A 48847-nucleotide genomic window follows, 5' to 3' on the forward strand; every position below is an offset into this window, starting at 1 on the left:
TCCCGGTTGCCGGCGGTATCGAATATGCTCAGATAAGCCGAGACGCTGCCCCCTGTAGCAAAAAGACCCGGGTTGTCGGTCTGGTAAGCACAAGGTGTTGCCAGCCCCACGGCATCCGAACTGACCAACAGGAAAATTTTATTGTTTTTACAAGCCAGGCCGGCGCCCGCCTTTGCATTATTGCCATAGTAATAGGTGCCCCATCTTCTTTGTCCCTGGCCCGAGAACTTTGCCAGGAAAGAACCGCCGTCTGGTGGTATAGTGGGGAGAAAGCCTCCCGGCGAAGCTACGCTCCAGGTGCCGTTAATACTATTGGTAAAAGGGCTGGTATACCCGGCCATGTAAACATTGTTACTGTCGTCGCAGGCAACGGTGTAGCCGCCATCCGGGGCGTTGCCGCCGTAATACGTACCCCACAGGCGGTGCCCGGCGCTATCCCACTTCTGCAGGAAAGCATCGGGTGTGCAATTGGGTGGTCCCCAGGACGAAAAGGTGCAGCCGCCGTATTGCGACTGGAAGCTGCCTATCGTCGCTGCGGACACCGCAGTGCTGATGCCGTCGCCTATTACATAGCCGGTAATATAGATATGCTCTTCCTTGTCCAATGCAATATCATAAACCGTGCTGAGGATGTTCTCTACATCGGCAATATAGGTGCCCCATCGCCGTTGTCCCTGGGCATTAAAGCAAGTAAGGAAGCCCGAATACAAAGCAGAACCAGGGCCGGGAGGAACCAAAAAAGCACCGGGAGAGGCAATTACATCTACGGGTGGCAGGAAGGACTGTGATGCTCCTGCAAGATATATTTTACTGCCATCTTTTGTTACAGCTACCGAGCCACCTTCGTCTATACGTGGATTGCCCAGATAGGTGGACCATTGCCGGGTGCCATCGTTCCGGAACTTTACCAGGTACAAGTCGGGCCATCCATGGATACCGTTTCGCGTCATCTGATAAGCGCCGGGCGTAGCAATACCGCTATCGTTGAAAGTATTGCCCGCCATATAGATATTGCCCAGCGTATCGCAGGCAATGGAGTGCCCTCTGCCCGATACGGTACCCATATAGGCGCCGTCTTCGTCAAGGCTACCGTTGTAACCACCGAAATAGGTGCCCCATACACGCTGCCCCGAGGCCGTAAACCTGGCCAGGTAGGCGCAGCTGCCGTTGGATAAGGTAACCTGGTGCGTACCCAGTGTGGCTATGTTATCGATGCTTGAGGTTGTGCCGGAAATATAGACATCACCGTTGTGATCGGTGATCACAGAATTGCCATAGGCATAATAGCCATAGAAGCTATGTCCGGCATATTGTCCCGATTCTGTACCGCTTCCGCCGTAATAGGTAGCCCATTGCAGGCGGAGTGCCGGGTCTATGACCAAAGTGCCTTCGTATGCGCCCACTTCAAATCCGGCTATATCCTTATCCAGCACAAAACGGGAAGTCACGGTGTCACCACTGTTTTTCTTATAGCTAAATGGCTTTTCTTCCTTTATGCTGCCCATGGGTGTAGTAGCAACCAGCATACCATCCTTTATAGCAATGTCGCCGGCGCCGTCATAGCGCATCTTTATATCGCCGGCCCTGGCTCCCGGATGCAACACAAAGTCGTATTTCAGCTCGCTGCCGCGGGTATACAATACCCAATCTATATTGGGATAAATATTCTGGTAAGTGATCTTGTGCCATGAGGCTGCCCTGGCGCCATTCAGGCCATAAGCATAGTAGACTGTGGCATCGGGAAGTTGTTCTTCCTTAATTACAGGAGCATCGGTATTGCAATCCAGCAAGGTAACGTCCAGGCGATAGGTATTGAAGGAAAGAAAGGAGGGTGGTGCCGGCTTGCCTATCGCAGCTGCTGTCGCATCCGGCGTCGTCGTCTTTGCCGGTAGGGCTTCATTCCATTGGTAGTGGATCTTACCTTTTCCTATGAACACTGAAAGTCCGTCGGTGCTGAGCTGGAACTGTATATCTTTCCTTGGGTGGTTGCGCTGATCGGTGATCTGCCCCACGTTTTCGCGGAAAGCCAGGCTGCCGGGAACATAAGGCTCCGGCCCCGATCTGGCGCAAACGATCTGGCTGATCAGGAAGAAGGCCACTAAACAGTAAATTGATTTCATGTCTTAAGGAACTTAATGGTGGAAATATCGTTTACCGCCATGTTCTGGTTGGTTTACTATCGGGTGCAAAAGGTACCGGGTACTATCCTTGTATTTCCAGGGCCGGTCGGCGCCAAACATCAATATCATCCCGTTATCCATTAAGAACATACCGGTGTTGTTGTAGCGGCTTGTTGACGACGCCTTCTTTTCCGTCGTATAGTCTGTTTCAGACGTCAGGTCGGGCTCCCGGTCAACAGGGTATTCTTCCTGGCGTGCCTTGCAGGCGCCAATGGTTAACATTATCGCCACCCACCATTTTTGTATCCGCATTCTTTTCAAGATCATATTGATGCCCCATCAGCAAAAACAAAATTCCTATATTAAAAATTAAGAACATAGAGGGCTTCCACTGAATTTAGAATTCAGTGTTTCTACTGAATTACCGAAGGAAAAGACGAGCCAGGTTCTATTTCCTTAACTTGTGGTAGATTTATTGTCATGACGCCTGCCGGAATACTAAAGCTGTTTTGCTTTGTCCTTCTTATTCTTATGCTGCCTGTTGCCAGTCCGGCACAGCATAATGAATTGCCGGCAATAGGGAACAATAAGGAGAGCCGTATAAAAGAGGGTATCGAGTCGGGCAAGGAGCTTATCCAGGATGGCTATTATGATTCCGCTATCGCACTCTTCCGCAACCTGCGGCCTATGTGTAAGGGGATACATGATGAAACAAGACTCGTATCCCTGATCAATAATTATATCGGATCAACCTATATTTTCAAAGGCAATTTTGACCATGCCGTACAATACCTTTCCCTGGCGGCCGCAACCCTTATCGATAGTCCCGCAGTCCATTCCATGCTGCTCATCAGAATATATAACAATCTTTCCGTAGCCCTCAACCGTATTTCGGAAAATGAAAGCGCATTGCTTTATCTCGATAAGGCCGAAGCCATAGCGATGCAGTACGGCCTGATAAAAATGCTGCCCGGTATATTGATCAACCAGGGACGGATCTACAAGGAAATGCAGCAGTGGGAAAAAAGCAAAAGCAGGTTTGACCAGGTGCTGCGCCTGCTGGATACTGTTACCATCGAAAGTAATCTTTTGGGTCTGTCCCAGCTTGAAATAAGACAGATCAGCTATACGAACCTGGGGCAGCTGTACCTAACGCAAAATGATATACAAACGGCCCTGTTTTACTTTCAAAAAAGCAGTAAAATACTGTCGTCCCGGTCCAATCCTTACTACCAGGTACCCAACCTGATTGGTCTGGGCAGGGTTTACCTGAGCCAAAAGCATTATGATCTTGCCGGAAAGTACCTGACGGATGCGATGGCGCTTGCTCAGAAAAGTGGCATAGGGGATGGCATATCCGAAGCCGCTCACTATTTGTCGGACCTGTATGCAGCAACGGGAAAATTTGAAAAAGCTTATCAATTCCATTTTGAATACAAAAAAATGGAAGACAGCATAAGACAAAACGAAAAGGCCAAAGAAGTAAGACAGCTGGAAGCCAAATACCGTATCGTCGAAAAAGACAAGAAGCTGGCGGAGAGCCGGCTGCTACGTGCGCAGCAGGAACGTTTGCTCAAGAACCGGAACCTTTGGATACTGCTGATCTCGGTCATCGCTCTTTTGGTGACCATTATCCTCATCGTCATGTTCCGTAGCTACCGGCAGAAGCAAAGGATACAGCAGCAGAATTTATACACCCTTGAAAAAGACAAGCAGATTGCCGTGATGAAAGCGATGCTTGAAGGAGAGGAGAAAGAAAGAGGACGTATAGCCGGCAATCTTCACGATGGCATCGGAAGCATTATTTCGGCGGTAAAGATGAATTTTAGTATTCTAAAGCTGGCTCATTTTGAAAACCGGGATATCTATAATAAGGGAATGGTATTGCTGGATGAAGCCGCTAAAGAGATCAGGGCTACGGCGCATAACCTGATGCCTGAGATATTGGTACAGGAGGGTTTAGAGGCCGCTGTCCGTAATTTTTGCAAACGGATGGAGCAGACCCGGCTGCTCCAGATTGAATGCCAGATGAACGGCGACTTTTCCAGAATAGAAAAGGACATGGCCTTGCTGGTGTACCGTATCGTACAGGAGCTGGTCAGTAACGTAGTGAAACATGCAATGGCTGCCCATGCCCTGGTTCAGATCAATTACAGCGATGGACTTTTAATGATAGCAGTAGAGGACAATGGCTGCGGCATGCTGGAGCACGATGGCGCCGGGGGCATGGGATTGCGCAGCATTAAAGAAAAAGTAGGTATGCTTAACGGCTTGATGAGTGTCGAAAGCATTGCTGCAGAAGGAACACAGGTTTATATCGAAATTGATTGCTGACAATAATACCAGGCGTTATGATCAGGGTTTCCATATTAGATGATCAGTACATTGTGCTGAACGGTATACAGCAAATGCTGGCAGACAATACCATCGTACAGCTTACCGGCATGTACCGTAGTAAAGCCGAGCTGGAGGAAGGCCTGAAAGTTGAGGAGCCGGATGTATTGCTGCTCGACATAAGGATGCCGGGCGAAGATGGCGTTAGCATTGCCGAATGGCTCTCGGAACAGTGGCCGGAGATAAAAATATTGGCGCTGACCAATTTTGATACGACACAATATGTGACGAAGATGATGCAGGCTGGTGTGAAGGGGTATCTGCTCAAAAATACGGACCTCAACACGCTGGTAGATGCTATCCGGTGCGTTTACCAGGATGAGCAATATATTGAACCCGGCCTGAAAGAGCAGATCGTGAGCGAATCGTTGCAGCTAAAAAAGCAGAAAGGCCACATCCCCTCGCTTACCAGGAGAGAGAAGGAAATATTAAGGCTCATCGTCAGAGAACATGCCTCGAGCAAGGAGATAGCCGACAAGCTGTTTTTAAGCTTGAGGACTGTGGAAAGCCACCGTTATCATTTATTTCAGAAGCTGGACGTGAAAAATGTAACAGGCCTTGTAGCCAAAGCGCTTGAAATGGGATTGCTTCTGGGCTGAAAGCAGCTTTTGTCCGGAAAGATAGCAGGATAGGCTATCTTCGAAAACATCACTCCTTCCAGCGTACATTTAAGACCTTCTCTCCGGCAGGTATTTCGATCTCTTTTATCAGGTCTTCCTTGTAGAAGGTATTGTAGTTTTCCCGGGAGTAGTGATCGGCCTGCCCGCCGTAGTTATCATAGCTGCTGCCTTGATAACGGTCGTAGGTACGCGTGGACGACTTGTCGACCGTAACGCACAGAAAGTATTTTCCCGGCTTCAGGTTCGGGAAGCCAAATTTGCCTTCCACATTGGCCAGGCACCAATAGCTATACCGGTGCGCCGTACTATCCATCGATGGTACTTTTATCATACCCTTTTTTACCTGGACGCCCTTCTTCTTCATATCATACCATTCTCTGAAATAAGGTGTATTGGGAAACAGGTAGATAGTCTTAAAGCCATCGCCGAATTCAACGCCCTTGGTTTTCGAATAGAGCACTCCATTGACGGTAGCGGGGCCGGGTGCTAAGGCATTTTTGGCGGCAATGGAGTCGAAGGGCTGTGTGGGAAAAACCTCTTCGATTGATGATTTAATATCGTTGGGTTGTACATATTGGCCGCTTGCGGTAGCTGTAATTACTATACCGGCTATGGCAGCGCAGAATAATTTCTTCATCATTGGAATGGGGGCAAATATTAATAAACCGTAGCGGCCGTTGTTGCTTACATGCGAAATTATACAATAGATGCTGAGCGGAAATACCTGCTTCCCGGTAGATTTGCCGGCAGGCAACTACCTATTCCCGATAAGGATACATCATTTCCCGATACAGCTACAGACAATATTAAAAGCCGGCCCATCTTTGCATCATCATTTAAAAACGAAAAAGATGGAAACGAAAAAAGTATGGCTGGTAACCGGTGCATCCAAGGGACTTGGTTTGTCCCTGGTAAAAAAGCTGCTGCAAGAGGGCTTTCGCGTGGTGGCAACAACAAGAGATGTAGCGTCCCTGACTAAGGAGATCCCAGCCTCCCCGGCTGACTTTCTACCGCTCGCGGTAAGGCTGACGGATAATGACGATGTGAAGAAAGCTATCGAACAAAGTATAGCACATTTCGGACAATTGGATGTAGTGGTCAACAATGCCGGCTATGGGCAGATCGGTACGCTGGAAGAACTGACAGACGAAGAAGCCAGGAGCAATTTCGATGTCAATGTCTTTGGCGCGCTGAACGTGATCCGGAATGTGATGCCCTATTTGAGAGAACGCAGATCGGGACACGTAATCAATATCGCTTCTGTAGGCGGCTATTTCGGTAGCTTCCCGGGCTGGGGTATCTATTGCGCAACCAAATTTGCCCTCGCGGGCCTCACGGAAAGCCTCGCAGAAGAGATCCGGGAATTCGGGCTGAAGGCTACCGTCATTTACCCGGGCTATTTCCGCACCGACTTTCTATCGCAGGGTTCTATTAAGACACCACAGCGCGCCATCGGAGCCTATGAAGCCGCCAGGAAGCTGGAACAGGCACATCTTGATGATATCAATGGCAACCAGGCCAATGATCCCGAAAAAGCGGCCGGGGTGCTGATCGCCATCAGCAGGGAAAAGAATCCGCCGGTGCACTTGTTCCTGGGACAGGATGCTTACGGTGTGTTTAAAAGAAAAAATGAGCTTATCGCCAATGATGTAGCGCAATGGCAAGACCTTACCGTATCCACCGCGATAACCGCTCAGGAAAATAATGTCGTAAATTAGCGCAATGGACAAGACATTCCGCTTTCGGTCGCTATCCGATTTTCACCGCTTCTGCGGTTTACCTGCGCCGGAGCATCCGCTCATCAGCCTTATCGACTACAGTAAGGTTGTTTATCCTCTTCAGGGCAATGAGCTGAAATGGATACAGGACTTCTATTCCATAGGGTTAAAGCGGAACGTCAGTGCCCGGTTCAACTACGGACAGCAGCCCTATGACTTTGACTCCGGTGTGCTTACCTTCGTCTCTCCGCTCCAGTTCCTGAAAGCAGAGATGAATCCGGATGCGGTAGCGGCGCCCAGTGGCTGGTTGTTGCTGATCCATCCCGATTTTATATGGAATACTTCGCTGGCGGCCAAGATAAAATCTTATGATTTTTTCCAGTACGCGGTGAATGAAGCCCTTTTTCTTTCTGAAAAGGAAGAGCAGGTCATTGTATCGATATTGCAGCAAATAGCGCAGGAATATCAGTCCAATATCGACAAATTCAGCCAGGAGCTCATCATTGCCCAGATAGAACTGCTGCTGATCTATTCGGAAAGGTTTTATGAAAGGCAGTTCATTACCCGGAAAAAAGCCAACCACGAATTGGTTGCTCATTTTGAGCAGATCCTTGCACGACATTTTGATGAGCGCAACCTGGCGGGTAAAGGGATGCCAACAGTAACAACCATAGCAGCACAGATGAATATTTCGCCCAGTTACCTGGGAAAGCTCCTGCGCATGCATACCCAGCAAAATACCCAGCAGCATATCCAGAACCGGCTGATCGATCATGCAAAGGAACGGCTGAGCACCACGAATATGTCGGTAAGCGAAATAGCCTATGAGCTGGGATTTGAGCATCCGCAATCTTTCAGCAAACTCTTCAGACAAAAGACCAGTCAGTCGCCACTGGCCTTCCGGCAGGCCTTTCATTAAAAAGATCAGGGCGCTTCTGGTGAAGTGCCCTGATCTTTTTAATCTGACTATCCGGATATAGGAAATCAGCTAAAATAGTAGCAATAAAGAAATAATCCTTTGGGTCAATGATTAAAACGTTGATCTATGACCCTATGCCCGGCAATGCTGCATTAAAGTTGCTATCTGTTTTTAAGCCTGGGTGCGCCGGCCACAAAAAAACAGCGGAGCATTGTTTTTTTGCCGCCTTTTTTATTTCTTTTTTGGCGGAGCAACTTTTCTCATGAGCGCCATAACAAGCAATGAACATAGATGCGAATAAAAAAGAAAAGATAGTAACACCAAACAAAAAGAGGGGTAAAACAAAGCGTCCCAGTTGATATTTATAGACGTGCAAAACTTTGTTTCCTTTATCCGGATAGTCAATCTTTTTTAATAACTGGTGGCATGTAAAAACAACCGGCGACCGAATGCCATATCGTATATCCTTCCCGTACCTCAGGAAGCGATCTCATGCGATTTTTTTAGCCGTAAGAAAGTATCTTTTCGCTCTTCTTGCCAGTCCCGGCACGCCATCTTTCACTTCACTGGCATAGGTAATGCCTTTGTTTATATGGTTCAATATTAAATGTATCTTTTCTTGATTCAGCGATTATTTTTGGTACACCAATAATTCAATTTATGAAAATCTGTATCGCTACATCACTCTTCCTGTCTTCCGTATTGTTGTTGAAGACGAACCTTGCCACTGCCCAGGCAGCCATTGGCACCACAACGCCCGATGCTTCTGCCATGCTCGACATTACTGCCACGGGCAAAGGCTTGCTGGTACCACGTATGCCTTTGGCCAGCCGCCCCGCTTCGCCGGCAACCGGCCTGCTCATTTACCAGACGGACAATACGCCTGGCTTTTACGTGTACAATGGCTCGGCCTGGACGCCGGTAACTGCTACGCCTGCCCGCGACAGCACAGTGATCATTACGCCTGCGGTGGGCGCCTATAGAGCAGGTACGCCGGCACTGGGGCCGCTTTTTTTCAGTCCCGTACCCTACCAGAGTCCGCAGGCAAGCGTTTACTATGACAATACCGCTGCAACGACTACCAATGGCACTACGCAAACGACAGCTTATATAGTGCCTGCCGCTTGTACTTTTAATCGTCTGTACGTGGCAAGCCGTGTAGTACCTGGTGGCTCGCTTATCGGCGGAGCCAATACCATTACGATCACGCTATATAAAAACGGTGTGTCGACCGGTCTTACTGCTTCCGCCACAGCCGCGCTGGCCGTGGGCTCAACGGGATCGGGTCAAAGCACGGGCACTACAACCGTTTCCGTGGTGCCGGGAGATATACTCTCTTACAGTTTTACACAGACCAACCAGGAGCCTGCTACGCTGTTTACCGTTATGCTGAAAGGGTACTAAGTTGCCATCGGACCCAACCCAATTGTTTTCCTCATCCGGGCACTTTTGTCAGCCGTACAATAGCTGGTGAAGTCTTAGACCTAAAATCAAAAACATGAAACGCTTAGCATTTTTAATAGCAATGGGAGGCATGGCCACGGTAACCCGGGCCCAGCTGGCCACGGGAAGCGCCGGCCTGCTGATCAAAGCGGGTACGCCCCTTGCCAGCCAGGGACTGGTATTGACACCCGCTACCGACCTGACCTTGCAGAACGATACGATACGCTTGTCCAATACACCGACTACAGCCGGCAGCGGTAGCAGCATCGCAAGGGTATACACTATTTCCCCCTCGCTTACCTTTTCGGGTATGGCGGGTATTCATTATGCCGCACCGGAGCTGGGCGTCAACCAGGAAGGTACCCTGTCCATGATCAATGCCAGTCCCGGTGGCGGCTTCCTGCGCTTTAACAGCACGGCGAGCACCAACAATACTTATTATGTTTACAGCTCCGGAATGCCCACTATCGTATTGAACAGGATCACAGCAACCAGCACCAGCATTCCTTTGCCTGTCCATTATCGGGACTTCGCGGCAGCGCCTGGCTCCTCTTGCTCTATACAGCTGATCTGGCATGCCGATGGAGCGCAGCCCGGCAATTTCCAGATAGAACGTAGTACGGACGGTAAATCGTTCAGCGCAATACAAGCAAGTGTATTGCAAACCGGTAATCTGTTTTCCTTAACCGATCTTTCGCCCTTGCCGGGAATGAATAGCTATCGCCTGGCGATCAGCGAACAGGGTAGGGCGGCCTTGTACAGCCAGGTGATCACGGCGACCAGTCCCTGCCAACGGGCCGGCGAAACGAAGATTTATCCAAATCCTGCCGGCGCGTCCGTTACCGTAACGCTGAGTCAGGTACCACAGGGAATGGCAACGATCGAGCTGCTGGGGATGGATGGCAGGTTGCTCAAAACATTCCATACTGCAGTACAGAACTGCATCCTCGGGTTGCAGGATATAGCACCGGGTAGCTATTGCCTGAAAATAGGGAACGGCGTATCTAATGAAAGCATCAAGCTTGTAAAGCAGTAAAGAATATCCTGCTGACTACTCAAAAGCCATGGCAAATGCTATGGCTTTTTTTACGTTCCTGCTGCAAATGATTCCCTTTATAAATCTTGCTATTTTTTTTGAGCAAGATATTCAATAGTATTCAGGTTAAGTAAGAGTGTCTTTGTTGTAAATTAATAATAGTAATAAATTCTATTTATTGAAAAAAAATTTACAAATAATGAGATCACACAAAAAGATGGTTTTAATGTTGTCGGCGCTCACGGCTTTGAGCATGGCCGCCTGTAAAAAATCCTTCCTGGAACGAAAGCCTACAGATCAGGCTGTTACGGAAGATGTTTTCAAAACGGTTGAAGGCGCCCAGGCTGCCGTACAGGGTATGAACCGCCTGATTTACCGGATCGGGGACGAAACCAACAGCTTCAGCTTCCTATCCCAGTGCCTCACCTACGACCTGATGGGGGAGGATATGCCCATCAACAGTTTCGGATCCAACTGGTTCGTTGCGGAGTACAGTTATATAGCAGCACGCGTCCCCGTCGACAATGGCCTGTATGCCTGGGGCTACTACTACCAATTCGTCAATAACGCCAACTTTATCATTGCCAATGTAGGCAACGTAGTTGGCGATCAGGGTGCAAAGGATATGGTAAAAGCACAGGCGCTGACTTACCGCGCATGGGCCTATTTTAACCTTTGCCGTTTGTATCAGCATACCTATAAAGCTATCGTTAGCGGAAGCGGCACCAAATGGCCCGGCCCTGTAACCAAAGCGCCGGCCGTGCCCTTGTATGCAGCCCCTACACAGACACCGGCTCCCAGAGCTGCAATGGAGACGGTATACAAACAGATCACCGACGATCTTACCGCAGCAATCGCCCTGTTCGATGGTTCCGGTGTGAACCGTAGCACCAAATCGGAGATCGATGGCCATGTGGCCAGAGGTATCTATGCCCGCGTCGCGCTGGAAATGCAGGATTGGGACAAGGCCGCTACTTATGCTAAAGAAGCGCGTGCCGGCTTTACGTATATGACACCTGCCGACATTGGCGCCGGGTTCAATTCTGTGGGTAATGCCGAATGGATCTGGGGCGCTGCCATGAATACCGAGCAGAGCGCACCCTGGTATTCCTTCCTGGCGCAAATGGACCAGGACAACAATATGCATAGTTCCCGCCAACAGAAGATGATTAACAGGCAGCTATACAACAAATACCTGGATACTACCGGTGATGCCCGTAAAGTATGGTGGACCAAGACCGGCGATCAGGCGGCCGGCTATGTTCCTTACTCCCAGCGTAAATTCAGGGCGGTTACCAAAGGTAGTTACATAGGCGATTATCCGCTGATGCGTGCCGGCGAAATGGCGCTGACAGAGGCTGAAGCGCTGGCCCAGCAAAACAAAATAGCGGAAGCGGCTGCCGTATTCAATGAATTTGTGCAAACCAGGAGACCTAATTACACTGCGCCCACCAATAGCTCCGATACGCTAATCAAGGAGATCTGGATCCAGCGCCGTATCGAGCTCTGGGGCGAAGGTTTCCGTTTCTTCGATATTAAGCGGCAACAAGCCAGCTTTACGGCGGTAAAGTTGCTTCCTAACCAGATCGGCCTTGTGAGAACTGTGGCTCAGGGTCATATCGTACGCATTGCAGGAACGTCCAGCATGAACTTCGGACAATATGCCGCCGCATTTCTGTGGCGCATCCCGTCGGGTGAATTCCTGGCCAACAGGACCCTGGGTACAGCAGACCAGAATCCTTAACCTGATGTGTCTGATGATTTTCTGCTAAGCCATTAAGTGAGCTGAATATTTTTTTATTGTGATTTCGCCCTGTGTGTCTACACGGGGCTTTTTTTATGCCTTCAAACCGTCTTCGCTTTATAGCTTCCCCTTTTTTGAAGCATAATAATATGCATATAATATTACTTTTTTTAAAAAAATGAATGTACCAGAACATACAGTATGTTTTTTGTTGCAAAGCACATAACAGCCTATTTTAATTGTTTTAGCTCACATAAAAGGGTGATTTTTTGATATAAAGGGACAGGATGCGTATAAATAATGATTAAAAAAAGAATAAAATAGTACTTTCGTTCGGTTGCGTTGTCTTTATGCCAAATGTTACAATAACCGGTTATTTATGAGCTAAAAAAATACAAAATGATAATGAATTCGCACAAAAAGTTGGTTTTGGCCATATCGGTACTTACATCTCTGAGTATGGTCTCCTGTAAAAAATCCTTCCTGGAACGAAAGCCTACGGATCAGGCTGTTACGGAAGATGTTTTCAATACGATTGAAGGCGCCCAGGCTGCCGTGCAGGGTATGAACCGCCTGGTTTACCGGATCGGCGACGAGACCAACAGTTTCGCGTTCCTTTCCCAGTGCCTCACCTACGACCTGATGGGGGAGGACATGCCTGTTAATAGTTACGGGTCTAACTGGTTTATTCAAGAATACCGCTATACAGCAGCACGTGCCGCCGTTGATAATGGGTTGTATGCCTGGGGCTACTATTACCAGTTCATCAATAACGCCAACTTTATCATTGCCAATGTAGATAACGTAGTTAGCGATCAAGGCGCAAAAGATATGGTCAAGGCGCAGGCGCTGGCTTACCGCGCCTGGGCATATTTCAACCTGTGCCGCCTGTATCAGCATACCTATAAGGCTACCGTTACCGGAAGCGGTACCAAATGGCCGGGACCGGTAACCAAAGCTCCGGCAGTACCTTTATACACGGCGCCCACGCAGACGCCCGCTCCCAGAGCTTCAATGGAGACGGTATACAAGCAGATCACCGACGATCTTACAGCGGCGATCGCACTGTTTGATGGCTCCGGTATAAGCCGTAGCACCAAATCGGAGATCAATGGTAATGTGGCCAAGGGTATCTATGCCCGCGTTGCACTTGAAATGCAGGATTGGGACAAAGCGGCTACTTATGCCCGGCAAGCGCGTAACGGATACAATTATATGACTGCTGCCGATATTGGTGCCGGGTTCAACTCCGTCGGTAATGCAGAATGGATATGGGGCGCTGCCATGAACCAGGAGCAGAGCGCACCCTGGTATTCCTTCCTGGCGCAAATGGACCAGGACAATGGCATGCACAGCGCCCGCCAACAGAAGATGGTCAACAGGCAGCTGTTCAACAAATACCTGGATACTACCCGGGATGCCCGTAAGGTATGGTGGACCAAAGCCGGAGATCCTGCTGCAGGCTATGTGCCTTACTCCCAGCGCAAGTTCAGAGCGGTTACTAAAGGCGGTTATGTAGGCGACTATCCCTTGATGCGTGCCAGCGAAATGGCGCTGACGGAGGCAGAGGCGTTGGCCCAGCAAAACAAAGTAGCTGAAGCGGCTGCCGTATTTAATGAATTTGTGCAAACCAGGAGACCCACTTACAATGCGCCCACCAATAGCTCCGATACCCTCATCAAGGAGATCTGGATCCAGCGCCGTATCGAGCTCTGGGGCGAAGGTTTCCGTTTCTTCGATATCAAGCGCCAACAAGCCACCTTTACAGCGGTGAAACTGGCTCCTAACCAAATTGGATTGGTACGGACCGTTACGCAGGGGCATATTGTGAGTATCTTAGGATCAGCCAGCATGAACTTCGGGCAATACTCTCCTGCGTTCCTCTGGCGTATTCCCGGCGGCGAGTTCCTGGCCAACAAGACCCTGGGTACGGCAGACCAGAATCCTTAACCTGATATTTTTTACAGACAACCCGTCTGATCAAGTGTTTTTTTTATTGTGATTTCGCCCTGTGTGTCTACACGGGGCTTTTTCATGCCTTCATCGTGCCGGCGCTGAACCACCGGGCGCTTTTATTTGTCTTATATCAATTGCAGGCCTGCGTCCCTGGGTGCGAACCCGAGTGCGGGTTATTTCTTATCTAAACTAAAAGAAATTAAATGATGACTGTAGAACAAATTGCCACACGACTGGCAGATTATTGCCGCAACGATGAGTTTAGCCTAGCGCAGCAGGAATTATATGCCGATGACGCCGTAAGCATAGAGGCGCATGCTACCCCGGCCTTTGATAAAGAGACCAGGGGAAAAGAAGCGTTGAAAGAAAAGGACCGGAAATTCAGCGCGATGGTAGAAGAATGGTATGGTAGCACAGTGTCGGCACCGGTCGTTGCAGGCAACACCTTTGCCTTCGCGCTTACCATGGACCTCAAAATGAAGGGCCGTGACCGTGAAACGATGACCGAGCTCTGCGTGTACCAGGTGAAGGATGGTAAGATTATATCGGAGCAGTTTTTTGTGTAGCCGTTAAACAGGATGAGGGGATTTCCTGGCCGATGTTTTGAAATTGAGCCTGGAAATCCTTAATTTTTGTCCTGCTAACATGAAAAAGAGAAAAGATGCCCGGGATATAATAACCATTTCCCGCTTGCTTGAGGAATCGGCGCATACCATAATCGAAAATATCCAGGAGGAAAGCCTGGCCGTTTATTGCTTTTTGAGAAATCAGTTTGAGGCAACCGATGTTGTTTCAAACTATCTTTTTCAATTCCTGTACCGTAGCTTTTTCAGATTAGATAATGCCGGGCTGACAAGAGAAATGAAGGCGGAATATTTCAGGATTCTCGCTGATTTCAAAACCAATCAAAATTTCGATCTCGTAAAAGCGGTAAAGCATCTTTGGAGCTTTCCGGCATTAAGCGGTAAAAACACGTTGCAATTTTCATTTTGTACGAAAATGGCCAATATGCTTGACGAGCAGCATCCCATCTATGATGACAAGGTTGTTTCTGTTTTTGGGTTAAAGCAACCTTATGCTACACTTGATTTTAACGAGAAGCTGCAGACCTATTTAGCGCAGTTGTCCATTATTCGCGATGGTTATAAAAGTATTGTCGATAAAGAGCTACTTCCAAAGCTCTTGGAATCCTTTGATAACAGGTTCGATTCTTATCCTGTGACGACCTTTAAGAAACTTGATTTTATCTTCTGGTCTGCAGGTAAAACGGGAAAATTCGGCCATTAGTTTAACCATTGCTTTTTATACCTGTTTATCTTCCCTATAGTGTTTGGAAAGCAATTTTAGCTGCTGCTTTTGTGCCGGTAAGCAAATTCATTCGTGCATTTTTTCTATTTTAGCCGCCGCAACATTTACCGAACACATAATGATCCAAAAATACCTGCTGCTGGGCTGCCTGCTGGCGCCTGCTTTCGTTTCGAAAGCGCAAGTCGATACCAATATCATTAAAAACATACAAAATGAAGCCGCTAATCATTCCCAAATGGAAATGCTGGCCCAACAGTTGATGGACGATATCGGCCCGCGCCTGATCGGCAGTCCGCAATTGCTCAAAGCCAACGACTGGTTGCTGAAGACTTATAAGAGCTGGGGTATCGATGCCCACAATGAGAAGTATGGTACCTGGCCGGGCTGGGAACGCGGCCAGACCAATATCGTGATGACCGCACCGCGTACCGATCAGCTGGATGGCATACAGCTGGCCTGGTCGCCCGAGACCCCCAAAGGTAAGCCGGTAGAAGGCGATGTGATCCTGCTGCCTATGCTAAAAGATTCGATGGCGCTGCAGGCCTGGCTACCCATGGCCAAAGGCAAGATCGTGCTGATAGCGCAGCAGCAGGTATCGGGCCGGCCCGAATCAAGCTGGAAGGAGTATGCGCTGGAGGCCGACTATAAACATTATCTGGAGCAGAAAGAGAAGGCGCTTAATGCCTGGTCTGACGGATTGAAAGCTATGGGTACCAATACCAATAAGATACAGACCCAGCTGGAAGCTGCCGGGGCAGCAGCGCTGGTTTCCTCTTACTGGACCGGCGGCTGGTCGAGCAATCGCATCTTTGGCACCAAAACCAAAAAGATCCCGCATGTAGATGTACGTATGGAGGACTACCAGATGCTTTGCCGGTTTGTACAAAGAGGCATTACGCCCCGCCTGCAGATCGCCACGACATCGAAGCACCTGGGCCCCATGCCCGCGCAGAATACCCTGGCCGAGATTAAAAGCAAGGTGAACCCGGAGCAGTACGTGATGCTCTCGGCCCACTTCGATAGCTGGGATGGCGGCACCGGTGCTACCGACAATGGTACCGGCTCTATATTGATGATGGAAGTAATGCGCATTCTGAAAAAATATTATCCCAATCCCAAGCGCAGCATTATCGTTGGGCATTGGGGTAGCGAAGAGCAGGGACTTAATGGTTCCAAAGCCTTTGCCGCTGATCATAAAGATTTCCTGCCCAAAATATCGGTGCTCTTCAACCAGGACAATGGTACCGGCCGCATCAGCAAGCTGAGCGGCCTGGGCTTTCTCGATGCCTACGATTATTTCCGGCGCTGGTTCGGCTACCTGCCCGAAGAAAACCGGAAGGCTATCGAGACTACTTTTCCCGGCGATCCCGGCGGCCGTGGCGGTTCCGACTATGCCGCCTTTATTCCTTACGATGTGCCTGCTTTTTTCCTGCTGAGCAACAATTGGGACTATGGTATGTACACCTGGCATACTACCCTCGATACCTACGACAAGATCGTATGGGAAGAGATGAGGCGCAATGCTGTGACCATGGCGACCCTGGTATACCTGGCCTGCGAAGAGCCTGAGGTTTTCAGCCGTCGTAAAGCCGAGCTGCCCCTCGAAAAAGGCGAACGCATGAAATGGCCCCAGCCCCAGGACGCCAACAGGACGGGGCAGGGGTACTAGCATAGATCGTAGGACTATAAGGCTTAATGCTGGCACATTTTCACCGCAATGATTCCATATATGAAAGCGCAATCGGTCACCCTTAATGTAAGCTATGATGCACCTCCCGTAACCTGGCAAAAGCTGTCATTGGTGTATAGCCGGCTGGAAGGTTGGCTGGAGGGATATGAATCGCCTTCCTGGTTTGGGGTCGACGAAAACGAAAAGCATGTATGGGCTTCTGTAGAGCCGGGAGGACTACTTTTTTGCGGACTTATGGCCGATGAGGAATGGGAACAATGGGTACGGCAATTGACAGAAATGGCCACCCATGCTTTAGGCTATAAAGTATTTAATATCGAAGATATGCCCGATGGCAGAGACTAACTGCTGTAAGGGTTCGAAACCCTTATAGCGGTTGCTTATCCGCTGCAGCCGGTCTGAACGCGATAGCGGTCTGAACGGAGGAGGTAATAACCATCTGAATATTTTCGGATCGTATTCAGAAATGTTGAGGCCTTATTTTGAGATTTCAGGAAGCTGTTTTAAAATTTTAAGACCTTATTCTGAAATTTTTGAGACCTGTTCTGAAATTTTGTGTGCCTACTCTGAAATTATTGAAACCTGTTCTGAAATTTTGGGTGCCTATTCTGAAATTTTGGGTGCCTATTCTGAAATTTTGGTAGCTTATATGCAAATCATAGAAGCCCATTCGAAAAAACAGGTAAGGTATTTGATAATTCTGACTATCCGGATATAGGAGACGAAGCCGGTACTTGAGCTTGTCGCCAGCCGGAGACAACGCTATAAGGGTTCAAAACCCTTATAGCGTTACTCATTCGCTGCGATCGCCGTTATACACTTGTCTTGCTTCCTGCGCATCCGAAGCGCTTTTGTTTTTCTGCTGTTTTTCTGCTGTTGGTATCCTTTTCCGCTCCGGTTCCACACGGAAAGCTTATTTTGAGTGTTAGGTTTAAAATACTGCCGGCCCATGTTACGTTTGTTACTATTGCTATATTGTAGTTGCCTCCCGTTCCTGTCTGTAGCCCAATACTTGGAACCTAACGAAAGTATTTATGATCTGCAAGACTATCAATACAAGTACTATTCTACACTCCGGAATAAGCTGATCGACACAGTTGATGACCGATACACATTGAGGATGATCGCCAAGCCGTCGTTCACGCCGGAGTACCTGTTTCAGGTCAGGAAGAAAGATTCAGGCTATCTGGTTACGTATAAAGTCACTACCGAAAATATCTGGTACGCCAGGCATCGGGATAAAGTTGGCATCAACGTAAAAAGTGGTACGCTTTCTTCCGACGATTTCGAACTGCTGCGGCAGCTTTACCGATCTGTTATCGATAAAGTAAATTATCCGGTTAATGCAACGTCCATTTACGATGGTGTGGCTTATCTCTTCTCGATCAAAGACCGGGATGGAAGAGCGAGCGGCTACACCGTTTCTCCTTACGATACGACGCTTAATGCCATGATTGCGCTGACGGAATCGCTGATCGGGCAAATGAAGCCCCGGTTGTCGCGGATATCTTTTAGCGACCAGCAAAAGGCCCAAATCCAGCAGCTGATCGCGCAATGTAATTATATTCTCGTTCCGGACGACTACAAGCTACTTTATGAGATACATAAGCAGATTGCAGAGCACAAAAATGGTTATCTGAATACATTGACCGGTGAAGAGAAGGTGCTGCTAGAACGACCACTAAGAGAGCTCCAGATCGAATTGAACAGGCTATTGCTCTATGGGAAATTCGATATATCGGGTATTATTGAACTGGTCAAGAATGCAGGCGACGAGTTTGCAAATCAGCTGGATTTTAAATTCCTTTCCTTTTCAAAAAATGAAAAGGAATACCAGAATATAGAGTCACGGATCGCTCATATTAAAGAAGACAATCTCTTCACTTTCCTGATACACGAAATCGAAAAACACCGCGAAGGCATAAGGTAACTTGTGCCTTTGTTGTACCCTGTTAAATCCTGGCAAACCTGTGGTCTCTCTTCCCGGGCGGTATACCGGCAGAGAGTGCTACCGTGTTACATCATTCTTCTCCGCCTTCCTCCTCACACCAAAGATGAGGAGCCACAGGCAGGTGCCCATTTCTCCTGCGGTGGCAGGCAATGTGATATAGGACGAAAAGGAATAGCGGCCGAAATGCGGCACGACCGTATCACCCAGGACGCGGATGATATACCCCAGGCCGCCCAACAGTAGCAATACGGCAAGCACTTTGGGCAGCATTCCCGACCGGTATATTAAAAGACCGAGCGGCAATAGCCAGAGCCCCCAGAATATCCCTGCGATCCGGATGCCGGAATCGTACTGCTCCAGTTGGAACATTACCTGCGATGACAGCTGTACCAGATCATAAGCTTTCAGGTAGCCTGCATGCCCGGTCAGGGAAAGCACGGCAAACTTATGCTCCAGGTTGTACAGCGATATGGGCACGCTCACTATGGCCAATACGGCAATGAGTCGGGCATAGGATATGTTTACCGGTCGCAACAACTGGTAAAGCGCCAGGGGCAGCAGCAGGAAAGCAATATAGCAAAGCATGCTGCTGGCAATGCCCAGGCGGAACAACTGCCTGGCAGATGCTATATTCCGGAAGGTAAGTCCGGCATCGTCCCAGGCGATCAGCTTCGAGGGAATGTAGGCCAGGCTAAACATACCGGTCAGTATAACGACCAGGTAAAGAAAGCCGGCCAGCGGTGGTGTTTGGTGTTCCCATTTTATTCCTGTTTGGGTTATGTATCGCAGGCACATCGAAATGGTTACATCCTTTGCTGAAATTGGTGCTGCCAGGATACAGGTAGTGTGGCCTTCCCGGGAAACAGGTAATTTACGGCGGTTAACCTATTGGTAATGCTATGAAAGGGAGGTGGAGTATCGGATCCATTATTTTTGGCCCTATACTTAAACACGAACACTTATGAAGAAAGCTATCTTTATCAGCACCCTTTGCCTGGGCCTTCTGACAGCCGGCTCCGTCGCCTACGCCGCATTGCCCGCCATTGCCGGTCATGTCGCTGCCGCCAACACAGTTATGCTGACCGTCGAAATGCAATTGGTCGATCACTATGGTAACCCGGTGCACACTTCGGGTGTATATGGCTACTGGGCTCAGAATGTGCAGACCGGCGACATGTATGAAACGGACAGCCATACACCCGACCTGTTCCTGGGCTTGCCGGCGGGTACTTATACCTTTGGCACGCTGAGCAATCCCTGGTGTGGTGGCAATCAGGTTGAAGTTACCCTCGATGAATCGATGCAGGGCGATCCGGTATTCGTTCAGCTCGTATTCTGGGAAGAATAGACGTATATAGCTACTATGCCGTATTATAATGGCATAGCCTTAAAACAAAAGCGGCACGCCATGTGCCGCTTTTGTTTCTTTTAAAGCCTGCTTAGCCAATGCACCGGAGCTCGGTAAGCTGAGCGCAATTGACTTTGGTCTTTACAGGAGCGCAGTTCGGGCTATGGGTGATAATGCAGGTGAACGCGCCACAGCTGGCCATGCAGGTTTCCTGCACCGTACGTACGCAAAAGTTTTCGCCGCGGGTCTCTGCTCCGCCTTTGGTGGTGTCGGTACCCGTCAGTAGCGTGATCTTCTTTTTGTTTAAACGCAATTTGCCCTGTTGGTTTTGCTTCTTCATAAAAAACGCAATTTGTTTGGTGAACCTTGAAGGTATACCGGATAGCCGGGATAGGAAATACCCGGAAGCCGGTATTTGCAAACCGTGCTTTCCGGTTTCTTTACCTTAGTAACGGCCTGCTTAGCCTTGCTTCCGGAGATCTTCCAATTGCCTGGTATATTCTTCCGGCGTTAGTGAACCACCGGCAAATTGCAGCTCAAGAAGAGCGATCAATTCCCCTTGATTGAAGGGCCTGTTGTAGATCGTAGCCAATAAGCTATCCTCCTCTTCCGGCACTTCTATATGTCTGCGTTTGTCGAATGCCCGGTAATAACGAATGCCGAACCGGCGCAGGGAAACCGCATTTAAATGAACACCATCCGGATTGGACGATAAGCCTGTCGCGCTCACATAATAGCAATGCGGTTGTGTGAGCGCAAAGTGGCGCAGGGCCTCGTTCACCTGTGCATAAGCCGAAAAATATTGTCCATAAATGCCGGAGGTCAGGTAGTCGCCCAGCCCTCCAACGATGAGTGGCATATCTGGTGCATCCAGCTCCCGGCGCAGCGCGTCCACAATAACCCCGAGCTTTTCGCTATAGACGGCGGCGCGGTCGGGAAAGCAATCGCTTTCTCCCTGGTGCCAGAGCAGGGCGGTCAGTTTGCTACTGCGCTGGGCCAGCCTGGCCTGTAATATGGCATGTGTAAACAGTGCGCTGCCAACGGTCCAGTCGTCCAGGCTGGCGCCGCCTTCGGCGCAGGGGATCAATCCTGCTTCTTCCTGTCCGTGGTCCATACGCCATGCCGCGGCGAAAGAGACGGCGAGACTGGCGCCGGCTACCGGCCGGTCGTAGTTGACCGGCTCCGAGAGGATCTGCCAGCGACCGTTGCGTAGCATTTTAATCTTTTCATCAAAAATAAGGGGCACTTCTTTCAGGTAGCCGCGCCCAGCCATATTGGATTGTCCTATCATTAAAAATGAGTGGATCATGGTATCGTATGTTTATTGAGTTTGGATCAAGTATTGCCTTGCCGGTTAGCCTTGCTGGTGGCCAATGCCGATGCTCTTGCTGAAGCTGTGCCAGGCCAGCTCCTTGATCTTGTTTGGCGCCACATCTCCTGAGCGCAAGGCTTCGATAGTAGTAGTGATCATACCGGTAAATAATGCTTTAATCCAGGGCGCGGGAAGTGCGCGGCTGATTATGCCTTTTCGTTGCAGGCCGGGAACGCGGCGAAACCATTTGTCCCTTGCCTGCTCATATTGCTTATCCGGCACAGCCTGCAGGAGCTCCTGATCAACATGATCCCGCAGTTTATTGAGGAAAGCATATTTCACACCACAATCGATACCGGCATACAGCATTTGTTCCAGCTGTTCAATGGGGTCGCGTGTGCTGTTGTAAGCGACGAGCATGGCCTTTTGCCAGGTTAGCATCATGTCCTGCGCACAAGCGCCCAGCAATTCTTCCCGGCTGCTGAAATAGCGATGCAATGTTCTGCGGCTTACACCGGCTTTTGCTGCAATGAAATCGAGAGGGGCCGAAATATCTGCGTTCAGCACGGAGATAGCCGCATCGATGATCTCCTGTTTCGTTTCTTTCATGACGCAAATGTATGACAAATGTCACAATGTTGTGACATTTTAACTTAAACGCCTATTCATGATATAGGTAAGCAAAATATCATTTCACATTCCCAGAGAGCATGGGTATCAGTCAACCGGAATGAATATACATTTAAGAATTCATTCCCAACTTTTCAGGTTTTAATCTGGGTGCTTTACGTAGTTATACGTGATTTTTTGAAATGTTTTGCATTTAGTATTTATAATACAATCTTTATCCCGGTTTAGTTACCGAACCATATTTACGAAATCAATTTGTTTATAATCTATCAGATCACTTATGGATAATAACCTTCAAGAAGATGAATATCTGAATCGATGGTATAGCTGGGAAATAATTTATGATGAGTCTTTTTCTGAAGAAATAGAACCGGAAGAGGTAGTAGCCATTAACAGGGGTTTTGGCACCACACAATCGCTGCTTCCCTTTGCAGGCCAGATTGAATGGAATCAGCAAAAAAAGCGGTTTCTCTTTTCCAGGATCAAAGTGGAAAAGTCGAAACGGATTTCCTTTTATGGCGGAAATTATGGCTTATTTAAAATTACCGATCTCACAGCTAATAAATATTACAAGGTTTTAATGCAAAACGATGGGCATGGTAAAGTCTATTCCGACATAGAGAAATGTAAGGAATACCGGATCGATGATTCCAACACGCCCATTTATAAGTTCAATGAACTAACCAATTTAAATTTTTCTGATTTCAGAGATATTAGGAATTATGTGCTGTTCTTTTTCTTCAATGTTAAAGGGAGGCATGGTAAATTTTATCCCATTTCTAGTGAGATAGATACGCTTCCCAGTCAGATAAGCCGGTACGTACAATTTAACAGCGATGGACCTACGGTTCTTTCCAACGACGATATTTCAAACCAGTTACGCGCCAGGTTTGGCAATGATCCGGACCTGGAAATGACCTTTGATAATGGGCAGCTGGCTGAAGATAAACCTGAGCTTACCGCCGAGAAAATACATGTCGTATTTAGAGGCGCTATTTTTTCTTCCAATGTAATCTTGAAGCAAGGAAAGGAAATCGCTTTGTCTAATGAAGAGCTGATTATAGATCTTACCCAACCAACAAACTACCAACCCGAAAATTAAAACTATGGAGGCTAGTTTTATTGATGTCCTGACCGGATCGTTTAAGTTCTCGGACGTGGTCGCAGAAAGGGAAAAAGAATTCTCCTTACTGCACATTGGCGACCATTTGCACGAAATTAAATTGACCCGTGCCGAAGCGAAGTTATTCAGGGAGGGTTTCCAGGATGGCATAGCCGACCTGGAATCATCGGCTATTGGAACCGACAATATTATCCGGTCGGAGATATTGGAATGGTTCTTAACCCTGCCTGCTGAATACGATTACCTTTTCAGGAAAAATAAACTGACGATCCGGAACGCCAACATTCTCCGGATGGATCAATTCATCGACTGCAGGAGAGCCAATTATGACCGGTCTAAGATACGCGATGAGAATGTATATGTATTGGCCATTCCCAATAAGATCGTGAAGGTTGATCTTGTTTTTCACAATTGCCGTTTTTGGGGTGGTGTCAATGTAAGCAATGCTTCGTTCAGGAATCTGGAGTTTTCATTATGTTCGTTTGGTACAGGGCAAATAGAACGCGACTTCTTTAATCAGAATATAAGAATGTACCCGAGTGTGTATGCGGACCAGGCATCATTTGATGGGAATCTCATTTTCGCTGGTGAAGAAGAAGGTGATACTTTTAAAAGCATAGGATCGTTTGACTGTAAAGCCGATCTCGTATTTACCAATTGCATTATTAAAAACCATCTGAAGATCCACAATTTCGGCACCGATCACGATGTTGACTTGTCATTCGCCCAAATAGAGCAGGTGAATATATGGCATCTGAATATCTATAATGCGACTTTAAAGCTATTATTTGCTTCAGTTAAGAATGTCTATTTGCAAGGCTCCTTTTTTCTGGCGCCGCAAGGTGTAGAGACTTCGGCGATTGATTGTACTGGTTTGCAATCCGACTACCTATATATCAGAAATCACTGTATCGTTATTGGTCTTACTATCTTAGGGAACACCGGTACGAGGCAAACTGTTGATCTGACTACTTCCCTGTTTGTATCTTCTGAGAAAGCCAATTTATGTTCTGCCGATGATTTATTTGATAATAAGGACACATCAATTGATTTTTCCAACGCGTCAATGGCACACCTGAAATTGTCAGAGGCGGCTATCTCTATTGGTACAATAGTCGGTAAAAATATTAAAGCAGGAAATATTGATTTCAGCCGCTCCAAGTTCCTGAATTATGATAAGGGCATTTTTAGAAAGGCCTTTATCATGAGAGGCGCCCATATCGAAAATGCGATCTCCTTTAATACGCTGGACATAGGCGACGTAGGCTGGTGGAATGCAGAACAAAATAAACCCAACTGGTATTCTCTATCCGGGATCATCAACAACTACTTGAATGACAGGCTTGTTCCTGCTACGCAACAGGCTAATGACAGGCAAAAGCGCAATGAGGCTATGCTGAAATACATTTTTGAAGAATCCGGATTAAGGGCAAAGATCGGGGAGATAGAAGAAATGGAGGAAGCTGAAAGCAATGTGCCGGCCTTCTTGTACCAAAGTATCGTAAATGAAATATACGATGAAAAAAAAGTCCGTGCAGGAACCTGTGATGAAAATATAGATAAAAGCGAATGTCATAAGATTTGCAGACGTTACACTCTGGTTGTCGGAGAAGCCGATTTTTCGAGTGTTTCTGTAAATAGCAAGGTTGATTTTGCCGGAGGCTTTTTTTATGGAATGGATCATCAGCGGTCAGATGATGAGTACCATTGCGCCCTGAACCTGAAATCGCTGAAGCTGGATGGCGATCTTTTTTTAAACGATTGTAATAACAGTACGCTGATACCCCGGTTCAAGGCATATGGTATGGTAGATCTGCATTCGGCAAGGGTGAATCAGTTTTTCATTACGCCCAAATGTGGTATCGATCAAGATACCCGGTGGCGGATTATCGGGCTTAAATATGAATATATATATAGTAGCGTGGGTAAAGATGGTAGAAGACAGTTGGAAAAATGTGAGTGGTTTGAGGATTTTATTGAGGAAGAGAATCACCGACAGCCTTATGAGCAGCTGGCAAAGGCTTTTTATAAAGCGGGAGAAGACACCAGGGCTAAAAGGACTTTGATTTTGGAACGCATAAGAACTTCAGAAATTTATTCAGAGCGACTATTATTCCGTTCTTTTACCATATTTGCGAAGCCTGCTTGGAAGACTGCCCAAGTGCTACTCATTATAATGCTTATAGGGGCGTTAGCTTTTCTTCTGGCAGGAAACGGAACGGGAATATTTGAAGCCATGCTTTATTCTATCGAAAATATGCTTCCGATCAGCTTTAGAGAGGACGATGTCTTTAAGGCCGGCGCAGATAAAATAGAGATATTTGGGATACCACTGATAGCCACTAAAACATTTGTTGTCGTGCATAAGATACTTGGAACTTTATATCTGGCCATTTTTGTGATCGGTATCGCGCGGATAACCAAAAAGGATATTGATTAGACTTTCTTTGAAACGATAAGAACGGCGCCTGGCATCTGGAATCATTAAGCCATTGCAGTTCGACGGAAAACCCGAGGCGTGGCGCCTTCATGTTTTTTGAAGAAATGAATAAAATGCGGCAGCTCCTCGAAGCCCAGGCACCAGGCGATCTCCGATATATTCCAGTCTGTATGATGCAGCAGGCTCCGGGCCTCCTGCATCAGGCGTAACGCGATCAGTTGTGATGTCGTTTTTCCCGTAACTGTTTTCAGCACATGATTGAGGTGATTGACATGAACAGCGAGATGCGTCGAAAAATCGGAAGGGTAGCGAAGCGTCATACGTTGCGCGGGCAGCTCGATCGGGAACTGGCGCTCCAGCAGCTCCAGGAACAGGGATGCTACGCGGGCGATGCCATTTGAGTGTCCTTGCTTTTGTGCCGCTGCCGGCTCCAGCTTCAACGCGGCATAGATCAGTTGGAGCACCATAGTCCGCAACGCATCGTATTTGTAGCTGAAATCCAGGGCGATCTCTTCAAGCATTTGCTCAAAAATATTCCTGAAGACTTCATATTGTGCTTCATCGAGCGGAAAGAAAGGTGTTTGGCCGGGCTGGTAAAGGGGGTATTCCCTGATAGGGACAAAATGGTCGAAAAAGGATTCCGTAAATGCGCAGAAATAAGCGGACTGCTCTGCTTCAATGTGCTCCCAGGAATACGGGATATTGGGATTGGAAAAGAGCAGACCACAGCTGAACTCGATCGTTTTGTCTGCATAAAACAATCGGGTATGTCCTTTAAGCAGGCTGATCTTGAACAGGCCTTTGCGGTTATAGGGTTTGCAGTTGAACTGTGCTTCGCTGTTATGCCGGATATGCAACACATTGAAGCGGCTCACATCATCGTTTGCTGTCGCGGGCATATGCACCCTGGGGTCTTCTTTCAGACGCGAATGGATCGTGGCAATGTTCATAACGGGACCTTTGATTTTTGCTGTTACAAAGATAATGAGGTGCTGGCTGCCGATGGTTACTTTAAATGAATGGCAGTATAGTATAAAGGCTCCACTTGCTTTAAATGGTCTCCGGCAGGCGTTTTAACCCTAGCGTCAAAGAAAAGAATCCCTGGCGGTATATTTGATTTTGACAGCTACTGCTTTGATCTGCGCAGCTTTCGCCCGGACCGGCGATCCTAATTTTGCGCTACATTTCAAATCTTGAACAATGATAGCAGCAAAAGGATATGCGGCCTTAAAGGTCCATGATCAACTGGCCCCATGGCCATTCGAAAGAAGAGCAGTAGGCGCGCACGACGTGCAGATCGAAATCTTGTATTGCGGTGTATGCCATTCGGACCTGGCCCAGATCAACGACGAATGGTTCCCGGGGATATTTCCCATGGTGCCGGGACACGAGATTGTCGGCAGGGTAGTGGCGGTAGGCGACCAGGTCAAAGGCTTTAAGCCCGGTGATCTGGCAGGCGTAGGTACCCTGGCCGGCTCCTGCGGTAAGTGCAGCCGTTGCCGGGAAGGGCAGGAGCAATATTGTGCCGAGGGGGTAGTGCCAACCTATAATGGCCTGGACAAATTCAGGGATAACCTGCCCACCTATGGCGGTTATTCCGATACGATAGTGGCTGATGAGTCGTTTGCCGTGCACATCTCAGAAAAGCTATCGCTTGCGGCCGTGGCGCCCTTGCTGTGTGCTGGCATTACTACTTATTCTCCGCTGAAGCACTGGAAGGTGGGCAAAGGGCATAAGCTTGCCGTGCTGGGACTGGGTGGTCTGGGGCATATGGCCGTGAAATTTGGCCTGGCACTGGGCGCTGAGGTTACGGTGCTGAGTACTTCGCCCAAAAAGGAATCAGATGCGAAGGAACTGGGTGCACATCACTTTGTCGTGACTACCGATCCGGCACAGGTCGCCGCCGTCAGCGACTCCTTCGACTTTATCCTGGATACGGTTGCGGCGCCACATGATTTTGATCTTTACCTGTCCCTGTTGAAGGTAGATGGCGTCCACATCTGTGTCGGTGTACCGCCTGAAGGCATACATGTCAAGGCTTTTTCCCTGTTGGCAGGTCGTAAAGCGATTGCAGGCTCCGCTACAGGTGGTATTAAAGAAACCCAGGAGATGCTGGACTTCTGCGCTGCGCATAATATTGTCGCCGACATTGAGCTGATCGATATCAAGGACATTCATACCGCCTATGAACGGATGCTGAAGGGGGATGTGCGGTACCGGTTTGTGATCGATATGGCGACGCTATAACCGGCTGTATCGCAGAAGGCATTATGTGCGCAGCAGATTTGTCCGATTCAGCCCCTGACAAAGTCCGGACAGCACCCGCATGGCCAGGCTGCCTCATGGTAATTTTGTATTCATCAAAAACGAAATGATCATGAACAGCATCTGGCACAGATTGACGATTAAAGCTTCTCCCGAAGTTCTTTACAAAGCCCTTACCACGCAGGAAGGACTGGCTGGCTGGTGGACGCCTGAAACCACTGCAAGTCCGGAAACCGGGGCCATTGACCGTTTTGCCTTCGGACCGGAATATTATAAGGAGATGGAAATAGTAGCGCTGCAACCATTAAAACAGGTACGGTGGCGTTGTATAACCGGATACGATGACTGGATCGGCACCATGATTACCTTTCGTATCGAACCGCACCAGCAAGGCGCCGTGCTTCTTTTTAGTCACGAAGGCTGGAGTGGTTATACGCCCGGCTTTGCATCCTGCAGCTACGATTGGGCTATGTTCCTGAGAAGTCTCCGGCTCCTCTGTGAAACAGGGAAGGGATTACCTTATCCGCACCAGTATCTTTAGGCTCATTACCCAAGGGGGCATAACCGGGGCGAATTTTCAGATGAGACTGTCTCCTATGTCTGCGTGAGCGAGGGTAGGAGACAGTCTCATCTCATTTCGTCGATTCCTTTCCGAAAAGGCGCCGTAATTCATCCTTAGCTTGTTCCAGCACTTTTTTATGTGTAGCCGGTAAATTGTCGCCTGCACGGTTAATGTAAAAATTAAGCATGGACATTGCCGATTGGAAAGGCGTTCCTTTCCTGCGGTGGCTTCGCTGCGCCGACCTTTTCAGAGAACGGGCGATCTTCACAGGATCGTCGCCGGCAAAAATACCTTGCCTGAGATCCAGGGCATCGCTGGTCTGCGTAACCCTTGCAGACCACTTCCTGTCTTTTTTCTGCTGTTTTTTATGTTTCGGTTTTGGTCTGGCCATGGCTATACGCGATATGTTGCATACTATAGCAACAGAACTGGCGCATGATTGTTTACCGGCCATACGCAACTGCCCTGAGTCAAGATGCTCTATCAAGGCTCCGTGCAAAGGATGTATTTATTTACATACCTATCGGTATGTTTTGTCCGGTTTGTTGATGTCTTTCTCTGATAAAGGCAGAACCCGTAATTTTGAGCCATGACGACCGGACTGGAAGCTTATTTGCAGGCGCATACCCGCCTTAGCGATACGGAAACGGAGAAGATTATGACAAAGGCGCAGCACAGGTCGCTCCGCCGTAATGAAATGCTGCTCCAGGAAGGACAAGTATGTCGCCACAAAACCTTTGTGGTAAAAGGTCTGCTGCGTATTTTCGGTACGGCAGATGATGGCAGCGAGCATATTTTACAATTCTCACCGGAACATACCTGGACGCTGGAGGCCGAAAGCTACGATCGCGGTACGCCGGCTGCATTCAGCATCGCCGCTGTAGAACCCAGCGAGCTAATGCTATGGACCAAGCCCGATTTCGATAGTTTGCTGACTGAAATACCTGGCCTGCTTGCCTTTTCCCAGCAACTGGTCTTGCGCAGCGGCCACAGTAACCGGCATCGCCTGTTTGCCGCGCTGAGCGCAACGCCCGAAGAAAAGTACGCTGAATTTATACATAGCTTTCCCGACCTGATGTCCCGGCTTCCCCTGCATATGATCGCCGCTTACCTGGGTATCTCGCTGAAAACACTGACCCGCATCCGGCATGCCCAATGGCAACGTTGAATAGAAATGTGGTCAAATGACGCTATTTCCCGGAATGTTTTGTAACAATTTTGTCCTGCAAAATCATTCTAAATATGCGTGTATTTGTAACAGGAGCTTCAGGATTTGTAGGCTCCGCTATTGTAAAAGAGTTGCTGCAGGCCGGCCACCAGGTGCTGGGCATGGTCCGCTCCGACCAGGCAGCCGGAGCTTTGATTCAAGCCGGCGCCGAAGCGCATCCCGGCAATCTCAATGACCCGGATAGCCTTATTGCAGGGGCAGCATCTTGTGATGCTGTGATCCACACAGCCTTTAACCACGACTTCAGCCGCTTCAAGGCCAATTGCGAAGATGACCGGAAGGTCATAGAGACGCTTGGAAAAGCACTCGCCGGTTCGCAACGGCCGTTGCTGATCACTTCAGGAGTAGGCGTGCTGCGTAGCGACCGCCTGGTAACGGAACTGGATGAGCCGCCAGGTTCCGATCTGGTGCCACGTGCCGCAACAGAAGAGGCGGCCCAAGCCGCAGCGGGCGAAGGGGTAAACACCTATATCGTGAGGCTGCCACCTTCGGTACATGGTGCGGGTGATCATGGTTTTGTACCTATGGTAATGGGTATGGCCAGGGAACAAAAGGTGTCGGCCTATATCGGGGAAGGTGCAAACCGTTGGCCCGCTGTGCACCGGCTGGATGCTGCCATTTTATACCGGCTTGTGGTCGAAAAGCAGCCCCAGCAGCGGGTGTATCATGCTGTGGCCGAAGAAGGCATCCCTTTCCGGGATATTGCTTCGGTTATCGGGCAAAGGCTGCAGCTACCGACGGAAAGCAGGACAGGCGCGGATGCGGAAGCACATTTCGGCTGGTTCCATCATTTTGCCGCTATGGACTGCCCGGCATCGGCTGCACAAAGTATGGTAACGTTGGGCTGGACGCCGGAGCAGCCGGGCCTGATCGCAGAGCTGGCTTCGGGCGTATACGATTAATGGTTGATGTAATATAACAGCGTTCGCCGGATACGCGTTCGGCGAACGCTGTTATATTAATGGTAGTAAAGAACATATCAGAGCCCGCGTTTGCCTTCGGCCCAATAGGGATCGGATTGTACCTGACTGCTTTTGAAACCCATATTTAAAAGACCTTTTCGGAATTCCTGCAGCGCCCTGGCGTCGCCGCTGAGGTAAAAGGCCATTTCTTCTTTAGGACCCTGGTAGTCTTGCAGCCATTCCTGGAAGAGATTCTTCGCATTGTATGCTTTGAAGGCCGCATGCTTTACCACCGCTGTTGCCTTTACCGGTATAAGCTGCGCCCAATGCTGATGGCTACTATCCATTTCGGCAATGCAAAAATAGGGCAGCTTATGATTGGCGGCTTCAGTGGCAATGCATTGAAACAGCCCCAGCGAAGTTTCGTCGCCATAGAGTATATGCACTCCGGCCCGCCGGTCAAAACGCATTCTGCCACCCGGACCCATCAGCTTTGTTTCTTCGCCGGGCTGCAGGAGGCCGGCCCAGCGGCTCCCGGGCCCCTGGTCGTGCAAGTAAAACAGGACATCGCATATACCTTCCTCCTTATTGAAATAAGCCGGCGTATAATGCCGGTAGTCCGTATCGTTGACCCGGAACTCGATCTTCTGTCCGGGAACGAAGGCAATATTGCTCCGGGAAAAATCTCCTTTGAAGCGGATCAGTTTAAGGCCTTCTGCAGGCGTGGATACCTGGTCGGCGACTACGGATGTAAAGTTGCCGCTGAATACGGTTTCCATCATATTGCCGAGCCATTTGGGTACACTGGGCATAAGTAAGATTTTATAATGGTCAATGGTAATCCGGGTATAAGCCAAGGCTTTATCCGGAAAGTCCCGACCGGATCAGGGTACTGATCAACCGGTCAGGATGAGTACCTGAAGGTAGCCGGCCCGGATGGAAACGGATATCAAAATCGGGAAAAGATATGTCTGGAAATTGTAAAAAGGACGCGCTGTGCTGTCGATAAATTCGTGAAACATTTTACGCAGCCGTGAAAAGCTATGCGCCATATTCCGAAAGACAACGATCACATATATCGAAATGCTCTATCACCGGGTTGAATTACTTTATCCCCAGCAGCAATCACACACCGGTAAACTTCGATAAATTTGGAAGTACAAAAAGCACATTATGGAAAACAACACACTTCATTACGCGTCGGAACATCATCCGGGAACGCCGGGCAAATGTCCTTTTACCGGGGGCCAATTGAAACAAAGCGCAGGCAGTGGCACCAGGAATAAAGACTGGTGGCCCGACCAGCTCAATGTAAGCATCCTCAGGCAGAATTCTTCGCTTTCGGACCCGATGGATAAAGACTTCAATTATGCAGAGGCTTTTCAGACGCTGGATCTGGGTGCTGTTAAAAAAGATATTATCGATGTGCTCACTACTTCACAGGATTGGTGGCCGGCCGATTATGGCCACTACGGTCCGTTCATGATCCGTATGTCCTGGCACAGCGCCGGTACCTACCGCATCCAGGATGGTCGCGGCGGCGCCGGTCGTGGCATGCAGCGCTTTGCCCCGCTGAATAGCTGGCCCGACAACGCTAACCTGGATAAGGCGCGTCGCCTGCTGTGGCCGGTGAAGCAGAAATACGGAAAGAAGCTTTCCTGGGCCGACCTGATCGTGCTTGCAGGTAATTGCGCCCTGGAATCGATGGGATTCAAAACTTTTGGCTTCGGCGGCGGCCGCGAAGATGCCTGGGAGGCCAATGAAGATACTTATTGGGGTTCAGAACGGGAATGGCTGGGTAATAAACGCTATGAAGGCGAGCGGGAGCTGGAGAATCCGCTTGCGGCAGTGCAAATGGGATTGATCTATGTGAACCCCGAAGGTCCTGACGGCAATCCCGATCCGTTGGCCGCTGCCCGCGATATACGCGAAACATTCGGCCGCATGGCCATGAATGATGAAGAGACCGTGGCGCTGATCGCCGGTGGCCATAGCTTTGGTAAGACCCATGGCGCTGGCGAGGCCGGAAAACATGTGGGCAAAGAGCCGGCAGCTGCTGCTATCGAAGAGATGGGCCTGGGCTGGAAAAATTCTTTTGGTAGCGGTAATGCCGGCCATACGATCACCAGCGGCCTCGAAGGCGCCTGGACCACCACGCCTGCGCAATGGAGCACCGATTTCTTTAAGCATCTGTTTGAATATGAATGGGAGCTTACGAAAAGCCCGGCCGGTGCCTTCCAGTGGAAGCCCAAAGACGGCGCAGGCGCCGGTACCGTGCCCGATGCACACGAGCAGGGAAAGACCCATGCGCCCACCATGCTGACCACCGATCTTTCTCTTCGTGTAGATCCGGCTTATGAAAAGATTTCCAGGCGCTTTTATGAGCATCCCGATCAGTTTGCCGACGCCTTTGCCCGTGCCTGGTTCAAGCTGACCCATCGCGATATGGGACCGCGTGAACGTTACCTGGGCGCCGAAGTGCCGGCGGAAGAATTGATATGGCAAGATCCCATACCAGCCGTAACGCATCCGCTGATCGATGCTGCCGACATTACTGCTTTAAAAGATAAGCTGGTCCAGTCGGGGTTAACGCTCTCGCAGCTGGTGAGCACTGCCTGGGCCTCCGCAGCCACCTTCCGCGGCTCCGATCGTCGTGGCGGAGCCAATGGCGCCCGCATCCGTCTCGCGCCGCAGAAAGACTGGGTGGTGAATGATCCGCCACAGCTGGCCCAAATACTGGAAAAGCTGGAAAATATCCGCAAAGAATTCAATGCGGCGCAAACCGGCGGGAAGACCGTTTCCCTCGCCGATCTCATCGTACTGGGCGGCTGTGCCGGGGTAGAGCAGGCGGCAAACAAGGCGGGTTATCCTCTCAGTGTTTCTTTTACACCGGGACGCAATGATGCCACGCAGGAGCAGACGGATGTAGAATCGTTCGATGCACTGGAGCCCGTTGCCGATGGTTTCCGCAATTATACCGAGGCCCATTATGCCGGAAAAGCAGAAGCATTCCTTATCGATAAAGCACAACTGCTGACCCTTACCGCACCGGAGATGACGGTGCTGGTCGGCGGTATGCGTGTGCTCGATACCAATTTCGATCATTCCCGGCATGGCGTGCTGACCGGGCAGCAGGGAGTATTGAGCACCGACTTTTTTGTCAACCTGCTCGATACCGGAACCACCTGGCATGCCACTTCTGAGGCGGCTGATCTTTTCGAAGGCAGGGACCGGGCCAATGGTTCGGTCAAGTGGACAGCCACCCGCGCAGATCTTGTTTTCGGTTCCAATTCGGAGCTGAGAGCATTGGCCGAAGTATATGCCTGCGACGATGCGAAGGAGAAATTTGTAAAGGATTTCGCAACAGCGTGGACCAAGGTGATGAACCTGGATCGCTTCGATCTGAAATAAGAAAAATAATGTTTATGCTATACAAAAGCGGGTTGTTCACAGCCCGCTTTTTGTGTGGATAATCCTCGTTGGAAGAGGGTGTTCCAATATTTACGTTAATTTTCCTGTAACCGGCCTTTCGGTGCCTAGCCTTAATCGATCATGAAATGCAAGATCAGTTCCCTGTTATTGGCATTGTCGTCCTCCTCGCTGATGCACGGACAAGACAAATCGGGGCAAATGGCACTCAGGCCTCTGTTCCAGACTGCTGACAGCATTGTGATCCTGAGTCACCAGGATCTGAACCTTCGTGCTACGAAAGAAGAAATGAAGCAGGGAATCGGTGGCTATAACCGGCATATTGTTGACGATGCTTATCAGCTGAATGAATGCATCGTCGTGGAACGTGCTGCTCTGGATCAACAGGCAACAATAACACTGAAAGAAATATTGATGCGACAGAAACGGGATGATGAAGTACCTGCGGATAAAGCTTCCTGTTTTCTTCCCCATGAGACCATATTGTTTTACCGGCAAGGGATCTGCGCCTATATCGATATTTGTTTTGGCTGCCGCCGATATGAACTCTCTACAGGGATTCATCTGGAGGCAGAATTATTGCAGGCATCTTCTGACTGGACCTTACTGGAAGCCTTTTTCATAAGACATCAGGTATCCTATGAGATAGACATCCGCTAGCGGCTTACATTAAACTCAATATTAGCAGGGATTACCGGAAAGAGGCTGTCTCCTACATTTGACAAAACAAACAGAGGAGACAGCGCCGTTACTTCAGGCTACGGGAAAGGGAATACCGGTCATCTGCTCGGAAAGGGACCATAACCGCCGGGCATTAGCCGCATCGACCGCATAGGGTTGCACGCCGTGCAGTGTAGCCGGTTCGTCGTAACGATGTGTGATCGTGCCATCGTCTATGACCGCTATATCGGCATCTTCGCAATAGACCCCGCCGATATCCTTCAGCAATGGGCTGGTAGCACACCATACCGAAGTGGCGGCGCCTTCAGCCACAGTCTTTAGCTTCCGGGCTACTTCGGGATAGATATTCCCGTCAGCATCGTGGGTGCCCATCTGCTGGAACAAGGCCATGGGCGCTTCCCGGCCCAGGTCGGTGCCGTTCACCGAGCCAGGGTGCAACGAATAGGCCCTTACCCCGAAGCCTTTTGCACGATGGTCCAGCTCCACTGCAAATAAGTTGTTGGCTGTTTTGGATTGACCATAGCCCGCCAGTGTCTCGTATTCCCTGCGTTCGAAATTGGGATCGTCGAAGTCGAAAGGTGCGATCTGGTGCCCGTAGGAAGATACGGCGATCACGCGGGCGTTGCCGGCCTGCTTCAAGGCAGGCCATAACCTGGCGCACAGCTGGAAGTGTCCGAGATGGTTAGTCGCCAGTTGCGATTCGTAACCCCTGGCATCGCGTCGCAGCGGCACCCACATAATGCCGGCATTGTTGATGAGGAGGTGCAGCGGCTTCCCTGTTGCCAGGAAGGCCGTAGCCAGCGCGTCGATGGATGCGGGATCCATAAGCTCAAGTGGCTTTATGGTTACCCCTGGTATACCCTCCAGGTTTTTCGTGGCCTTTGCGATGTCCCTGGCCGGTACCCATACCGCCGCACCGGCATATGCCAGCGTTTTTACGGTTTCGAGTCCGATACCGGCATAGCCGCCGGTTACCAGGGCTGTTTTGCCGCTAAGGTCTATGCCCTTGATAATCGTTGTGGCGGTAGTGGCGGCATTATAGCCGGAGCCCAGTGGTTGCTGCAGCCGGCCATCATAATTGTCTGTGATCATTGTTTGAATTATTTAGAATTGATAAGGCAAAAGTAGCAGGGTATTTTCCAGGGGACTTTGTTGTAAGGGTCGATGTTGCTTTGCTTTGCGTGTCAAATTTTAGGCACTTAGAAGCTGTCTCCATATATGTGCATGAATTATGCCATAGATGTTTGTCTGTTTTTTTAAAAAAAATATTTTTCTTTTTGTTTAATTGTTAAAAGACAGCATATTTGTTGCTGAAAAGTTAAGAGGCCGGCAAAGTTCGCGCTCTGTTTTTTTCAAGCAATTAATATTCTTCTATGTACACAGGTATTTTTAGGAAATGGAAACTGATCTGCGCACTGAGTCTGATCACGGCAAATAGCTATGGACAAAAGCTGGGCGGCACCGCGCCTGATGCTACCAAAGTAGCCGGTAGTGGTGCGGGCAATGCTGCTCCTATGGGTGGCTTATACAGTCCCAGTCTCTACGACGGCAGTCTCAACATCAATATTCCCATTTACAGCTACAGCACCGACGACGGCGAGTTTGGCGTATCGCTGGGCTACAATACCCGTGGTGTTAAGGCCGATGAGCTGGCCTCGGAACTGGGGCTGCACTGGCAGCTGAATGCCGGCTTTACAATAAGCCGCGTGGTAAAGGATCTTCCGGATGAATTGAATATGCCGGCCGACAATACGGCGACTTTAGATGATAACGCCACCTTCAATTCCTATACCTGGCTGAAGGGAAAGTACGCTGTCTACAGCCAGTCCGCCGCTTCCGCTGCCGATACGAATGTGTATAAGGATGGAGAGAACGACGACTTCGTCGTAAGCCTTCCCGGCGGCAGCTTTACCTTTAACCTCGGTCCCGGCGGCACTGTATTCACCCGGCCGCAGCGCAATATAAAAGTACGTCCCTTGCTGAACGGCATTCCGCTGCCTGATATCGGCGATCAACAATTGGTCGACGGCTATGGCAGCCGTGTCCTGGAATTCCTCATCAGCGACGAAGCGGGTAACGAATATTATTTTCAGCGCGGCGATTTTGAAGACCGCGATGTATTTGACCAGTATGACGACGGTACCGGTATCGCTACCTATGCGCTTACCACCCGTTGGGTGATCCGGGATATCAAGCTGGCGAGCGGCGCTAAGATCACCTACCAGTACAGCAACGATGAAGGCGGTGTTACGGCGGAGCTCTATACCGCTTATTCGGCACGGGAGGGCGCCTACAGTACCGCGCCGGGATCGTCGCCGGTACGCCGCAATAATGCCTATACCAGCAGGATTCAACAGATCCTGTATCCCAATGGCGTGATCGTTTATTTCAACTACGATAGCCGCAAGCGTATCGACTATCTTTCCGGCGCGCTACGCGAGATATCGGTAGGAACCGGCTATAGCGGTATCCGTTACCGTATGGACCAGGCCTTTTTCAATAAAGAGGCAGCCTCGCCGGAGAAGCCATACGAAGATAATGTCAGCGTCAATTATTCCAGCCCTGATCCGAATCTGCGGCTGAAGCTGAAAGGAATCCGCCTGGTCAGCAAAGATGAAGCTGCCGAAGAGCCTTTCTACAGCTTCGACTATGCGCCCCTGCCGGTGCCACCCAGGGGAACGCCCGGCCAGGACTATTTCGGCTATTTTAACGGACGTATACCAACGCCCTGGCAAAGCGTTTCCCCGCAGGATTTCAAGGTGAGCATTCCCTATCATAACGAATGGATACCCAATAATCCCAATAACGTAGTGCATCCTTACGGGGTGGATAAATCGGAAAATATAGCGGCTATGAAAGCGGGTATGCTTACCGGCATCCGCAATGCTTATGGCGGCTCGGTTGCCTTCCGTTACGGTGGTCATGTAATGGCGGCCAACAGTATAAGCGGCCTGCCCACCGACGATCTTTTCCTGGGTGTCAATGCCAACGATGGCTTGCGTATCGATACCATTATCGAGCAGGAGCCTTTTCATCCCGAAAACAGCAGGGTTACCGCTTTCAGCTATACCGGCGGGCAACGTTTCCTTACCGGCGGCTACTTCCATTACCCACTGTACCTGAATTACAATACTTATGCGGTTAAGGATATCCTGTTCACCAACCAGTACATCAGTCCGCACCAGCTTCTCGGCGGGGCCAATCACGGCTATAGCCAGGTGGATGTATACAACCGTACCGGAAGCGGCCAATTGCTGTCGCATATGCAAACCTTGTTCACTAATTTTAAAGATGCGAACGGCCAGCCCCGGTTGATCGCATCAAGCGGTAAAAAGTACTACGAGCAGCCTTATACCGATAAGCAATATATCCGCGACTGGGAAATGGGCCTGCCATTACAGGTGAACCGCTATGATCAGAACGACGGATTGACGAGCCAGACCCTTAACGAATACGAGCCACGCTTTGTACCCGCCGACGCAACATACACCAGCACCAAAGTCAACAAAATATCGTTGGGCCGCCTGCAGCCCAGCTCTATGGGTATGGGTGAAATGGGCCCCCACCGCGGGTTTTACCGCTATACGGATACTTATACGCCTTGTTCAGGAAAAATGTTGCTCACCCGTACGGTCACCAGGCAATATACGGGTATAGGCGTTTATGCCAGCGATACTTCGCTGTTCCGCTATGATGACCACGACAACCTGTCTGCAACCATTACGACCGATAGCAAAGGCGATCGCTATTACAGCCTGCAGTGGTACAATTATAACTTTAGCGGCGCTACATCCGGAGCCATAAACCAGATGAACCAGAACGGCCTGGAAAAAGTCGTTTCCCTGCAGCGCTGGCGCAGCAACCCGCTCAGCGTAAACCCGCCGCAGCAGGGCGATCTTATCGAGTCCTTTATTACCGGCTATACGTTCTACAACGGCGGCTTGTTTGCCCGGAGCCTGTACACCACGCGCCTGGAAGCGCCCATGAGCGCTGCTGCCTTTAATGCTACGGGCACTGCTGCCAGGATATTGGCGGCGGATGCCGGAACGGTCCCCGCCGGTTTTTTTGAGACCAGCAAGGTGGTGGCGCGCGACGATAAAGGAAATCCGCTGGAGACCGAGGTATCGGAAGGCATGGATCGCAAGGTAATGCTGTGGGATGTCACGGGGCGCAAGCTGGCAGAAGCAACCGGCTGCGGCTATAACGACATCGGCTATGCAGGCTTCGAAAGCAATAACAGCAACTTCAGCTATAACCCGGCCGGCGTAGCAACAGTAACGGATCCGGTGGGCGGACGTAATGCTTACTGGCTCAGTAGCGGCCTTATTAGTCGCAGCGGCTTGAGCGCGGGGAAATGGTACCGGGTATCTTTCTGGGCTACCAATAGTGCCAATATTCCCTCATGCACCATCGACAATAACCCGGTAGACCTCACGGCCGGACCGGTGAGGGGAAACTGGACCTATTACGAGGGTGTATTCCCGGCCGGTAGCAGCAGCGAGGAATTCAAATTGTTTGGCGCGGTTAATTTTTACATCGATGAATTGCGGCTGAGCCCTGTCTCGGTACCGTTGCAGACCTATAACGGGGATGCGCTGCTGGGCACCACCTCGGCCACCGATGCCCGCGGCCGTATGGTGTACTACGAATACGATCCGATGAACCGCCCCAACCTGGTGCGCGACCAGGAAGGACATATCCTGTCCAAGACACAGTACACCGTACACGGCGCCGAGTAAATCCTATTTCCTATTCCAAAATCTGTTTTATGCAAACCTTTTTGCTTCGTTATATCCGGGTAATGCTGCTCACCTTATGCCTGACCGCACCGGTGCTCAGGGGCAGGGCGCAGACCGTCAACAAACCCCAGACCGGGCAGACCAGCCCCGCCGGAACGGTCTCGTCGACCCTGCCGGATCCGCCGCCCGCCATCACGGTCAATACCTCCGATCTCTACAACTATGTACGCAGCTTTACGCCGCGCGTGCCCATCGACGATCCTGCCCAGCTGACCACGGCAACGGCGCCTGCGCAGGCGCAGGTAAGCACGCTGTACAAAGACGGCTTCAACCGCAGCATGCAGGCCGTGCAGCACCATATTGTCCCGGGCAAAAGCCTGGTAGCCCCATCCGATACCCGCTTCCGCACCGAAGAGACGGGCTACCTGCCTTATGTGGTCAATGGCTCGGGCTTCAGGGCCAATGCCTACAACGAGCAGCAACAGTATTACAACGGTCTTTACCCCGGTGAAGGGCCCACAGCCTATAGCCGCCTGCGCAGCAATACCCAGGCGGGTAAACGCAACCAGATGAGCTATGCACCCGGTAAAAGCCAGGTGGGGCAGGGCAGGGCCACGGAGACCGACCAGTTTTTCAACATCGCCAACCAGGTGATCAATTGGAGCGTCGATCAGAGCGGCAATCCCGTCAATAATGGCTATTATGCTGCGGGAACGTTGTTTGTTGAGCAGACGAAGCAACCCGATTTCAATGCTTCCGATGTGATCTTACCCCCGGTAAGCCGGATCTATAAAGACCGTAACGGAAGAGTGATCCTGGAGGAAAAAGCCGACAGCGCCGCCACGGGGTATTTTTACCGCAGCACTTACTATATCTACGACGATATGGGCCGGCTGCGATTGGTAGCGCCGCCCAAAGCCGTGGAGCAGGCGCAGCTGAACAGCTGGACGCTGAACAACACGATCAGGGATCAATACTGCTTCCAGTACCGTTACGATGGCAAAGGCCGTAAGGTAGAACAAAAAATACCCGGTAAGGGATGGGAGTACTTTGTGTACGATAAGCGGGACAGGGTAGTGATGAGCCAGGATGCCAATTTAATTGGTGCCGGCCAATGGCGCTTCGTTCTTTATGATATCATGGACCGCCCGCTTTGCTCGGGAATCTACCAACCCTCCGGTCCCGAGTCAAGGACGCTGCTGCAATCCGTTATCGATAACCAGGTGAGCTATACGGAGCCCTACTTATTTTACTATATCAATAGCTATCAGCTGTACCAGGTATATCCCGGGTATATTGAAGCGTGTACACCGCTCGTCTACACTTATTACGATAACTATGAAAATGCCGACGGCAACGGCGATCTCTGGAGCACTTACGATTCGGAGCTGCAATTTACCGAGCAGCAAAACATCGCCGGTTCGGAAACACCGCAGCGCAGTAATCGCACCATGGGCCTGCCCACCGGCAGCCGGGTAAAAATATTGCCTTCACCCTCGGCGGAAACCAACCTTACCGGCGCATGGCGTCATACCGCTTTGTTCTACGACGATAAGGGCCGGCCTATTTATAGCGCCAGCCGCGACCTGGACGAAAACAAATATATCGCGCACGCTTCCTATAGCGGCAGCCAGTACAGCTTTAGCGGACAGGTGCTGAATACCAAGCAGGTGCTCATCAACAACAAATACAACGATGGCTATCCCAGGCATAGCGAGGTGAGCCGGAATGAGTATGATGCCAATACCGGCAGGCTGGACAAGACCTGGCGCCGGGTAGACAATGCGACAGCCTGGACGCTTACAGGAACTTATACTTACGACGAGCTGGGCCGCCTGCAGCGCAAGGTGCTGGGCAATAACGGCGAGACACAGGACTTCGGCTACAACATTCGCGGACAGCTTACCGGCATCAACGGCGTTTATGCCGAGACCGGTAATAAGCAGGGGCAGAACATTACCTTCGGCGAATCGCTGAAATACGATTACGGTTTTGACCAGCTGCGTTACGATGGTAAGATCGCCGGAATGATCTGGCGCGGCAGCGGTCCCAATACGCATGCCTATGGTTATGATTACGACCTAAGCGGCATGCTCAGGCGCGCCGACTATAACCTGCGGGTGGTGGGTGGCTGGAGCCATAACGACCTCGACTTTAGCGTATCCAACCTCTATTACGATAAGAACGGTAATATCAAATCGATGACCCAGCGCGGCGTCGATCCGGCAAACGGTCCTGTGGATATGGACATCCTCAGCTATAGCTATACCAACGGCAACCGGCTGGATGCCGTGAAAGACAATGGCGTACCGGATTTTGGCGCCGGTGATTTTCAGGACGGCCATACCGGCGCGGGCGACTATAGCTACGACGGCAATGGCAACCTGACCCTGGACCAGAACAAGGGCATCGGCAACGTAACCTATAACCACTTCAACAAGCCGGTGACGATCTTGCTGCCGGGTGGTAAGCAAATCGAGTACAGCTACGATGCCGCGGGGGCCAAAGTGCAGGAACTGGTGATCGTGCCCGGCCAAGCCCTTAAACGAACCGATTACATCAGCAATTTCGTATACCAGAACGATAGCCTGCAATACGCCCTTACCGCCGATGGCCGTACAGCCTTCAACTATACCACGGCCAACCCTATAAAAGAAGAGTATTTTGTCAAAGATCACCTGGGCAATGTGCGCAGCAGCATCGACATCACTACCTATAGCATACGGCAGTACCTGGCCACCTATGAAGTAGCCAGCGCCAACCTGGAAGGCCTGCTGTTTGACAAAGTAGGCGAGATACGGGACGAGAAACCGGGCAGCACCGATCCCGAAGACAACAAAGCGGGCCGGCTTAATGCCTCGGAAGCCGGCAGGGAAACGGGCACCTCGCTACTGGTGAAAGTAATGGCCGGCGACCAGGTGGACATGAATGTGAACAACTATTATGAAAGCTACGACAGCAAGAACGATAAGCCGCTGCGGCCGGAAGAGATGCTGCAAAGCGTGATCAGCACGCTGACCAACGGGTCGGGAGGCCTTCCCGGCGAAAGCCACAATACCAAATTGGTGAACCAGCTCTTTACCCAAAGCAATTTCAGCGCGCTGGAACAGCTGACACAGGCGCAGGGCATCGATCCTGCGCGGCCGCAGGCTTACCTTACCTATGCCTTGTTTGATGAAAGCATGAAGCTGGTCGCGGAATTTGCCGGCGCTTACCAGGTCAACGGCAATGGCGGCTGGGCAAGCATCGGTAGCAATGGCGCGCGGGTGATCCCCACCAACGGTTATTTAGCCGTATATTTGAACAGCCGCTGGCGCGATCTCCATTGCAATCCCTGCAGCAATATATTCTTTGATAAGCTGAACGTAGAAGTAAGCAAGGGCAACCTGCTGGAGGAGAGCCATTACTATCCGCATGGCCTGCCCATCAAGCCGCTGAGCAGCGTGCAGGCGCCTTCGGGAGGATACAGGGACAACCGGCGCAAGTACCAGAGCAACGAGTATATCCAGGACCTGGGTCTGAACTGGATGAGTTTTGGCGCGCGGCAATACGACCCGCAGATCGGGCGGTTCCTGAGCGTGGATCCCCTGGCCGATGCGCAGGGCCAACAGGTCTTCTCGCCCTATGCCGCCATGGGCAATGCACCCGAGAGCATGGTCGATCCCAATGGCATGGCCTTCGGTCCGCAATACCAGGATCGCGCCATGTGGGATTTCAATCCCTGGCAACGGGTAAGCGCCGTGAATACCTTTGCCAATAGCTCACTGGAGTGGATAGAAGCCGCCTGGGGTGACTATAGCAACGGGTTGGATATGGGTAGCAGTGGGCGCGTAACGGAATATTATTACGAGGCAGCGCAACGAAAATGGAGCGAATTTGTAACCGCGAATAGCGGTGGTAGCGGCGCGAGTGCATCGGCGAGTACGAATGATGTGGGAAATAACAAGAACGACGGAGATGGCGTTTCACAAGAATCAAATACTCAATCTCCCCCAAGTAACGTTCAGTCCAAGGGCAAAAAGGCACTTAAAATTGCCGGGTCTTTTGTAGCCACTGATCCTAAGAAAACTACTTTAGGTAAGATATTGCAGGTAGCCAGCCGCTTCACCTGGGAATTGCCACAGCAGTTGATAGGCGTACTTACAGCAGAGGTGACAAATCTATTTGGTGGAATTGAAAGTGCAGAAAATAAGAATGGGGCGTTGGTACTTGGGAATAAATGGATGCCAAGAGGCGCTGGATTTACTTTGGGTAACATTTTGACAGTTGGAGAGGGTAGTAGGGAAAGCGTGATTTCTCACGAATATGGTCATTATATTCAAAGCCGGCGATTCGGAATAGGATATCTAATAGCGTTTGCATTGCCAAGTGTGGTGAGAGCTGAATTATGGAGTATTGGAATATTAAAAGGAGACTATAACAACTTTTATACCGAAAGCAATGCCACGCAATTAGGATACAAATATTGGAAACCTTAAATTGATTATCATGAAACAATTACTCTTACTTTTCTTATTGTCTTTCATTGTTAGTGGATGTGAGCCATCGTACAGAATATATGTCTGCAACAATACATCCTCTGATGTATATATTAAAACACATCCCGAAATCGAATCGTTGTATTCAACATCTAATTCATATATAGATGCAATTCGTCGTTATAAAGTTGGACAAGCTGGCAAGTATGGAGTTTATCGATTAGGCTCTAACGATACGCTTATGCTGGACGGGAACATTGGTTCTCCAACAATAAAAGAAATTCCATTTGACTACATATCATTAATTAGCAACAATGACACAGTGATATTAGATAACAAAGTGGAGATATTCAAACAGATTAAAGGCACAGTCAAGAAAGGCAGGAGTGGAAATTACTATATAAATGTGGGGAAATAAGAGATTCGATTAACAATAATATTGTTAATAAGGCAAACTCCCTTTTGGTTTTCGCAGCGTTTCCTAAAAGGAGAACTGCGAATGGTGGCGAACTTCCCCCCTTTCACAACATCTTTTAGACAGGGAACGTTGTGTCAGGCCTTATCTCATTAAAACCAATCAGACGTTAATGTGCTGCTACTGTTCTACAGGCGGTGCAAATGGACTCCACTAATCGTACGAAATCTCTCTTTGTTGTTATGACATTAACTAACGGTGGAGCGCATTCAGTTTTAGTAATTGGTTATAATACAGGATCTGGCGATGTAATATATATGGACCCTATGCTTGGCGCAACTAATCGTGGATCTGCTGCATCTTTTCTTAAAGGATATGAAATTCCATTGAAACGTAATGTAAAATCTTAACCATAATGAAATATTTAATTTCTATTACTGCATTTTGGCTTTATATAAGTCTAACAACTTTTTTGTTTGCTCAAAGTGATTCTGTGTCAAATAGTCTTTTTATCAACTCAGGAGGTAGGGCAAAGCCTTATATTTTCTTGATGGCAAACAACTTGAATGTGATTTGTCAAAAGTATCTCCCGATGACGTGGGTGCAATTTTTGCAGAAGGTGATTCGTCTTATGTTAGAAGAGTTTATACAAACGGACAGGATACATCCTTAATATATCATTATTTTGGTAAAGAACGAAACAGAGGTATACTCTTCATCTTTACTCGAAATAAAGCTTTAAAGATAAAACTAAATGAGTTCAAAATGTACCTGGCAAAGAGGAAGAAGGGACAAAAGGCTCTTTTCAAAGTAGATGATCAACCCTTATCAACCATTTACAATAGCACTAATAAAATTTCAAGTATTCGGAGAGTAGAAAATTTCCCTCTGGTCTATTGGGAAACAGGAAGGAAGGATATATTTGTTCTTTTTATTATTAAAACCAGAAGTGAGTAATGCAATGACGGTTGTATTAATTTCTAATAAATTCACTTCGTATCTCCCGCTAGGATGGATGATCGATGTTAATAAATAGAAATAGGTGCATGAAAGTTTTTATTAAACACTATCGAAGATTGCTTCCGTATAAGAAGGGCGAGTATATCTCCTATCTGGAACATGGCTCTGGGCCAGATGAACAATGGTACGGAATCTCGATTCAAAGCGGAGGTCATAACAACAAGTCTGATTTTTTGATTCAGTTTTGCGTCGCTGTTTTTGAGAAATTGATTCGTTGTTATGATAATGGTGCAAGTTGGATCATAAGCCATGACGACAAAGACATGCCTTGGTTTTATAATAATGCAAAAAAAGATACACTGGTTGACTTGTGGAAACTATTTCGTGAATACAATACCCCACCAGATTTTAGAGGAGGGATTCGTTTGAGCACAGACATCATTCTTAAAAATTTATTAGATGATCTCGTAGCATATCCATTTATTCTATCCTATAAGAATTTGGATGTATCAAATAGCAAAGTTCCATTCATTATCAAGATAAGCGATCATTTGTGCATTGATGTGCTTGCTACTGACATTAAAATAATTAAAGAAATACAAGGTATGAAGTTTTCCTATTCTTGTCAGACAATACTTTATCGGTAGCGACGTCGAGAGCCATGTTCGCTATCTTCCATGGGTTATGGAGATAGTTCCGTTAGTTTGTCTTACACCATCCATTTATTTCCTTTAATAGAAACGGATTTATTCATATAGCCAATGAAAAGCGCATTATACAACGCAATCCGGTCAATAAGCCTTAATGAATTCGAAGCGGCAGATAAGAAGGAATTACTGAGTATCTTTATCCATACCGATAACGCTTTGTTACGGAACCATATTGCTTTTATTTTTTCCGATTTGAATTACACCGAATCGATCCCACATATTATTCAAAAGATAAAGGAAAGGGCGCTTTATAATGCCAATGGCTCGCTGGTTTTTGCATTGGAGAATATGGACACTTTGCCCTATTTCCTTGAGATAATAGAGATTGTCTGCGAGCAAGGATATGAGGCGAGGCTAGCTGCGTTAGAAATTATCCAAAAAGATTTGGGCTCCATTTCTGACACTGTCAGGGAAGAAGTCAGAAGTGTAATCAACAAACATATGAAAATGGAAATAAAACAAGAATCGGAGGTAAAAGAAAATAGTAAACTTCATTTTATGGAAGAAGTCAAAACAATGCTGGACAATTGAATAAATGGCTGAGCGATATTTTGCGTGGGATAGAATATTCTTTAAGCGATTTTGGGGCGAACCTTTGTATGTACAATTTTTCTTGTTCAATATCTAATTTGAGAAACCCAGTACTGATGAAGACGAAATTCTTATTCCTGGCTTTTTATTTTATGCCCTTTATTTTATTTGCTCAAGCCAGGCAAAATGTAACAGATAGCAATTCAATTGTTTCCTTTGGAGATATGGTATACGTTGATGAAGTTAACGGGATGAATGTTTTTGCCAACGATACGTTATATCACTACATCGGAGCTGGGATTGATAGACATAAAGAGACGATTGATCTTGATGACAGAAGATATCCAACCATTTATATGACCAACAAAGACGGTTCCGAATTTCTTGAGATTTGGGGTGCGCCTGATATCCTATTCAGGCAGTTTTATACTATTGGGTATACTCAAAATAAAAAATGCGCTTATTGCGGAACCAACATAGGACCTTCCGACTTTAGAAATTTTTATGTAAATAAAGAAATTAGATTAGGCGATGATCTCAAAAGCGTATGGGCCAAAGTTCATCTTAATTTTTATCGTAGGTTTAAGTTTAGCGGCGTTGATTATTTTTATTTTGAGCAAGGGGTGAAACACGAACTACCTTTTATGCCTGAAAGACTTTTTTAGGCATTCCCTTACTTAGAACATAATATAACTTTCCATGAAAGTTTATGAAAATTCAGCGATGGAAATCTATACTTTTCTAAGAATTTCTAAATCGAATTAATACGCCAATTATTTTAAAGAAAAAATTTTTTGTTTGAATTATTTGGTGTAAATAGGCAAAAATGCTATCTTTGCAATTCACCATTCTTCCCAAATTGATAGCACATCTACTACCATCACTTTATAGTGAGTACTGTGACCTTTCTCTCAAATTACAGAAGTTATCTGAATTAATTAATGCCTATGGCGGCATTCTTCCTTCTGTAAATAAAAGTCAAGATGATCATACGATCAAGGCTAAAGAAGATATCCCGGAATTTGTTCCAGTAATGAAGCCAGAAGCAGTACATCATTTCGAACATCGCCATCTAAACCTAACTCCGGTAGCAACTATTTATCCCAAAGATGGTTCTTGGCGAGCAAAGATGTTATATTGTCTTCGCCATTTTTCAAAACCTGTTACAGCTGTAGAGGTTGCTAATTATATTCTCACATTAGAAGAATCCCACAGCGAAAAAACCATCTATGAAAGGACAACTGACTATCTGTGTAAGTTAGATAAAGAAAGAAGAGTTGTGTCTGATCGCTCTGATCGTCCTTTCAAGTATTCTCTGCCTGCCTCTTAATTATACCCCAGTATCTGTAGCACAATTAATGTAGCATTACCAAATAGGTAAAGCTGTGTCTCCCTATTCCATTTTTCACCTTTCATTCGCCTATGACAACTACCTACATGTCGTATCAGGAATTCTGTGTCCAATATCCAGACGAGGATTCTCTTTTGAAGAAGATTTTTGAGATGAGATATTCCTTCGGTGAATGTCCTAACTGTGGTCATAAAAAGCCATATCAAAAGATAAAAGGTCGTCGTGGTTTCCAATGTAGTAAGAGGGGCTGCCATAATCAAATATTCCCCCTATCGAAAACGCCACTTAGGGCAACGAAGTTAGATATCAGACTCTGGATATATGTCATTTACCAGTTCGTGAATTCAAAGGCAGGATTGACAGCCCAATTTCTATCTCGTGACTTACAGGTCACACCTAAGACTGCCCTTAGGATGCTAACGGTGATCCGAATGAATCTACAAAATAATCAGGAACCGTTGTCGGGTCTTGTGGAATGTGACGAGAGCTATTTTGGTTCACCAATACGTAACTTATCTAATAAAAAAAGACACGCTGAAAGCTTCCCTATAAACCGTAGCACATAAAATTAGAGAATTGCTATCTTTAAAAAGGGAAGACAATATGAAAAAGAGCAAATTCACAGAGAGCCAGATTCTTGGCATCCTCAAGGCCCAGGAAGGAGGGCAATCAGTAGCAGACATCTGCCGTGAGCATGGCATAAGTCAGCCAACATTTTACCAATGGAAAAGTAAGTATTCAGGCATGGAGGTAGCTCAGCTTAAAAAGCTTAAGGAGCTTGAGGCAGAGCTATCGCAGTATAAGCGGATAGTTGCCGAGCAAACACTACAGATAACGGTCCTTA

The 48847-nt window shown here is 48.7% G+C and carries 44 protein-coding genes (1 of these 44 cut by a window edge); 33 read left to right on the forward strand and 11 right to left on the reverse strand.

Features of this window, described 5'->3' with window-relative positions; genetic code table 11:
• Positions 1-2120 carry the 5' portion of a DUF7948 domain-containing protein gene (locus tag DZK30_RS24255; RefSeq protein ID WP_118976788.1) on the reverse strand. It extends 1147 nt beyond the left edge of the window, so 2120 of the gene's 3267 nt are visible here — the first part of the coding sequence; it begins with the start codon at positions 2118-2120; its stop codon lies beyond the left edge, outside the window.
• Positions 2121-2132: 12 nt separating this feature from the next.
• Positions 2133-2411 carry a hypothetical protein gene (locus tag DZK30_RS24260; RefSeq protein WP_162903428.1) on the reverse strand — a complete coding sequence of 93 codons (279 nt, stop codon included), beginning with the start codon at positions 2409-2411 and terminating at the stop codon, positions 2133-2135.
• Positions 2412-2600: 189 nt separating this feature from the next.
• Between DZK30_RS24260 and DZK30_RS24265 the strand changes: the two genes are divergently transcribed.
• Positions 2601-4454, forward strand: a complete 1854-nt coding sequence (locus DZK30_RS24265) for a tetratricopeptide repeat-containing sensor histidine kinase (protein ID WP_118976790.1) — start codon at positions 2601-2603, stop codon at positions 4452-4454.
• A 17-nt stretch (positions 4455-4471) separates the two neighbouring features.
• Positions 4472-5113, forward strand: coding sequence for a response regulator (locus DZK30_RS24270; protein ID WP_118976791.1), 642 nt, complete (start codon positions 4472-4474; stop codon positions 5111-5113).
• Positions 5114-5162: 49 nt separating this feature from the next.
• Here the strand turns inward: DZK30_RS24270 and DZK30_RS24275 are convergent, their stop codons facing one another.
• Positions 5163-5774 carry a hypothetical protein gene (locus DZK30_RS24275; RefSeq protein ID WP_162903429.1) on the reverse strand — a complete coding sequence of 204 codons (612 nt, stop codon included), beginning with the start codon at positions 5772-5774 and terminating at the stop codon, positions 5163-5165.
• A 211-nt stretch (positions 5775-5985) separates the two neighbouring features.
• Between DZK30_RS24275 and DZK30_RS24280 the strand changes: the two genes are divergently transcribed.
• The 11 genes from DZK30_RS24280 (at position 5986) to DZK30_RS24330 (ending at position 18878) form a co-directional block, all read left to right on the forward strand.
• Positions 5986-6852: an SDR family NAD(P)-dependent oxidoreductase gene (locus DZK30_RS24280; protein ID WP_118976793.1), complete on the forward strand. Its 867-nt coding sequence runs from the start codon at positions 5986-5988 to the stop codon at positions 6850-6852.
• Between the two features lie 4 nt (positions 6853-6856).
• Complete coding sequence (locus DZK30_RS24285; protein ID WP_118976794.1) at positions 6857-7771, forward strand: helix-turn-helix domain-containing protein; 915 nt, start codon at positions 6857-6859, stop codon at positions 7769-7771.
• A gap of 660 nt (positions 7772-8431) precedes the next feature.
• Complete coding sequence (locus tag DZK30_RS24290; RefSeq protein ID WP_118976795.1) at positions 8432-9175, forward strand: hypothetical protein; 744 nt, start codon at positions 8432-8434, stop codon at positions 9173-9175.
• A 94-nt stretch (positions 9176-9269) separates the two neighbouring features.
• Positions 9270-10250: a T9SS type A sorting domain-containing protein gene (locus DZK30_RS24295; protein WP_118976796.1), complete on the forward strand. Its 981-nt coding sequence runs from the start codon at positions 9270-9272 to the stop codon at positions 10248-10250.
• Between the two features lie 199 nt (positions 10251-10449).
• Positions 10450-11994, forward strand: coding sequence for a RagB/SusD family nutrient uptake outer membrane protein (locus tag DZK30_RS24300; RefSeq protein ID WP_118976797.1), 1545 nt, complete (start codon positions 10450-10452; stop codon positions 11992-11994).
• Positions 11995-12399: 405 nt separating this feature from the next.
• A complete protein-coding gene (locus tag DZK30_RS24305; protein WP_205529560.1) occupies positions 12400-13944 on the forward strand; it encodes a RagB/SusD family nutrient uptake outer membrane protein in 1545 nt (514 codons plus the stop codon).
• Positions 13945-14153: 209 nt separating this feature from the next.
• Positions 14154-14516, forward strand: a complete 363-nt coding sequence (locus DZK30_RS24310; RefSeq protein WP_240432987.1) for a SnoaL-like domain-containing protein — start codon at positions 14154-14156, stop codon at positions 14514-14516.
• Positions 14517-14595: 79 nt separating this feature from the next.
• Positions 14596-15237 carry a hypothetical protein gene (locus tag DZK30_RS24315; protein WP_118976799.1) on the forward strand — a complete coding sequence of 214 codons (642 nt, stop codon included), beginning with the start codon at positions 14596-14598 and terminating at the stop codon, positions 15235-15237.
• Between the two features lie 139 nt (positions 15238-15376).
• A complete protein-coding gene (locus tag DZK30_RS24320; protein ID WP_118976800.1) occupies positions 15377-16927 on the forward strand; it encodes a M28 family peptidase in 1551 nt (516 codons plus the stop codon).
• A 60-nt stretch (positions 16928-16987) separates the two neighbouring features.
• Positions 16988-17293 carry a hypothetical protein gene (locus DZK30_RS24325; protein WP_118976801.1) on the forward strand — a complete coding sequence of 102 codons (306 nt, stop codon included), beginning with the start codon at positions 16988-16990 and terminating at the stop codon, positions 17291-17293.
• A 667-nt stretch (positions 17294-17960) separates the two neighbouring features.
• On the forward strand, positions 17961-18878 hold the full coding sequence (locus tag DZK30_RS24330; protein ID WP_118976802.1) for a hypothetical protein: 918 nt from the start codon (positions 17961-17963) through the stop codon (positions 18876-18878).
• 78 nt (positions 18879-18956) lie between these two features.
• On the opposite strand, the gene DZK30_RS24335 is transcribed toward DZK30_RS24330, so the two are convergent.
• The gene (locus DZK30_RS24335) at positions 18957-19694 is read right to left on the reverse strand and encodes a DUF4386 domain-containing protein (RefSeq protein ID WP_118976803.1); all 738 of its coding nucleotides are present in this window, start codon (positions 19692-19694) and stop codon (positions 18957-18959) included.
• Between the two features lie 166 nt (positions 19695-19860).
• Here DZK30_RS24335 and DZK30_RS24340 point away from each other — a divergent pair, with 166 nt between their 5' ends.
• The gene (locus DZK30_RS24340; RefSeq protein ID WP_118976804.1) at positions 19861-20247 is read left to right on the forward strand and encodes a hypothetical protein; all 387 of its coding nucleotides are present in this window, start codon (positions 19861-19863) and stop codon (positions 20245-20247) included.
• Positions 20248-20338: 91 nt separating this feature from the next.
• On the opposite strand, the gene DZK30_RS24345 is transcribed toward DZK30_RS24340, so the two are convergent.
• From DZK30_RS24345 to DZK30_RS24355, 3 genes are all read right to left on the reverse strand, one after another.
• The gene (locus tag DZK30_RS24345) at positions 20339-20587 is read right to left on the reverse strand and encodes a hypothetical protein (protein ID WP_118976805.1); all 249 of its coding nucleotides are present in this window, start codon (positions 20585-20587) and stop codon (positions 20339-20341) included.
• 120 nt (positions 20588-20707) lie between these two features.
• On the reverse strand, positions 20708-21556 hold the full coding sequence (locus DZK30_RS24350) for a sialate O-acetylesterase (RefSeq protein WP_118976806.1): 849 nt from the start codon (positions 21554-21556) through the stop codon (positions 20708-20710).
• Between the two features lie 45 nt (positions 21557-21601).
• Positions 21602-22168 carry a TetR/AcrR family transcriptional regulator gene (locus tag DZK30_RS24355; RefSeq protein WP_118976807.1) on the reverse strand — a complete coding sequence of 189 codons (567 nt, stop codon included), beginning with the start codon at positions 22166-22168 and terminating at the stop codon, positions 21602-21604.
• Between the two features lie 301 nt (positions 22169-22469).
• Here DZK30_RS24355 and DZK30_RS24360 point away from each other — a divergent pair, with 301 nt between their 5' ends.
• Positions 22470-23291 (forward strand): hypothetical protein, encoded by an 822-nt coding sequence (locus tag DZK30_RS24360; protein ID WP_118976808.1) that lies wholly within the window; start codon positions 22470-22472, stop codon positions 23289-23291.
• 4 nt (positions 23292-23295) lie between these two features.
• A complete protein-coding gene (locus DZK30_RS24365) occupies positions 23296-25752 on the forward strand; it encodes a hypothetical protein (RefSeq protein WP_118976809.1) in 2457 nt (818 codons plus the stop codon).
• Positions 25753-25796: 44 nt separating this feature from the next.
• On the opposite strand, the gene DZK30_RS24370 is transcribed toward DZK30_RS24365, so the two are convergent.
• Positions 25797-26702, reverse strand: a complete 906-nt coding sequence (locus DZK30_RS24370; protein ID WP_118976810.1) for a helix-turn-helix domain-containing protein — start codon at positions 26700-26702, stop codon at positions 25797-25799.
• A 250-nt stretch (positions 26703-26952) separates the two neighbouring features.
• On the opposite strand from DZK30_RS24370, the gene DZK30_RS24375 reads away from it, so the two are divergent.
• Positions 26953-27999: an NAD(P)-dependent alcohol dehydrogenase gene (locus DZK30_RS24375; RefSeq protein ID WP_118976811.1), complete on the forward strand. Its 1047-nt coding sequence runs from the start codon at positions 26953-26955 to the stop codon at positions 27997-27999.
• Between the two features lie 130 nt (positions 28000-28129).
• Positions 28130-28558, forward strand: a complete 429-nt coding sequence (locus DZK30_RS24380) for an SRPBCC family protein (RefSeq protein ID WP_240432988.1) — start codon at positions 28130-28132, stop codon at positions 28556-28558.
• A 91-nt stretch (positions 28559-28649) separates the two neighbouring features.
• Here the strand turns inward: DZK30_RS24380 and DZK30_RS24385 are convergent, their stop codons facing one another.
• On the reverse strand, positions 28650-28970 hold the full coding sequence (locus DZK30_RS24385; protein WP_118976812.1) for a DUF3175 domain-containing protein: 321 nt from the start codon (positions 28968-28970) through the stop codon (positions 28650-28652).
• A 198-nt stretch (positions 28971-29168) separates the two neighbouring features.
• Here DZK30_RS24385 and DZK30_RS24390 point away from each other — a divergent pair, with 198 nt between their 5' ends.
• Together DZK30_RS24390 and DZK30_RS24395 are read left to right on the forward strand one after the other, a co-directional pair.
• Positions 29169-29747 carry a Crp/Fnr family transcriptional regulator gene (locus DZK30_RS24390; RefSeq protein ID WP_118976813.1) on the forward strand — a complete coding sequence of 193 codons (579 nt, stop codon included), beginning with the start codon at positions 29169-29171 and terminating at the stop codon, positions 29745-29747.
• 74 nt (positions 29748-29821) lie between these two features.
• A complete protein-coding gene (locus DZK30_RS24395; protein ID WP_118976814.1) occupies positions 29822-30709 on the forward strand; it encodes an SDR family oxidoreductase in 888 nt (295 codons plus the stop codon).
• A 77-nt stretch (positions 30710-30786) separates the two neighbouring features.
• Here DZK30_RS24395 and DZK30_RS24400 read toward each other — a convergent pair whose 3' ends face one another.
• Positions 30787-31521 (reverse strand): siderophore-interacting protein, encoded by a 735-nt coding sequence (locus DZK30_RS24400; protein WP_162903431.1) that lies wholly within the window; start codon positions 31519-31521, stop codon positions 30787-30789.
• Positions 31522-31882: 361 nt separating this feature from the next.
• Here DZK30_RS24400 and katG point away from each other — a divergent pair, with 361 nt between their 5' ends.
• Together katG and DZK30_RS24410 are read left to right on the forward strand one after the other, a co-directional pair.
• Positions 31883-34120: a catalase/peroxidase HPI gene (gene katG, locus DZK30_RS24405; RefSeq protein ID WP_118976816.1), complete on the forward strand. Its 2238-nt coding sequence runs from the start codon at positions 31883-31885 to the stop codon at positions 34118-34120.
• A 141-nt stretch (positions 34121-34261) separates the two neighbouring features.
• Entirely contained in the window at positions 34262-34798 is a 537-nt protein-coding gene (locus tag DZK30_RS24410; RefSeq protein ID WP_162903432.1) for a hypothetical protein, read from the forward strand.
• 93 nt (positions 34799-34891) lie between these two features.
• Here the strand turns inward: DZK30_RS24410 and DZK30_RS24415 are convergent, their stop codons facing one another.
• A complete protein-coding gene (locus DZK30_RS24415; RefSeq protein WP_118976818.1) occupies positions 34892-35911 on the reverse strand; it encodes an SDR family NAD(P)-dependent oxidoreductase in 1020 nt (339 codons plus the stop codon).
• A gap of 281 nt (positions 35912-36192) precedes the next feature.
• On the opposite strand from DZK30_RS24415, the gene DZK30_RS24420 reads away from it, so the two are divergent.
• The 11 genes from DZK30_RS24420 to tnpA form a co-directional block, all read left to right on the forward strand.
• Entirely contained in the window at positions 36193-39558 is a 3366-nt protein-coding gene (locus DZK30_RS24420) for a hypothetical protein (RefSeq protein WP_118976819.1), read from the forward strand.
• 29 nt (positions 39559-39587) lie between these two features.
• On the forward strand, positions 39588-44036 hold the full coding sequence (locus tag DZK30_RS24425; RefSeq protein WP_118976820.1) for an RHS repeat protein: 4449 nt from the start codon (positions 39588-39590) through the stop codon (positions 44034-44036).
• Between the two features lie 10 nt (positions 44037-44046).
• A complete protein-coding gene (locus tag DZK30_RS26170; protein ID WP_162903433.1) occupies positions 44047-44454 on the forward strand; it encodes a hypothetical protein in 408 nt (135 codons plus the stop codon).
• 239 nt (positions 44455-44693) lie between these two features.
• Positions 44694-44861, forward strand: coding sequence for a hypothetical protein (locus tag DZK30_RS26175; protein WP_162903434.1), 168 nt, complete (start codon positions 44694-44696; stop codon positions 44859-44861).
• A gap of 163 nt (positions 44862-45024) precedes the next feature.
• On the forward strand, positions 45025-45408 hold the full coding sequence (locus tag DZK30_RS24430) for a hypothetical protein (RefSeq protein WP_118976821.1): 384 nt from the start codon (positions 45025-45027) through the stop codon (positions 45406-45408).
• 89 nt (positions 45409-45497) lie between these two features.
• Positions 45498-46058, forward strand: a complete 561-nt coding sequence (locus tag DZK30_RS24435; RefSeq protein ID WP_162903435.1) for a hypothetical protein — start codon at positions 45498-45500, stop codon at positions 46056-46058.
• Positions 46059-46172: 114 nt separating this feature from the next.
• The gene (locus DZK30_RS24440; RefSeq protein ID WP_118976823.1) at positions 46173-46652 is read left to right on the forward strand and encodes a hypothetical protein; all 480 of its coding nucleotides are present in this window, start codon (positions 46173-46175) and stop codon (positions 46650-46652) included.
• 116 nt (positions 46653-46768) lie between these two features.
• Complete coding sequence (locus tag DZK30_RS24445; RefSeq protein WP_118976824.1) at positions 46769-47317, forward strand: hypothetical protein; 549 nt, start codon at positions 46769-46771, stop codon at positions 47315-47317.
• 170 nt (positions 47318-47487) lie between these two features.
• Positions 47488-47982 carry a hypothetical protein gene (locus DZK30_RS24450; protein ID WP_162903436.1) on the forward strand — a complete coding sequence of 165 codons (495 nt, stop codon included), beginning with the start codon at positions 47488-47490 and terminating at the stop codon, positions 47980-47982.
• Positions 47983-48089: 107 nt separating this feature from the next.
• Positions 48090-48569, forward strand: coding sequence for a transposase (locus DZK30_RS26670; protein WP_394342416.1), 480 nt, complete (start codon positions 48090-48092; stop codon positions 48567-48569).
• Between the two features lie 37 nt (positions 48570-48606).
• The coding region (gene tnpA / locus DZK30_RS24460; RefSeq protein WP_162903334.1) for an IS66 family insertion sequence element accessory protein TnpA at positions 48607-48847 on the forward strand (241 nt) is incomplete at its 3' end.

Source organism: Taibaiella koreensis (assembly GCF_003545715.1).
GTDB classification, from domain to species: Bacteria; Bacteroidota; Bacteroidia; order Chitinophagales; family Chitinophagaceae; genus Taibaiella; species Taibaiella koreensis.

Coding starts and splice junctions, on each gene's coding strand:
- DZK30_RS24420 (WP_118976819.1), top strand. CDS start 36,193: ATGTACACAGGTATTTTTAGGAAATGGAAACTGATCTGCGCACTGAGT.
- DZK30_RS24295 (WP_118976796.1), top strand. CDS start 9,270: ATGAAACGCTTAGCATTTTTAATAGCAATGGGAGGCATGGCCACGGTA.
- DZK30_RS24410 (WP_162903432.1), top strand. CDS start 34,262: ATGAAATGCAAGATCAGTTCCCTGTTATTGGCATTGTCGTCCTCCTCG.
- DZK30_RS24380 (WP_240432988.1), top strand. CDS start 28,130: ATGAACAGCATCTGGCACAGATTGACGATTAAAGCTTCTCCCGAAGTT.
- DZK30_RS24320 (WP_118976800.1), top strand. CDS start 15,377: ATGATCCAAAAATACCTGCTGCTGGGCTGCCTGCTGGCGCCTGCTTTC.
- DZK30_RS24275 (WP_162903429.1), bottom strand. CDS start 5,774: ATGATGAAGAAATTATTCTGCGCTGCCATAGCCGGTATAGTAATTACA.
- DZK30_RS24325 (WP_118976801.1), top strand. CDS start 16,988: ATGAAAGCGCAATCGGTCACCCTTAATGTAAGCTATGATGCACCTCCC.
- DZK30_RS24335 (WP_118976803.1), bottom strand. CDS start 19,694: ATGTGCCTGCGATACATAACCCAAACAGGAATAAAATGGGAACACCAA.
- DZK30_RS24400 (WP_162903431.1), bottom strand. CDS start 31,521: ATGCCCAGTGTACCCAAATGGCTCGGCAATATGATGGAAACCGTATTC.
- DZK30_RS24390 (WP_118976813.1), top strand. CDS start 29,169: ATGACGACCGGACTGGAAGCTTATTTGCAGGCGCATACCCGCCTTAGC.
- DZK30_RS24300 (WP_118976797.1), top strand. CDS start 10,450: ATGAGATCACACAAAAAGATGGTTTTAATGTTGTCGGCGCTCACGGCT.
- DZK30_RS26175 (WP_162903434.1), top strand. CDS start 44,694: ATGACATTAACTAACGGTGGAGCGCATTCAGTTTTAGTAATTGGTTAT.
- DZK30_RS24385 (WP_118976812.1), bottom strand. CDS start 28,970: ATGGCCAGACCAAAACCGAAACATAAAAAACAGCAGAAAAAAGACAGG.
- DZK30_RS24435 (WP_162903435.1), top strand. CDS start 45,498: ATGAAAGTTTTTATTAAACACTATCGAAGATTGCTTCCGTATAAGAAG.
- DZK30_RS24350 (WP_118976806.1), bottom strand. CDS start 21,556: ATGATCCACTCATTTTTAATGATAGGACAATCCAATATGGCTGGGCGC.
- DZK30_RS24440 (WP_118976823.1), top strand. CDS start 46,173: ATGAAAAGCGCATTATACAACGCAATCCGGTCAATAAGCCTTAATGAA.
- DZK30_RS24285 (WP_118976794.1), top strand. CDS start 6,857: ATGGACAAGACATTCCGCTTTCGGTCGCTATCCGATTTTCACCGCTTC.
- DZK30_RS24370 (WP_118976810.1), bottom strand. CDS start 26,702: ATGAACATTGCCACGATCCATTCGCGTCTGAAAGAAGACCCCAGGGTG.
- DZK30_RS24365 (WP_118976809.1), top strand. CDS start 23,296: ATGGAGGCTAGTTTTATTGATGTCCTGACCGGATCGTTTAAGTTCTCG.
- DZK30_RS24415 (WP_118976818.1), bottom strand. CDS start 35,911: ATGATCACAGACAATTATGATGGCCGGCTGCAGCAACCACTGGGCTCC.
- DZK30_RS26670 (WP_394342416.1), top strand. CDS start 48,090: ATGTCGTATCAGGAATTCTGTGTCCAATATCCAGACGAGGATTCTCTT.
- DZK30_RS24305 (WP_205529560.1), top strand. CDS start 12,400: ATGAATTCGCACAAAAAGTTGGTTTTGGCCATATCGGTACTTACATCT.
- DZK30_RS24310 (WP_240432987.1), top strand. CDS start 14,154: ATGATGACTGTAGAACAAATTGCCACACGACTGGCAGATTATTGCCGC.
- DZK30_RS24265 (WP_118976790.1), top strand. CDS start 2,601: ATGACGCCTGCCGGAATACTAAAGCTGTTTTGCTTTGTCCTTCTTATT.
- katG (WP_118976816.1), top strand. CDS start 31,883: ATGGAAAACAACACACTTCATTACGCGTCGGAACATCATCCGGGAACG.
- DZK30_RS24445 (WP_118976824.1), top strand. CDS start 46,769: ATGAAGACGAAATTCTTATTCCTGGCTTTTTATTTTATGCCCTTTATT.
- DZK30_RS24270 (WP_118976791.1), top strand. CDS start 4,472: ATGATCAGGGTTTCCATATTAGATGATCAGTACATTGTGCTGAACGGT.
- DZK30_RS26170 (WP_162903433.1), top strand. CDS start 44,047: ATGAAACAATTACTCTTACTTTTCTTATTGTCTTTCATTGTTAGTGGA.
- DZK30_RS24315 (WP_118976799.1), top strand. CDS start 14,596: ATGAAAAAGAGAAAAGATGCCCGGGATATAATAACCATTTCCCGCTTG.
- DZK30_RS24345 (WP_118976805.1), bottom strand. CDS start 20,587: ATGAAGAAGCAAAACCAACAGGGCAAATTGCGTTTAAACAAAAAGAAG.
- DZK30_RS24355 (WP_118976807.1), bottom strand. CDS start 22,168: ATGAAAGAAACGAAACAGGAGATCATCGATGCGGCTATCTCCGTGCTG.
- DZK30_RS24280 (WP_118976793.1), top strand. CDS start 5,986: ATGGAAACGAAAAAAGTATGGCTGGTAACCGGTGCATCCAAGGGACTT.
- DZK30_RS24340 (WP_118976804.1), top strand. CDS start 19,861: ATGAAGAAAGCTATCTTTATCAGCACCCTTTGCCTGGGCCTTCTGACA.
- DZK30_RS24375 (WP_118976811.1), top strand. CDS start 26,953: ATGATAGCAGCAAAAGGATATGCGGCCTTAAAGGTCCATGATCAACTG.
- DZK30_RS24360 (WP_118976808.1), top strand. CDS start 22,470: ATGGATAATAACCTTCAAGAAGATGAATATCTGAATCGATGGTATAGC.
- DZK30_RS24290 (WP_118976795.1), top strand. CDS start 8,432: ATGAAAATCTGTATCGCTACATCACTCTTCCTGTCTTCCGTATTGTTG.
- DZK30_RS24425 (WP_118976820.1), top strand. CDS start 39,588: ATGCAAACCTTTTTGCTTCGTTATATCCGGGTAATGCTGCTCACCTTA.
- DZK30_RS24395 (WP_118976814.1), top strand. CDS start 29,822: ATGCGTGTATTTGTAACAGGAGCTTCAGGATTTGTAGGCTCCGCTATT.